This is a genomic window from Pseudomonas azadiae (assembly GCF_019145355.1).
Lineage (GTDB): Bacteria > Pseudomonadota > Gammaproteobacteria > Pseudomonadales > Pseudomonadaceae > Aquipseudomonas > Aquipseudomonas azadiae.
Genome location: NZ_JAHSTY010000001.1, coordinates 1,093,440 through 1,149,656, shown reverse-complemented (window position 1 = coordinate 1,149,656; position 56,217 = coordinate 1,093,440). Strand labels below are relative to the sequence as shown.

At 60.6% G+C, this 56,217-nt stretch carries 53 protein-coding genes and 1 pseudogene (2 of these 54 running past the window's edge); 29 read left to right on the top strand and 25 right to left on the bottom strand.

From position 1 onward, the window contains the following. The 4 genes from hrpA to KVG91_RS05085 form a co-directional block, all read left to right on the top strand. A protein-coding gene (gene hrpA, locus KVG91_RS05100) for an ATP-dependent RNA helicase HrpA (RefSeq protein WP_169377387.1) crosses the window boundary here: on the top strand, positions 1–1,389 show its 3' portion. The gene continues 2,523 nt to the left of window position 1, outside the view; 1,389 of the gene's 3,912 nt are visible here — the last part of the coding sequence; the start codon falls outside the window, past its left edge; its stop codon occupies positions 1,387–1,389. 382 nt (positions 1,390–1,771) lie between these two features. After that, positions 1,772–2,893, top strand: coding sequence for a beta-ketoacyl-ACP synthase III (locus tag KVG91_RS05095; protein WP_169377386.1), 1,122 nt, complete (start codon positions 1,772–1,774; stop codon positions 2,891–2,893). A 144-nt stretch (positions 2,894–3,037) separates the two neighbouring features. Beyond that, complete coding sequence (locus KVG91_RS05090; protein WP_169377385.1) at positions 3,038–3,652, top strand: RNA polymerase sigma factor; 615 nt, start codon at positions 3,038–3,040, stop codon at positions 3,650–3,652. Then, a complete protein-coding gene (locus tag KVG91_RS05085) occupies positions 3,646–3,891 on the top strand; it encodes an anti-sigma factor family protein (RefSeq protein WP_169377384.1) in 246 nt (81 codons plus the stop codon). The genes KVG91_RS05090 and KVG91_RS05085 overlap by 7 nt, the downstream gene beginning before the upstream one ends. 106 nt (positions 3,892–3,997) lie before the next feature. Here the strand turns inward: KVG91_RS05085 and KVG91_RS05080 are convergent, their stop codons facing one another. Continuing rightward, positions 3,998–5,350, bottom strand: a complete 1,353-nt coding sequence (locus tag KVG91_RS05080) for a putative porin (protein WP_169377383.1) — start codon at positions 5,348–5,350, stop codon at positions 3,998–4,000. Positions 5,351–5,634: 284 nt separating this feature from the next. Here KVG91_RS05080 and KVG91_RS05075 point away from each other — a divergent pair, with 284 nt between their 5' ends. Continuing rightward, the gene (locus KVG91_RS05075) at positions 5,635–6,765 is read left to right on the top strand and encodes a GNAT family N-acetyltransferase (protein WP_169377382.1); all 1,131 of its coding nucleotides are present in this window, start codon (positions 5,635–5,637) and stop codon (positions 6,763–6,765) included. 151 nt (positions 6,766–6,916) lie between these two features. On the opposite strand, the gene aqpZ is transcribed toward KVG91_RS05075, so the two are convergent. The 5 genes and pseudogenes from aqpZ to KVG91_RS05050 form a co-directional block, all read right to left on the bottom strand. Further along, positions 6,917–7,618, bottom strand: a complete 702-nt coding sequence (aqpZ, locus tag KVG91_RS05070; RefSeq protein WP_169377381.1) for an aquaporin Z — start codon at positions 7,616–7,618, stop codon at positions 6,917–6,919. Positions 7,619–8,462: 844 nt separating this feature from the next. Further along, positions 8,463–10,295: an ABC transporter ATP-binding protein gene (locus KVG91_RS05065; RefSeq protein WP_169376016.1), complete on the bottom strand. Its 1,833-nt coding sequence runs from the start codon at positions 10,293–10,295 to the stop codon at positions 8,463–8,465. A gap of 81 nt (positions 10,296–10,376) precedes the next feature. After that, the gene (locus KVG91_RS05060) at positions 10,377–10,940 is read right to left on the bottom strand and encodes a peptidylprolyl isomerase (RefSeq protein WP_076952899.1); all 564 of its coding nucleotides are present in this window, start codon (positions 10,938–10,940) and stop codon (positions 10,377–10,379) included. Between the two features lie 3 nt (positions 10,941–10,943). Continuing rightward, positions 10,944–11,084 (bottom strand): annotated as a pseudogene (locus KVG91_RS05055) (alpha/beta fold hydrolase); the annotation flags it as partial. Between the two features lie 24 nt (positions 11,085–11,108). After that, a complete protein-coding gene (locus KVG91_RS05050; RefSeq protein WP_076952900.1) occupies positions 11,109–12,032 on the bottom strand; it encodes a LysR family transcriptional regulator in 924 nt (307 codons plus the stop codon). Between the two features lie 49 nt (positions 12,033–12,081). Here KVG91_RS05050 and KVG91_RS05045 point away from each other — a divergent pair, with 49 nt between their 5' ends. The 3 genes from KVG91_RS05045 to KVG91_RS05035 all read left to right on the top strand — a co-directional run bounded on the left by KVG91_RS05045 (position 12,082) and on the right by KVG91_RS05035 (position 14,220). Then, positions 12,082–12,396, top strand: coding sequence for a 3-phosphoglycerate kinase (locus tag KVG91_RS05045; RefSeq protein WP_169376017.1), 315 nt, complete (start codon positions 12,082–12,084; stop codon positions 12,394–12,396). A 139-nt stretch (positions 12,397–12,535) separates the two neighbouring features. After that, positions 12,536–13,138, top strand: coding sequence for an FMN-dependent NADH-azoreductase (locus KVG91_RS05040; RefSeq protein ID WP_169376018.1), 603 nt, complete (start codon positions 12,536–12,538; stop codon positions 13,136–13,138). A gap of 212 nt (positions 13,139–13,350) precedes the next feature. Next, positions 13,351–14,220, top strand: coding sequence for a carboxylate/amino acid/amine transporter (locus tag KVG91_RS05035; protein ID WP_169376019.1), 870 nt, complete (start codon positions 13,351–13,353; stop codon positions 14,218–14,220). An 18-nt stretch (positions 14,221–14,238) separates the two neighbouring features. Here KVG91_RS05035 and KVG91_RS05030 read toward each other — a convergent pair whose 3' ends face one another. The 4 genes from KVG91_RS05030 to KVG91_RS05015 form a co-directional block, all read right to left on the bottom strand. After that, positions 14,239–15,237 carry an NADP-dependent oxidoreductase gene (locus KVG91_RS05030; protein ID WP_169376020.1) on the bottom strand — a complete coding sequence of 333 codons (999 nt, stop codon included), beginning with the start codon at positions 15,235–15,237 and terminating at the stop codon, positions 14,239–14,241. Between the two features lie 43 nt (positions 15,238–15,280). Further along, complete coding sequence (locus KVG91_RS05025; RefSeq protein ID WP_169376021.1) at positions 15,281–16,150, bottom strand: alpha/beta fold hydrolase; 870 nt, start codon at positions 16,148–16,150, stop codon at positions 15,281–15,283. 71 nt (positions 16,151–16,221) lie between these two features. Further along, entirely contained in the window at positions 16,222–17,010 is a 789-nt protein-coding gene (locus KVG91_RS05020) for an SDR family NAD(P)-dependent oxidoreductase (protein WP_169376022.1), read from the bottom strand. 61 nt (positions 17,011–17,071) lie between these two features. Then, on the bottom strand, positions 17,072–18,166 hold the full coding sequence (locus KVG91_RS05015) for an alkene reductase (RefSeq protein WP_169376023.1): 1,095 nt from the start codon (positions 18,164–18,166) through the stop codon (positions 17,072–17,074). A gap of 165 nt (positions 18,167–18,331) precedes the next feature. Between KVG91_RS05015 and KVG91_RS05010 the strand changes: the two genes are divergently transcribed. Continuing rightward, positions 18,332–18,901 (top strand): TetR/AcrR family transcriptional regulator, encoded by a 570-nt coding sequence (locus KVG91_RS05010; protein WP_169376024.1) that lies wholly within the window; start codon positions 18,332–18,334, stop codon positions 18,899–18,901. Between the two features lie 6 nt (positions 18,902–18,907). Here KVG91_RS05010 and KVG91_RS05005 read toward each other — a convergent pair whose 3' ends face one another. After that, entirely contained in the window at positions 18,908–20,206 is a 1,299-nt protein-coding gene (locus KVG91_RS05005; protein ID WP_169376025.1) for a mechanosensitive ion channel family protein, read from the bottom strand. A gap of 194 nt (positions 20,207–20,400) precedes the next feature. Between KVG91_RS05005 and KVG91_RS05000 the strand changes: the two genes are divergently transcribed. Then, a complete protein-coding gene (locus KVG91_RS05000) occupies positions 20,401–21,744 on the top strand; it encodes a DEAD/DEAH box helicase (protein WP_217894872.1) in 1,344 nt (447 codons plus the stop codon). Positions 21,745–21,814: 70 nt separating this feature from the next. On the opposite strand, the gene KVG91_RS04995 is transcribed toward KVG91_RS05000, so the two are convergent. Further along, positions 21,815–22,090, bottom strand: a complete 276-nt coding sequence (locus KVG91_RS04995; RefSeq protein WP_169376217.1) for a hypothetical protein — start codon at positions 22,088–22,090, stop codon at positions 21,815–21,817. Between the two features lie 154 nt (positions 22,091–22,244). Here KVG91_RS04995 and KVG91_RS04990 point away from each other — a divergent pair, with 154 nt between their 5' ends. After that, complete coding sequence (locus tag KVG91_RS04990; protein ID WP_017134854.1) at positions 22,245–22,634, top strand: hypothetical protein; 390 nt, start codon at positions 22,245–22,247, stop codon at positions 22,632–22,634. A gap of 128 nt (positions 22,635–22,762) precedes the next feature. Here the strand turns inward: KVG91_RS04990 and KVG91_RS04985 are convergent, their stop codons facing one another. The 3 genes from KVG91_RS04985 to KVG91_RS04975 all read right to left on the bottom strand — a co-directional run bounded on the left by KVG91_RS04985 (position 22,763) and on the right by KVG91_RS04975 (position 24,804). Beyond that, positions 22,763–23,629 carry a DUF6279 family lipoprotein gene (locus KVG91_RS04985; protein WP_169376216.1) on the bottom strand — a complete coding sequence of 289 codons (867 nt, stop codon included), beginning with the start codon at positions 23,627–23,629 and terminating at the stop codon, positions 22,763–22,765. Between the two features lie 67 nt (positions 23,630–23,696). After that, positions 23,697–24,419: a TorF family putative porin gene (locus KVG91_RS04980; RefSeq protein ID WP_169376215.1), complete on the bottom strand. Its 723-nt coding sequence runs from the start codon at positions 24,417–24,419 to the stop codon at positions 23,697–23,699. A gap of 205 nt (positions 24,420–24,624) precedes the next feature. Further along, complete coding sequence (locus tag KVG91_RS04975; RefSeq protein ID WP_017527541.1) at positions 24,625–24,804, bottom strand: hypothetical protein; 180 nt, start codon at positions 24,802–24,804, stop codon at positions 24,625–24,627. A gap of 336 nt (positions 24,805–25,140) precedes the next feature. Between KVG91_RS04975 and KVG91_RS04970 the strand changes: the two genes are divergently transcribed. Both KVG91_RS04970 and KVG91_RS04965 read left to right on the top strand, forming a co-directional pair. Next, positions 25,141–25,977, top strand: a complete 837-nt coding sequence (locus KVG91_RS04970; RefSeq protein ID WP_169376218.1) for a CvfB family protein — start codon at positions 25,141–25,143, stop codon at positions 25,975–25,977. A 423-nt stretch (positions 25,978–26,400) separates the two neighbouring features. Next, positions 26,401–27,843: an NCS1 family nucleobase:cation symporter-1 gene (locus KVG91_RS04965; protein WP_169376214.1), complete on the top strand. Its 1,443-nt coding sequence runs from the start codon at positions 26,401–26,403 to the stop codon at positions 27,841–27,843. Here the strand turns inward: KVG91_RS04965 and KVG91_RS04960 are convergent. Then, positions 27,755–28,963: an MFS transporter gene (locus tag KVG91_RS04960; RefSeq protein WP_169376213.1), complete on the bottom strand. Its 1,209-nt coding sequence runs from the start codon at positions 28,961–28,963 to the stop codon at positions 27,755–27,757. The two genes, KVG91_RS04965 and KVG91_RS04960, sit on opposite strands and share 89 nt — an antisense overlap. Before the next feature lie 102 nt (positions 28,964–29,065). Here KVG91_RS04960 and ptrR point away from each other — a divergent pair, with 102 nt between their 5' ends. The 3 genes from ptrR to KVG91_RS04950 all read left to right on the top strand — a co-directional run bounded on the left by ptrR (position 29,066) and on the right by KVG91_RS04950 (position 32,199). Beyond that, a complete protein-coding gene (gene ptrR, locus KVG91_RS04955; RefSeq protein ID WP_217894871.1) occupies positions 29,066–29,959 on the top strand; it encodes a putrescine utilization regulator PtrR in 894 nt (297 codons plus the stop codon). A gap of 142 nt (positions 29,960–30,101) precedes the next feature. Then, entirely contained in the window at positions 30,102–30,224 is a 123-nt protein-coding gene (locus tag KVG91_RS27800; protein WP_003193089.1) for a PA1414 family protein, read from the top strand. Between the two features lie 343 nt (positions 30,225–30,567). Beyond that, positions 30,568–32,199 (top strand): NAD(P)-dependent oxidoreductase, encoded by a 1,632-nt coding sequence (locus KVG91_RS04950; protein ID WP_169377841.1) that lies wholly within the window; start codon positions 30,568–30,570, stop codon positions 32,197–32,199. Positions 32,200–32,227: 28 nt separating this feature from the next. Here the strand turns inward: KVG91_RS04950 and KVG91_RS04945 are convergent, their stop codons facing one another. The 4 genes from KVG91_RS04945 to speB are packed head-to-tail and all read right to left on the bottom strand — an operon-like array spanning position 32,228 to position 36,551. Continuing rightward, entirely contained in the window at positions 32,228–33,610 is a 1,383-nt protein-coding gene (locus KVG91_RS04945; RefSeq protein ID WP_169377840.1) for a sodium:solute symporter, read from the bottom strand. A 35-nt stretch (positions 33,611–33,645) separates the two neighbouring features. Next, entirely contained in the window at positions 33,646–35,157 is a 1,512-nt protein-coding gene (locus KVG91_RS04940; protein ID WP_169377839.1) for a purine-cytosine permease family protein, read from the bottom strand. 21 nt (positions 35,158–35,178) lie between these two features. After that, complete coding sequence (locus KVG91_RS04935) at positions 35,179–35,601, bottom strand: YybH family protein (RefSeq protein ID WP_169377838.1); 423 nt, start codon at positions 35,599–35,601, stop codon at positions 35,179–35,181. Further along, positions 35,601–36,551, bottom strand: coding sequence for an agmatinase (gene speB / locus KVG91_RS04930; RefSeq protein WP_169377837.1), 951 nt, complete (start codon positions 36,549–36,551; stop codon positions 35,601–35,603). Before speB ends, KVG91_RS04935 begins: the two co-directional genes overlap by 1 nt. Before the next feature lie 452 nt (positions 36,552–37,003). Between speB and KVG91_RS04925 the strand changes: the two genes are divergently transcribed. The 7 genes from KVG91_RS04925 to KVG91_RS04895 all read left to right on the top strand — a co-directional run bounded on the left by KVG91_RS04925 (position 37,004) and on the right by KVG91_RS04895 (position 44,928). Further along, positions 37,004–37,897, top strand: coding sequence for a LysR family transcriptional regulator (locus KVG91_RS04925; protein WP_017134867.1), 894 nt, complete (start codon positions 37,004–37,006; stop codon positions 37,895–37,897). Between the two features lie 7 nt (positions 37,898–37,904). Then, positions 37,905–38,510: a tRNA-uridine aminocarboxypropyltransferase gene (locus KVG91_RS04920; RefSeq protein ID WP_169377836.1), complete on the top strand. Its 606-nt coding sequence runs from the start codon at positions 37,905–37,907 to the stop codon at positions 38,508–38,510. A gap of 230 nt (positions 38,511–38,740) precedes the next feature. After that, positions 38,741–39,643 carry a cysteine synthase CysM gene (gene cysM, locus KVG91_RS04915; protein WP_169377835.1) on the top strand — a complete coding sequence of 301 codons (903 nt, stop codon included), beginning with the start codon at positions 38,741–38,743 and terminating at the stop codon, positions 39,641–39,643. Further along, on the top strand, positions 39,643–40,995 hold the full coding sequence (gene rlmD, locus KVG91_RS04910) for a 23S rRNA (uracil(1939)-C(5))-methyltransferase RlmD (RefSeq protein WP_169377834.1): 1,353 nt from the start codon (positions 39,643–39,645) through the stop codon (positions 40,993–40,995). The genes cysM and rlmD overlap by 1 nt, the downstream gene beginning before the upstream one ends. A gap of 124 nt (positions 40,996–41,119) precedes the next feature. Next, positions 41,120–43,363, top strand: a complete 2,244-nt coding sequence (relA, locus tag KVG91_RS04905) for a GTP diphosphokinase (RefSeq protein ID WP_076952924.1) — start codon at positions 41,120–41,122, stop codon at positions 43,361–43,363. A gap of 160 nt (positions 43,364–43,523) precedes the next feature. Further along, on the top strand, positions 43,524–44,357 hold the full coding sequence (gene mazG, locus KVG91_RS04900; RefSeq protein ID WP_169377833.1) for a nucleoside triphosphate pyrophosphohydrolase: 834 nt from the start codon (positions 43,524–43,526) through the stop codon (positions 44,355–44,357). Positions 44,358–44,382: 25 nt separating this feature from the next. Continuing rightward, entirely contained in the window at positions 44,383–44,928 is a 546-nt protein-coding gene (locus KVG91_RS04895) for a DUF2058 domain-containing protein (protein ID WP_169377832.1), read from the top strand. A gap of 59 nt (positions 44,929–44,987) precedes the next feature. Here KVG91_RS04895 and KVG91_RS04890 read toward each other — a convergent pair whose 3' ends face one another. Continuing rightward, positions 44,988–45,176 carry a hypothetical protein gene (locus tag KVG91_RS04890; RefSeq protein WP_044287624.1) on the bottom strand — a complete coding sequence of 63 codons (189 nt, stop codon included), beginning with the start codon at positions 45,174–45,176 and terminating at the stop codon, positions 44,988–44,990. A gap of 347 nt (positions 45,177–45,523) precedes the next feature. Between KVG91_RS04890 and KVG91_RS04885 the strand changes: the two genes are divergently transcribed. Beyond that, positions 45,524–46,954, top strand: coding sequence for an IS1182 family transposase (locus tag KVG91_RS04885; RefSeq protein WP_217894909.1), 1,431 nt, complete (start codon positions 45,524–45,526; stop codon positions 46,952–46,954). A 129-nt stretch (positions 46,955–47,083) separates the two neighbouring features. On the opposite strand, the gene KVG91_RS04880 is transcribed toward KVG91_RS04885, so the two are convergent. From KVG91_RS04880 to purM, 3 genes are read right to left on the bottom strand one after another with little or no spacing between them, the layout of a single operon-like run. After that, positions 47,084–47,797 (bottom strand): DUF3108 domain-containing protein, encoded by a 714-nt coding sequence (locus tag KVG91_RS04880; RefSeq protein WP_169377830.1) that lies wholly within the window; start codon positions 47,795–47,797, stop codon positions 47,084–47,086. 8 nt (positions 47,798–47,805) lie between these two features. Next, complete coding sequence (purN, locus tag KVG91_RS04875) at positions 47,806–48,456, bottom strand: phosphoribosylglycinamide formyltransferase (RefSeq protein ID WP_169377829.1); 651 nt, start codon at positions 48,454–48,456, stop codon at positions 47,806–47,808. Next, positions 48,456–49,514 carry a phosphoribosylformylglycinamidine cyclo-ligase gene (gene purM / locus KVG91_RS04870; protein WP_076952929.1) on the bottom strand — a complete coding sequence of 353 codons (1,059 nt, stop codon included), beginning with the start codon at positions 49,512–49,514 and terminating at the stop codon, positions 48,456–48,458. The genes purN and purM overlap by 1 nt, the downstream gene beginning before the upstream one ends. Positions 49,515–49,867: 353 nt before the next feature. Between purM and KVG91_RS04865 the strand changes: the two genes are divergently transcribed. The 5 genes from KVG91_RS04865 (at position 49,868) to KVG91_RS04845 (ending at position 54,445) form a co-directional block, all read left to right on the top strand. Then, positions 49,868–50,908, top strand: a complete 1,041-nt coding sequence (locus KVG91_RS04865) for a DUF2066 domain-containing protein (protein WP_169377828.1) — start codon at positions 49,868–49,870, stop codon at positions 50,906–50,908. A gap of 32 nt (positions 50,909–50,940) precedes the next feature. Further along, positions 50,941–52,014: an AI-2E family transporter gene (locus tag KVG91_RS04860; protein WP_076952931.1), complete on the top strand. Its 1,074-nt coding sequence runs from the start codon at positions 50,941–50,943 to the stop codon at positions 52,012–52,014. Between the two features lie 203 nt (positions 52,015–52,217). Next, positions 52,218–52,922, top strand: coding sequence for a DnaA regulatory inactivator Hda (gene hda / locus KVG91_RS04855; protein ID WP_169377827.1), 705 nt, complete (start codon positions 52,218–52,220; stop codon positions 52,920–52,922). A 209-nt stretch (positions 52,923–53,131) separates the two neighbouring features. Continuing rightward, positions 53,132–53,761 (top strand): C40 family peptidase, encoded by a 630-nt coding sequence (locus KVG91_RS04850; protein ID WP_169377826.1) that lies wholly within the window; start codon positions 53,132–53,134, stop codon positions 53,759–53,761. 144 nt (positions 53,762–53,905) lie between these two features. Then, positions 53,906–54,445: a C40 family peptidase gene (locus tag KVG91_RS04845; protein WP_169377825.1), complete on the top strand. Its 540-nt coding sequence runs from the start codon at positions 53,906–53,908 to the stop codon at positions 54,443–54,445. Positions 54,446–55,382: 937 nt separating this feature from the next. Here the strand turns inward: KVG91_RS04845 and KVG91_RS04840 are convergent. Continuing rightward, on the bottom strand, positions 55,383–56,217 hold the 3' portion of the coding sequence (locus KVG91_RS04840) for a PQQ-dependent sugar dehydrogenase (RefSeq protein ID WP_169376555.1). It continues 479 nt past the right edge of the window; only the last 835 of its 1,314 coding nucleotides appear in the window; its start codon lies off the right edge, out of view — the gene reads right to left on this strand; its stop codon occupies positions 55,383–55,385.

Here is a 56,217-nt window from a genome sequence, read left to right as displayed (position 1 = left end):
AGTGAAGTCACCGCCGCGCATTATCCGGACACGCTGCACCTGGGCGACCTGGAATTGGCCTTGAGTTACCACTTCGAACCCAACCACCCGCGCGACGGCGTGACCCTGCGCGTGCCGGCGCCGCTGCTGCCGGCCTTGCCGCCGGAGCGTCTGGAATGGCTGGTGCCGGGGGTGATCGAAGCCAAGTGCATCGCCCTGGTGCGCAACCTGCCCAAGGCCTTGCGCAAGAACTTCGTGCCGGTGCCGGACTTCGTCAAGGCTGCGCTGCAACGTATCGAATTCGGTCAGGGCTCGCTGCCTCAGGCGCTGGGCCGCGAACTGCTGCGCATGACCGGCGCGCGCGTCAGCGATGAAGCCTGGGCCGAGGCCGCGCAGCAGGTGGAAAGCCACTTGAAGATGAACCTGGAAGTGGTCGACGGCCAAGGCAAGTTTCTTGGCGAAGGCCGTGACCTGGCCGAGCTGACGGCGCGCTTTGCCGAAGCCAGCCAGGCCGCGTTGGCCGTGCCGCAGACCGCGAAGAGCCAACAGCCGGTGCAAGCCAAGGCGTTTGCCGCGGTGGCGGAAAAGACTCAACAAAAGATCGCCGGGTTGTCGATGACGGTTTACCCGGCGTTGGTGGAAGAAAACGGTACGGTCAAGGAGGGGCGTTTCTCCACGGCGGCTGAAGCGGAGTTCCAGCACCGTCGCGCATTGCAGCGCTTGCTGATGCAGCAATTGGCCGAGCCGGCGAAATTCCTGCGCGGCAAATTGCCGGGCCTGACCGAACTGGGCCTGATGTACCGCGAATTGGGGCGTATTGATGCGTTGGTGGAAGATATCCTGCTGGCCAGCCTCGACGCCTGCGTGCTTGAAGGCGAAGCCAGCCTGCCGCGCGACGGTGCTGGCCTGGCGGCCTTGGCCGAGCGTAAACGTGGTGGCTGGACCGAACAGGCCGAACGCCTGGCGCGCCAGACCCTGGAAGTGCTGAAACTCTGGCACGGCCTGCAAAAGCGCTTCAAGGGCAAGATCGACCTCGCCCAGGCCGTGGCGCTTAACGACATCAAGCAGCAACTGGGCAACCTGGTGTACCCAGGGTTTGTGCGCGAAACCCCGGCGCAGTGGTTCAAGGAATTGCCGCGTTACCTCAAGGCCATTGAACTGCGCCTGGAGAAACTGCCGAGCCAGGTACAAAAGGACCGTGTGTGGAGCACCGAGCTGGGCGGCTTGTGGGCGCAGTACGAGAATCGCCTGAAAAAGCACGCCCAGGAAGGCAAGCGCGATCCCCAGCTGGAGCTCTACCGCTGGTGGCTGGAAGAATACCGCGTGTCGCTGTTTGGCCAGCAGTTGGGCACCAAAGTGCCGATTTCCGACAAGCGCCTGAGCAAGCAGTGGAGTCAGGTAGAGCCCTGAATTCTGCCTGTCCCTTGTAGTGAGCGGGCTCGCCCCGCGCTGGGTGGCGAAGCCGCCCCAAAACCAGGCGCCTGAGTTCTGTCTGGAGAAATGCGTTGCTCCGGGTTGGGGCGGCTTCGCCACCCAGCGCGGGCAAGCCCGCTCACTACAATGAGTGTGCATCTCCCGGCTTCCACCAATAGGGTGTTTATGTGGGATAGGGCGCCAAATCCCCGGGTTTGTGGCAAACTTCGTCGCTATAAATGCCGGGATCGTCGTGAAGGGCTGCGACGCGATGGAATAAAGCGATGCCGGTTTGGTGCCTGCGGTGCGGAATCGGACTACTTACAGTTTGGTACGACGGTACCAATATCTTCTGCCTGACAGATTTAGAGGAACGACCGTGCATAACGTCGTCATCAGCGGCACCGGCCTGTACACCCCGGCCAACAGCATCTCCAACGAAGAGCTGGTGCAGTCTTTCAATGCTTACGTGCAACAGTTCAACAGCGAAAACGCTGTCGCCATCGAGCGCGGTGAGGTGCAGGCGCTGACCGAATCCAGCGCAGCCTTCATCGAGAAAGCCTCGGGCATCAAAAGCCGCTTCGTGATGGACAAAGACGGCATCCTGGACCCCCGGCGCATGGCTCCGCGCCTGCCCGAGCGCAGCAACGACGAATGGTCGGTGCTCTGCCAGATGGCCATCGGCGCCGCTGAACAGGCCCTGCAACGCGCCGGCAAGACCGCCGCCGACATCGACGGCGTGATCGTCGCCTGCTCCAACCTGCAACGCGCCTACCCGGCCATCGCCATCGAAGTCCAGGAAGCCCTGGGCATCGAGGGTTTTGGTTTTGACATGAACGTGGCCTGTTCCTCAGCGACTTTCGGCATCCAGAACGCCGCCAACAGCATCCAGCTCGGCCAGGCGCGGGCGATCCTGATGGTCAACCCGGAAGTTTGCACCGGGCACCTGAACTTCCGCGACCGCGACAGCCATTTCATCTTTGGTGACGCGGCCACCGCGGTGATCCTGGAGCGCGCCGACCTGGCGACCTCCGAGCATCAGTTCGACGTGGTGAGCACCAAGCTGCTGACCAAGTTCTCCAACAACATCCGTAACAACTTCGGCTTCCTTAACCGCACGGCGGAAGAAGGCATCGGCGCGCCCGACAAGCTGTTCGTGCAGGAAGGCCGCAAGGTGTTCCGCGACGTCTGCCCGATGGTTGCCGAACTGATCGGCGTGCATTTGCAGGAAAACCAGCTGGACGTGGCCGATGTAAAGCGCTTCTGGCTGCACCAGGCCAACCTGAGCATGAACCACCTGATCGTAAAGAAGCTATTGGGCCGCGAAGCCACCGTGGAAGAAGCCCCGGTGATCCTGGATACCTACGCCAATACCAGCTCGGCGGGTTCGGTGATTGCGTTCCACACCTACCAGGACGATTTGCCCAAAGGCTCCGTCGCCGTACTCAGTTCGTTCGGCGCCGGGTATTCGATCGGCAGCGTGATCCTGCGCAAACGCTGATCTATCGACCGCTGCGGTCAACTGTGGGAGCTGGCTTGCCTGCGATAGTATCAACTCGGTCTCCCTGACATACCGAGGTGCCTGTATCGCAGGCAAGCCAGCTCCCACAGGCATCGGGTTTGCAGAGCCAAATCGAGGTAGACAATGGCAGCAGCGGACGACGCGCACCTGCTTGAACGGCTGCTCAAGGGCGAGCAACGGGCCTACAAGGAATTGGTCACCCAATACCAAAGCGCCATGCGTGCCGTGGCCTATGCCATTGTCGGCCAGCGCCACGCCGATGAAGTCGTGCAGGATGCGTGGCTCTCGGTGGTGCGCAACCTGGCCAGATTCGAAGGGCGTTCCAGCCTCAAGACCTGGCTGTTGACCATCACCGCCAACGCCGCCAAGGGGCGCTACAAGCAGAATCGTCGCGAAGTGTTGCTCGACGACTTGCCCTCACCCCACGGCACCCTCGGTGACGACCGCTTCGCACCCGACGATGGCCACTGGGCTGTCGCCCCTTACGCCTGGCATCAGGACACCCCGGAAGCCCTGCTGACGGAGGATGAACTGCGCAAGTGCCTGGAGCATACGTTGCTGAGTTTGTCGCAGTTACAGAGCAGTGTGCTGGTGCTGCGTGAGCGCCAGGGCCTGGAGCTGGAGGAAATTTGTAATTTGCTGACGCTCTCGCTGTCCAATGTGCGTGTGTTATTGCATCGGGCGCGGCTTAAAGTCTTTGCCACGGTGGAGCATTTTGAGGAAACGGGCGAATGTTGACCTGCAAAGAACAAGTGGCACGTTCCAGTGACTATCTCGATGGGCAATTGACCTTTCGCGAGCGTCTGCTGGTGCGTCATCACCTGATGTTCTGCCCGAACTGCCGACGGTTTATGCGCCAGATGCGCCTGATGCAGGCGACGCTGAAGCTCATGCCGGAGGCGCCGGTGGAGGATGTGGATGCCTTGGCGCAGCGGCTGGCTGAAGAACGGCTCAAAGACCGCAAAGGCGGGGAATAGGCGGGCTCGCGCAGGTGGAACGGGCGGATGATGGGGACCGATCCACCACGCAAGACAGTTGCAGCTACCTCGAGCCGTCCTGGCTCGAGGCTTTCAACACTGAAGGTTAGAACTTGGCTTCTGCATCCAACTGCAGCGTGTTGGCGTTGGCATCGCGATAGCCGGTGGCGCTGGCGTAGTCGGCCTTGGTCAGGAAGTAGGTGGCGCCGATGGCGAAGTTCTTGTCGATGTCGTAGCCGACCTTGAACTTGTGACCACGTGCACCGGTGAAGCCGCCGGCGAAGTCCGAATCCGTGAAGGCGCCGACCACTGCGTAGCGCTGTACGTCGCGGTAGTTGTAGTCCAGGTTCAAGCCGAACACCTTGGATTTGGCACCGAGCAACCAGGCAGTGTCCTTGTCTTTGTCAGTGGCCTTGGTGTTTTGCACGTACTGGCCGTAGAACGACAACGGTACAGCCAGGCCGCCGATGTCGACTTGGCTGAAGCCTTCGTACAAGCGGTACTCGCTGGCATTGCCGGCAGTGGTATTGGCGACGGTTTCGCTAGGGGTCAGGCAGCCAGGGGTAGTACCGGTGGCAGTCGGGCAACGGCTGTCTTCGTCGTTCTGGAACGCGTAGACGCTGCCGCCCAGGGTCAGTTTCAGGTTGTCGGTCAGCGAGAAGCGCGAGCCCAACTGGCCAGCCGTCATGCGCAGGTCGTTGCGAAATTGCACGCCGTCGCCGTTGACGTTGTCCTTGAGGCTGTAGTTACCCAGGCTGCCGAACAGCTCGGCGCTGCTGCCCAGCGGGTATTTGTAGGTCACGGCCAGACCTTCCGGGTTGATATCGCTGTCCCAGATCACGTCGGCCATGCTCACCCAAGGCTGCAACATCTTGCCGCCGATCACGTGCAGGTTCTTGATTTGGGTCGGGTGGTAGTCGATGTAGCCCAGGTCCAGCCAGATCGACTTCTTGTTGAAGTAGCCATCCAGGTCCTGGTTGGTGGAACGAGCATCGTCGCTGCTGCCGGTGGCGACGCGGATGCCGGTGTCGACCTGCGAGTTGATTTCGGTAAACGCGCCCAGACGGGCACGAATACGATCACGGTCCTTGTCTTTACCGCCATTGTTGGGGGTGCCGTCGATCTTGATGGTCTCATGACGGAAGCGCACATCGCCCTTGAGCTGGGTCTTTGCCGCCCAGGCCAGCTTCTGGTCGAAGCTGCTCAGCTCGTTGGTCTTCTTCGCGGTGGCCGCGATCTGTTCGTTGGTCTCTTGTTGAGCTTGCCGTGCGATCTGCTGTTCTTTCTGGTCCTTGGCCAACTCGCTTTGCAGTTCAGTGTACTGCGCTGCGGTGATCTGGCCGTTGGCCTTGAGCATGTCGAGCAATTTAGCGTCGACTGCAGCGCTGGCCGGAACGCTCAGGGCCAGTAACAGGCCGCCGCACAGGACCGCCGCAGTTTTGGTGGAAGCAAGACGCATATCAATCTCCGAAAGTGAGGAGGGATGGCAAACCATCCAGGACACAACCGACCGATGACGGACGGAAAAAATAACCACCTGCTAGAATCAGGCGCTCTAAAAACAGGCGTCAGTATCGCGATGGTTTATGACGGAGCAGTGGCGAAGTAATGTCATCTAGATGACAATTTGCTTTAGCTGGAACTATTGGTTCAGAGCCTTGTCGCGCGAAACGCAGGTGTGCGAAGCCCGGCAATCGGCGATACTCGCGAAGCTTTCATGCCCCTGAACCAGTGAGGATGCCAATGCCGTTGCAACGCCTGGACAGCCTGTCCGAGATCGCCCCGCAAGCCTGGGATGCGCTGGTGCCGCGGGGCCAGCCGTTCGTGCGGCATGCGTTCCTGAGCGCGCTGGAGGACAGCGCCAGCCTGGGTCCGCAATCGGGCTGGCGGCCGGAGCATTTGTTGCACTGGGAGGGCGATCGGCTGGTGGCGGCGCTGCCCGGTTATCGCAAGTGGCATTCCTACGGTGAGTACGTGTTTGATCACGGCTGGGCCGACGCCTGTGAGCGGGCCGGCATCGACTATTACCCCAAGCTGCTGACGGCCGTGCCGTTCAGCCCGGTCAGCGGGCCGCGCCTATTGGCAGCCAATGCTGACGACGGTTTCGAACTGCTCAAAAGCTTGCCGGGTTATTTGGAAATAGAAGGGCTCTCCAGTGCCCATATCAACTTCACCGATGGCCTGGCCGATGATGCGCTGGCGCAACAACCGGGCTGGCTGCAGCGCCTCGGGTGCCAATTTCACTGGCAGAACCGTGGCTACCGCGACTTCCAGGATTTCCTCGATGCCTTGAGCTCACGCAAGCGCAAACAGATGCGCAAGGAGCGCGAACAAGTCGCGGGGCAGGGCATCGAGTTCCAATGGCTGCAAGGCCATGAACTGAGTGAAGCGCAGTGGGATTTTGTCTACGCCTGCTACGCCAACACCTACGCAGTGCGCCGCCAATCGCCCTACCTGACCCGCGCCTTTTTCAGCCTGCTGGCCGAGCGCATGCCCGAAGCGATTCGCGTGGTGCTGGCCAAGCAAGGTACTCGCCCGGTGGCCATGGCGTTCAGCCTGATCGACGGCGACAGCTTTTATGGCCGCTACTGGGGCTGCCTGGGGGAATTCGACCGCCTGCATTTCGAGACCTGCTTCTACCAGGGCATGGACTACGCCATCGCCCACGGCGTGCAACGCTTCGACGCCGGAGCCCAAGGCGAGCACAAGTTGATACGCGGTTTTGAACCGGTGATTACCCGATCCTGGCACTACCTGCGTCATCCGGGTTTGAAGAACGCCGTGGAGGATTTCCTCGAGCGCGAGCGGGTGGGGGTTTTGGCGTATGCCGAAGAGGCGAGGGCCGCCCTGCCGTATCGGCAAATCGGTAAGTGATTGTAGTGAGCGGGCTTGTCCCGCGCTGGGTGGCGAAGCCGCCCCAAACCAGGCGACCCGGTTCTATCTGGAGGCGGCGGTGTCTTTATTGGGGCGGCTTCGCCGCCCAGCGCGGGACAAGCCCGCTCACTACAAAGGACAACATGTTGCCTCAGCTCGTCTGCTCCTTGCCCAGCCATCGATAGATGAACCCGCCGATTACCGCGCCGAGGATTGGCGCGAGCCAGAACATCCACAACTGCTGGATCGCCCACCCGCCGACGATCAGTGCCGGGCCGGTACTGCGGGCCGGGTTGACCGAGGTGTTGGTCACGGGAATGGAGATCAGGTGAATGAGGGTAAGCGCCAGGCCGATGGCGATGGGCGCAAGACCCTGAGGGGCACGGCGGTCGGTGGCGCCGAGGATGATGACCACGAACATCGCGGTCATCACCAGTTCACTGACAAAACCCGCCGCCATCGAATAACCGCCGGGCGAATGCAGCCCATATCCGTTGGACGCCAGGCCCGAGGCCAGTTCGAACCCCGGTTTGCCGCTGGCAATGAAATACAACAACGCAGCGGCGAGTGTGCCGCCGACCACCTGCGCCACGACGTAGGCGGGTAACTCCCTGGCCGGAAACCTTCCGCCCACTACCAGCCCTACTGAGACCGCCGGGTTGAGGTGACAACCGCTGATATGCCCGATGGCGAAGGCCATGGTCAGCACCGTGAGCCCGAACGCCAGGGACACACCCAGCAACCCTATTCCGACCGCAGGAAACGCTGCGGCCAGCACCGCACTCCCGCACCCGCCCAATACCAGCCAAAACGTTCCTAACCCCTCTGTGACTGAACGCTTGAACAAAGACATGCCACACGTCCTTGATAGATCGCTCTACCGAATCAGTAAATCAATGATGCTCCCTGCAGATTTACTTCAGCGCCCGTCTGGGCACTGCACTGAATTACAGCAGGCTTTTGGTACAAATCCAGGGTCACCAGAGATGCCAAGGGGCTTTGGTACGGGAGCTTGATGCAAATTATGCTGATTGAAGCGGTCAAGTGTGGGAGCGGGCTTGCTCGCGAATGCGGAGTGTCAGTCACCTGATATTTCGACTGATCCACCGCATTCACGCGAGCAAGCCAGCCATAGTTGAGCTGCGCTGCTGCACAGATGCGTTCGCAGGCACAACGAGATCCAGCCGACAAAGCAGGTCCCCTGTGGGAGCTCCCGAGCTTTAGCGAGGCTGCGAAAGCGGTGGGTCAGGCGATAAAAATGCCAGCAGTGCCGCCGCCTTCGCAGCCTCGCTGGGGCTCGACAGCTCCCACAGTTGACCTGCGCTGTTGCACAGATTGCGTTCCCAGGCACAACCGAAATCCCGCCGACACCGCAAATCCCTGTGGGAGCTCCCGAGCTTTAGCGAGGCTGCGATAGCGGTGGGTCAGGCTATGAAAATGCCAGCAGTACCGCCGCCTTCGCAGCCTCGCTGGGGCTCGACAGCTCCCACAGTTGAGCTGCGTTGCGGCAGAGATTGTGTTCGCAGGCACAACCGAAATCCCGCCGACACCGCAAATCCCTGTGGGAGCTCCCGAGCTTTAGCGAGGCTGCGATAGCGGTGGGTCAGGCGATAAAAATGCCAGCAGTGCCGCCGCCTTCGCAGCCTCGCCGGGGCTCGACAGCTCCCACAGTTGAATGTGTGCACGCCCGTAACATGTCAGTCGATACCGACGAAGCCCCCGGTCTGATGCTGCCACAACCGCGCATACAACCCGCCATGGGCCAGCAACTCGGCATGGCTGCCGCTCTCGGCAATCCGGCCTTTCTCCAGCACCACCAGACGGTCCATGCGCGCAATGGTCGACAGCCGGTGCGCAATTGCAATCACGGTCTTGCCTTGCATCAGGGTCTCCAGGCTTTCCTGGATCGCCGCTTCCACTTCCGAGTCCAGCGCCGACGTGGCTTCGTCCATGATCAGAATCGGCGCGTCCTTGAGCAGCACACGGGCGATGGCGATACGTTGACGTTGGCCCCCGGAGAGTTTCACCCCGCGCTCGCCGACATGTGCGTCCAACCCGGTGCGGCCTTCGGCGTCCGACAGCAGCGGGATGAATTCATCGGCGCGGGCCTTGTGTACGGCGGCCATGAGTTGTTCGTCCGTGGCGTCGGGCTTGCCGTACAGCAGGTTGTCGCGGATCGAACGGTGCAGCAGCGACGTGTCCTGGGTGATCATGCCGATCTGCTCGCGCAAGCTTTCCTGGGCGACTTCGGCGATGTCCTGGCCGTCGATCAGGATGCGTCCGCCCTGCAGGTCGTAGAGGCGCAGCAGCAGGTTGACCAGGGTCGACTTGCCCGCGCCGGACGGGCCGATCAGGCCGATCTTTTCCCCGGCCTTGATCTCGAGGTTCAGGCCGCCAATGATCCCGCTCTGTTTGCCATAGTGGAAATCCACCTGTTCGAAGCGCACCAGGCCATGGGGCACCGTCAGGCGCGGGGCGTTGGCGCGGTCGACCACCGCCAGCGGCTGCGCGATGGTCTTGAGGCCATCCTGCACGATGCCGATGTTCTCGAAAATACCGTTGACCACCCACATGATCCAGCCGGACATATTGACGATACGGATCACCAGGCCGGTGGCCAGGGCGATGGCGCCTACAGAGATCAGCGACTGCGTCCACAGCCACAGGGCCAGGCCGGTGGTGGTGACGATCAGCAGGCCGTTCAGGATGGTGATGACCGCATCCATGCTGGTGAGCACGCGCGCCGCCAGTTGGGTTTTTTCGGTTTGCTCGACGATCGCTTCCTTGGCGTATTCCTGCTCACTCTGGGTATGGGCAAACAGCTTCAAGGTGGTGATGTTGGTGTAGCCGTCGACAATGCGCCCCATGAGTTTGGAGCGCGCTTCGGAGGAGATCACCGAACGCTCCTTGACCCGTGGCACGAAGTAACGCAAGGCCAGGCAGTAGCAGACGATCCAGGTGATCAACGGAATCATCAGCCGCCAGTCGGCCTCGGCAAACAACACCAGCGAGGTGATGGCATAGATCGACACGTGCCAGATCGCCTCAGCCGTCGCCACCGCGGAATCACGCAACGAGTTGCCGGTTTGCATGATGCGCTGGGCGATGCGCCCGGCGAAATCATTCTGGAAGAAATTCAGGCTCTGCTTGAGTACGTAGCTGTGGTTCTGCCAGCGGATCAGGCTGGTCATGCCGGGGTTGATGGTCTGGTGCACCAGCAAGTCATGCAGGGTGTTGAAAATCGGGCGCAGCAGCAGGGCGACCACGGCCATCCAGATCAGCTCGGTGCTGTGCACCTCGAAGAAATTGGCGGGCGGTGTGCCCTGGGCCAGGTCGATGATGCGGCTCAGGTAGCTGAACAGCGCGACCTCGATCAGCGCACCGACCAGGCCCACCACCAGCAGCGCGGCAAAACACGGCCACACCTGACGCAGGTAATAGAGGTAGAAGGGCAGGACTTTATCGGGCGGGGCTTCGCTGGGGGCGTCGCGGAAAATATCGATCAGGTGTTCAAAACGGCGATAGAGCATCAGGGTTGACGCCCGACTGGCGGGCTCTCCTTTCAAATGCGCGCGCGGCCTTGTGGGCCGTGCGCGAAACTACCTGTTACCTCAGTCGATGCGCTTGGCCGACTTGATGTACACAGGATCGATTGGCACGTTCTGCATGCCTTGCTTGGTGGTGGTCTGCGAATTGACGATCACATCCACCACGTCCATGCCCTTGACCACCTTGGCGAATACCGCGTAACCGGCATCGCGACCCGGGTCGAGGAAGGCATTGTCAGCCACGTTGATGAAGAACTGGCTGGTGGCCGAGTTCGGGTCGTTGGTGCGCGCCATGGACAAGGTGCCGCGCACGTTATGCAGGCCGTTGCTGGCTTCGTTCTTGATCGGTGCTTCGGTCGGCTTTTGCGACATTTGCTGGGTGAACCCGCCGCCCTGGACCATGAAGCCTGGAATCACGCGGTGAAAAATCGTGTTGGTGTAGAAGCCCTTGTCGACATAGGCCAGGAAATTCTTGGTACTGATCGGCGCCTTGACCGGGTCCAGTTCGATTTCGATGTCGCCATTGGTGGTGGAGATCAATACGTGAGGCGCCTTGGCGGGCTCGGCGGCCATCAGGTTGGCGGCGAACAGTACGGATCCGGCAAAGAAGGCGATTTTTTTCAGCATGGGTCAGTGATCCTGGGTAGTGGTGTCGACGGTCTTTAGAAAGTCGAGCAGGGTAGCGTTAAAGACCTCGGGTTGATCCAAGGGCGTGGCATGGCGGGAATCCTTGATCACCTCCAGTCGCGCATTGGGCAGCAGTTTTACATGGTTTTTTTCTGAGCGGAATCCATTTCAGGCTTGCCGGGGCGCGGCGAAAGGCGCGTCCAGCGGGGCGGTGTCAAAGGTGCGCAGCAGTTCCACCAGGATCTGCGTCGCCGGCCCCAAGGGTTTGTCCTTGTTTGAATACAGGTAGAACGTGGGGTGGCGGCTGCCGCCCTGTTCCAAGGGTAGCTGCTTGAGCACGCCTTCGGCGAGTTCGCGCTCGATCATGTGGCGGGGCAACCAGGCAAAGCCCAGGCCGCTGCCCACGAAGGAGGCGGCGGTGGCCAGGCTGCCGACGGTCCAGCGTTGTTCGGCGCCCAGCCAACCCACATCACGCGGTTGCTGGCGGCCGGAGTCGCGGATCACCACTTGCATCTGGCTTTCCAGGTCCTGAAAGCTCAGCTCGCGATTCATGCGGTGCAGGGCATGTTCGGGATGGGCCACGGCGACAAATTCCACATCGCTCATTTCCGTGCCCAGGTAGCCGGGGATGCTGAAGCCGCAGATCGCCAGGTCCGCCACGCCTTCGATCAACAACTCCTCAACGCCGGACAGCACTTCTTCACGCAGGCGCACCCGGCAGCCACGGCTCTGCGGCATGAAGGCGGTCAGGGCGCGCACCAGGCGTGCGTTCGGATACGCCGCGTCCACCACCAGCCGTACCTCGGCTTCCCAGCCCTGTTCCATATGATGGGCGAGGTCCTCCAGTTGGCTGGCGTTCTTCACCAGTTGCCGGGAACGGCGCAACAGCACTTCACCGGCGTCGGTGAGCACCGCCTTGCGCCCATCAATGCGCAGCAGCGGTACGCCGAGCTGGTCCTGCATGCGGGCCACGGTATAGCTCACCGAGGACTGCGAACGGTGCAGCGCTTCGGCCGCCTGGGCGAAGCCGCCATGGTCGACCACGGCTTGCAGCGTGCGCCATTGATCGAGGGTAACGCGGGGCGCTTTCAAGATGGGTTCCTCTTGTCCTAAGCTGGCGGTCCTTATTGGAGACTGCCGAATGAGAAAATTCTGTTGTGTGTTGCTGGCGCTGCTGCCGATGACCGCGTTTGCCTACCCCATCGACGTGACGAAAAAGATTGACGGTGTGAGCATCGATTACACCGCCTCCGATGTGGATGGCGATATCAGCTCGATCCAGCTCAATAACTACGGCACCCGAGACGCCGTCTGCTCGGTAATCTTCACCAACGGCCCGGAAGCGCCGCGCCGCAGGACGGTCACGGTGCCGGCGGGTAAAAGCACCAACACCACCGCCAAATTCAACCGCGCCATTATCAAGATGCGTATCGCCCTGGCCTGCGCGCCGAAGTAAGGCGATGACGGAGCATGCCTGGCCTATAAACAAATTTATAGATGGGTTATAGCAGTTTTTTGCGCTTTTTAATCGAATTGGCTCTGTTTAATCTCCACTCCATCGACTTACAGCAATTACCGATGGAGCCTACGCCGCCATGTCCAATGTTCTGATCATCGAAAGCAGCGCCCGCCAACAGGATTCCATCTCGCGCCAGCTGACCCGGCAGTTCATCAGCCAGTGGCAAGCCGCCCACCCGGCAGACCGGATCACCGTGCGTGACGTGGCGCTCAACCCGGTGCCTCATCTGAATGCCGACCTGCTCGGCGGCTGGATGAAACCGGCGGACCAGCGCAACGAGCGCGAACAGGCATCGCTGGACCGCTCCGACGAATTGACCAACGAACTGCTGGCGGCCGACGTGCTGGTGATGGCTGCACCGATGTACAACTTCGCCATCCCCAGCACGCTCAAGGCCTGGCTGGATCATGTGTTGCGCGCCGGTGTGACCTTCAAATACACCGCCACCGGCCCTCAGGGGTTGCTGACCGGCAAACGCGCCATCGTGCTCACCGCTCGCGGCGGCATCCATACCGGCGCCAGCTCCGACCACCAGGAACCTTACCTGCGCCAGGTCATGGCCTTTATCGGCATTCACGACGTCACCTTCATTCACGCCGAAGGGGTGAACCTGAGCGGGGACTTCCAGGAAAAAGGCATCAACCACGCCAAGGCCTTGCTGGTTCAGCTCGTCGCCTGAGCCGGTGGATCGTTTAATCGTCACGTAATCGCGGGGTGTTTTTATCGCTCCACGCAAACCCTTCAAGTCCGCGTATCGAACCTCCCTTTGCACTTTTTGCTCCTGAGTGCTCCTGCCCGACTGCCGCTTCAGCGAGGTCGGGTTTTTTTTGCCCCGAGTTTCTTCAGTCGGCGAAAACCTTTAATGTCGCGCCCATTCGAAACGAGGCGCGCATGGGCTATCTACTGGTTGTCACCCTGATTCAGGCATTTTCCTTCAGCTTGATCGGCGAATACCTCGCCGGTCACGTCGACAGCTATTTCGCGGTACTGGTGCGCGTCGTGCTGGCCGGGCTGGTGTTCATCCCGCTGACCCGCTGGCGCTCGGTAGAGCCGGCCTTCATGCGCGGCATGCTGGTGATCGGCGCCTTGCAGTTTGGCGTGACCTACGTGTGCCTTTACTTGAGCTTTCGCGTGCTCACGGTGCCGGAGGTGTTGCTGTTCACCATCCTCACGCCGCTGCATGTGACCCTGATCGAAGATGCCCTCAACCGGCGCTTCAACCCCTGGGCATTGATCGCTGCGCTGGTGGCGGTAGCGGGCGCGGCGGTGATCCGTTTTGACCAGATTACCCCGCACTTCCTGATGGGGTTTCTACTGCTGCAACTGGCCAACTTCACCTACGCCGCCGGGCAGGTGATGTACAAGCACCTGGTGGCGCGTTACCCGAGCGATTTGCCGCACTATCGACGTTTCGGCTACTTCTACCTGGGCGCGCTGCTGGTGGTGCTGCCAGCGTTCCTGTTGTTCGGCAAGTCCGACTTCCTGCCCGAAGCGCCGCTGCAATGGGGCGTGCTGGTGTTCCTCGGGCTGGTCAGCACTGCGCTGGGCTTGTACTGGTGGAACAAGGGCGCCTGCCTGGTCAATGGCGGCACCCTGGCGGTGATGAACAACTTGCATGTGCCGGTGGGCCTGCTGCTGAACCTGCTGATCTGGAACCAGCACGAACCGCTGGGCCGCCTGGCGTTGGGTGGCTTGGTGATTTTGGGCGCGGTGTGGATCAGCCGCCTGGGCCTGCGCGCGGCGCCAGTGAGTTCACGCTGATCGCGCTGACGCTCATGCTTACCTCAGCGTAATCACCACCTTGCCCTTGGATCGGCCTTGTTCAACGTAGCTCAAGGCCTCGGCGGTTGACTCGAAAGGGAAGGTCCGGTCGAGCACCGGCCGGATAATCCCCGACTCGACAAGCGCAGTGATTTTCTCCAGTTGCGCACCACTGGCCTGCATGAACACGAACCTATAGTCGACTTCACGTTTGCGCGCTTTGCTGCGGATCCCGCGACTTAACATCCGCATTACCAGGCTCAGGACCCAGGACAGCTTTTGCTCTTTGGCGAATGCGGGCGTCGGCGGTCCCGAGATCGAGATAAGCCGGCCGCCCGGTTTCAAAATGCCGAGGGACTTGTGCAAGGCATCGGCGCCGAGGCTGTTCAAGACGACGTCGTAGCCGTGCAGCACGCGCTCGAAATCCTGCTTTTTGTAGTCGATCACCACGTCGGCACCCAGCGCCTTGACCCATTCCACATTGTCTGTGCCGGTGGTGGTCGCAACGAACGCACCCAGGTGCTTGGCGAGCTGGATGGCAACGCTGCCGACGCCGCCGGAACCGGCATGGATAAAGACCTTCTGGCCTTTTTTCAGTTGGGCGGTTTGCACCAGCACCTGCCAGGCTGTCAGCGCGACCAAGGGCAGGGCGGCCGCTTGTTCCATGCCGATAGAGGCGGGTTTCAACGCGAGGGCGTCTTCGTGCACCGCGATCAACTCGGCAAAGCTGCCGATGCGCTGCTCCGGCGGGCGTCCATAAACGGCGTCGCCCGGCTTGAAGCGCCGTACAGCAGGCCCCACGCGCTCCACGACGCCGGCCAGGTCATTACCGAGGATCAGGGGGAATGAATACGGCAGGATCAGTTTGAATTCGCCTGTGCGAATCTTCAAATCCAAGACGTTGGCGCTCGCCGCATGCACTTGGACCAGCACATCGTGGGGCCCCACTTCAGGCGCGGGCACCTCGCCAATACGTCCCTTGTTCTTGCCGTAACGCTCGATAAAAAAGGCTTTCATGATGATGTGCTCTTAGGGGGCTGAGGGCCGTGACGGAACATCTTCAGGCATTCAGGAAGGCTGATGCCTGGGCCACGAAATCGGCGTGATACTGGAAAATCCCGCCATGGCCCGCGTCCTGGTAGATGATCAGTTGCGCGTTCGGTATCCGGTTGGCCAGCTCGGCGCTGTTGCTGCTCGGCACCATGATGTCGTTGTCGCCATTGGCGATCAGCGTCGGTGTATGCAGGCGGCCGAGGTCTTGCGCGGGCTGGCGGCCCCATGCCTGAATGGCTTTCAGTTGCCGCAGGAATGCCCGGGGTGTCGCCTGCTTGTCTCGATCGTTGCGGCGCTCCTTCAAGCGCTTCAGGAAGTCCCGGGCGGCGCGCCGGCCGGTGGCCGTTGAGGTGAAGAATAGGTAGGTCTTCGGATCGCGCAACGTCAGCAAACCTTTGACCATCAATGGCCAAGACACTGACCAGACGCGATCAATGCCCTTGCCGCCGGCGGGCCCTGTGCCGGTCAAGATCAGCTTGCGCAGCAGGTTCGGCGCTTTCAGGGCGATGTCCTGCGCCACGAACCCACCCAGGGAAAACCCCAACAGGTCGACTTTTTCGAAGCCCAGCGCAGCGATCGTCGCAATGACGTCGTCTGCCATGCCACTGACGGTCAGCGGGGCAGTGCCGCCGGATGCGCCGATCCCGCGATAGTCAACCGCGATAACGCGCCGCGTGCGCGCCAGGCCATCGATGAGTCGCGGGTCGAAGTTGTCCAGGACCGCGCCCCAGTGGTTCAGCAAAACCAGCGGCAGTTCGCCCTTGGGCCCCAGGTCACGGTAAGCGAAGGGCGTGCCTTGGACATTGACCCATTGGTTCGCCGCGTTTATGAACTGCGCGGGCGGTTCGGGATGAAGGGGTGGGGCTGGTGTTTGCATGAGTGCTCCGTATGCCGGATGGCGACGCTGTTACCGTGACAAGCCTGTAACAGCGTCGAGGACTGCGTTGATCAGGCCTTGGCGTGATAACGCTCGGCGACCTCGGACTGCCGGATCTGCCCCAGCAGGCCCTGGCGCGCCGCCTGCAAGGCGTCCCAACGGGCGGCGTCATGCAGCGGGGGAATGGTCACCGGCTCACGGCGATCAAACCCGAGCAGTGCGGCGTCGACCAGGTCGTCGACTTCCATGATTTCACTGAGGGTGTTGACGTCGATACCCGCCCGGTCCCAGATCTCCGTGCGCGTGGCTGCCGGGAGAACGGCTTGCACATACACCCCTTTGGGCGAGAGTTCCAGGCTCATGCCTTGTGACAGAAACAGCACGAACGCCTTGGTCGCGCCGTACACGGTCATCCCGAACTCAGGGGCCAGGCCGACCACCGAGCCGATATTGATGATCGCGCCTTTGCCTGCGTGGGCCAGGCGTGGCGCGATGGCGCTGGCCAGCCGCACCAATGCCGTGGTGTTCAACGCGACGAGGTTTGCCACACTGTCGGTGGACTGTTCGATGAAGCTGCCCGACTGCGCGGCGCCGGCATTGTTGACCAGGAGAGTGATGCGTGCATCATCACGCAGGCGAGCTTCAACGGTCTTCAGGTCATCGATCCGGGTCAGGTCAGCTTGCAGGACATCCACAGCGACCTTGTGCTTCTCGCGTAACGTTGCGGCGAGGGCGTCCAGGCGAGTCTTGTCGCGTGCCACCAGGACAAGGTCGTGCCCGCGTCGTGCGAAACGCTCGGCATAGGTGGCGCCGATGCCAGTGGATGCGCCGGTAATCAGGACGGTTTCAGGAGTGTTCATGGGTGGATTCTCTGCCAAGGGACGTTGATGGGCGACTCAGGGGTATCACAGGGTGTTCAGTTCAGCTGTGCGTGGGCACAGCCAGCGCCGGGTAGTCGGTGTAGCCGGCTGCGCCACCGCCATACAGGGTTGAAGGGTCGAACGCTGACAGCGCGGCGCAGGTTTTGAAGCGCTCGACCAAGTCCGGGTTGGCAATGAAGGGGCGTCCGAATGCGATCAGGTCGGCGCGGTCCTCGTTGAGGGTCGAGGTGGCCAGGGGCAGGTCGTAGCCATTGTTGGCGATATAGGTATTTCCGAAGCGCTGGCGCAACGAGCCAAAGTCGAACGGCGCTACGTCGCGCGGCCCGCCGGTGGCACCTTCGACCACATGCAGGTACACCACGCCCAAGGCGTCGAGTTGATCGACGACGTAGTCAAACTGCGCTTGTGGCGCGGAGCTCGAAACACCGTTGGCGGGTGAGACAGGCGACAGGCGGATACCAGTTCGCTCCGCGCCCACTTCGGCGATGACCGCCGCAGCGATTTCCAGCAGCAGGCGGGCGCGGTTTTCAATCGAGCCGCCGTAGGCGTCCGTGCGCACGTTGGCGCTGTCCCTGAGGAACTGGTCAAGCAAGTAGCCGTTTGCGCCATGGAGCTCTACGCCGTCGAAGCCTGCGGCGATGGCATTCGCTGCGGCCTGGCGAAAGTCATTGATGATCCCCGGCAGTTCGTCAATGCCCAGGGCGCGGGGCTCTGAGGCATCTGCGAAGCCGTTGTTGACGAACACTTTGGTCGCCGCACGCAAGGCAGAGGGGGCCACGGGTGATGCGCCGTTTTCCTGAAGGTCAACGTGCGACACCCGGCCTACATGCCACAGCTGCAGGAAAATCCTGCCGCCGTTTGCATGCACGGCGTCGGTGACCTTGCGCCATCCTTCGATCTGCGCCTGCGTATAGATCCCAGGCGTGTCCTGATAGCCCTGGCCCTGTCGCGAGATCTGGGAGGCCTCGGAAATCAGCAGCCCTGCTGATGCCCGTTGCGCGTAATACGTGGCCGCCAACTCACTGGGCACAAAGCCATTCGCCGCTCGGTTGCGGGTCAACGGCGCCATGACGACTTTATTGGAAAGTGTCAGCGCGCCGAGCGGGTAAGGCTCGAACAAGGTCTTGTCGTTCATATCGTTTCCGTGATCGTTGGGCAATGACGGCGAATGCGCCGTGCCGGCGGGAATTCGCGACAGCGCATTTATGATGTTGGTCGTAATCAAAACTGTCAATACTTTTGATTACGGTCGACATCATAGTAAGATGCGGGCATTGCTCAGCGATGCAGAGGCGAACACATGAAAATCACCAAGGCACAGTCACTGGCTAATCGAGCGCATATCGTGGAGACGGCTTCAGAGCTGTTTCGTGAGCGCGGCTACGACGGCGTGGGGGTGGCGGAGCTTATGGCCGCAGCCGGGTTTACCCAGGGCGGTTTCTACAAGCATTTTGGCTCCAAGGCGGATTTGATGGCGGAAGCGGCGGCCACCAGTCTTTCGCAGTCGGTTGCCAGCACGGAAAGCCTGGACTTGCAGCAATTCATCAATCTTTACGTATCGCGGGACCACCGCGACGGCAGGAGCGAAGGGTGCACCCTGGCGGCGCTGTGCGGGGACGCCGCGCGTCAATCGGGCGAGTTCAAGGAGACCTTTGCCGAAGGGATAGAGCGCACGCTGGCCAAGCTCCAGCAGAAGTACCTGGCCGATGAACAGGCGCCCAGGGATCTTGCGCGCGCAAAGATAATCGACATGCTGGCGCATGCAATCGGCGCGGTCATGTTGTCGCGGGCATGCCCGGATGACTCTCCCCTCGCGGACGAAATCCTCGAGGCATGCCGCGCTGAAATGACCGCTTCATTGCCGCAGTAGAAGCGATTACGCCAGGCTGTTCTGGGGGGCAGGCAAATGGCTGGCTCCCATGACCGCCGGCATCATTCCCGCGCGCAAATCGTTGCCGCTGGGCTGCTGGTACAGGCTCAAGCCAAACTCCGGCAATACCGCCAGCAGGTAATCAAAGATGTCCCCCTGGATCCGCTCGTAATCCGCCCACGCCGTGGTGCGGGTAAAACAGTAGATTTCCAGCGGCACGCCCTGGGCGGTGGTTTGCATCTGACGCACCATGCACGTCATGTTCGGCTGGATGTCCGGGTGGCTTTTCAGGTAGGCCAGCGCGTAGGCACGGAAAGTACCGAGGTTGGTCATGCGGCGGCGGTTGGCCGATAACTGCGCACTGTGGCCCTGGGCTTCGTTCCAGGCCTTGAGTTCGGCCTGCTTGCGCCCGATGTAGTCGGTGAGCAGGTGCACCTGGGTCATGCGCAACTCCTCATCGTCACGCAGGAAGCGCACCCCGCTGGCGTCGATGAACAGGCTGCGCTTGATGCGGCGCCCGCCGGACTGCTGCATCCCGCGCCAGTTCTTGAACGACTCGGACATCAGGCGCCAGGTGGGGATGGAGACGATAGTCTTGTCGAAATTCTGCACCTTGACCGTGTGCAAGGTGATATCCACCACATCGCCGTCGGCGCCGACCTGGGGCATTTCGATCCAGTCGCCGACCCGCAGCATGTCATTGCTGGTCAGTTGCACACTGGCGACGAATGACAGCAGGGTGTCCTTGTACACCAACAGGATCACCGCCGACATCGCACCCAAACCCGACAGCAGCAACAGCGGCGAACGATCAATCAGGGTGGCGACAATGATGATCGCGCCAAACACGAACAGCACCATTTTCGCCAACTGCACGTAGCCCTTGATCGAGCGGGTGCGCGCATGTTCGGTCCGCGCGTAGATGTCCAGCAAGGCACTGAGCAGGGCGCTCATGGCCAGCACCAGGAACAGGATTGTCAGCGCCAGGGCCACGTTGCCGATGAACAGGATCGCGGTCTTGCTCAGGTCCGGCACCAGGTAAAGGCCGAACTGGATCACCAGCGACGGCGTCATCTGCGCCAGGCGATGGAAGACTTTGTTGTGCCGCAGGTCGTTGAGCCAATGCAGCGCCGGTTGCCGGCCGAGCAATTTGATGGCGTGGAGGGTGAGGTAGCGCGCCACGCGTCCGAGCAACAGCGCCACTACCAGCAATACCAATAAGCCGAGGCTGGCGTGCAGCAGCGGGTGTTCATCGAGGGCGCCCCAGAGGTCCTGGAGGTTGAGCCAGAGCTGTTTGATATCCATGGGTGAAACCGATTCTTCTGTGGGACAACAGGGGGGCGATTAGAGCATTTAAGTGCGGCGAAGTTGATGTCATGGACAAATGTCCTGACAAAAAAGCGGCTCAATAGCACCGTTCGCGTAAAGAAACTCGGTTTGGACGCGCGAAACCGGTACCCTATGCAGCTGTTTTTTTGTATTTCTTCGAGGTAGCACCCGTGTTTTCCCAATTCGCCCTGCACGAACGCCTGCTCAAAGCCGTGGCCGAGCTTAAATTTGTCGAGCCTACGCCTGTGCAGGCAGCGGCCATCCCGCTCGCGCTCGAAGGGCGTGACCTGCGGGTGACGGCTCAAACCGGTAGCGGCAAGACCGCCGCTTTCGTCCTGCCGATCCTGCATCGTCTGATCGGCCCGGCCAAAGTCCGCGTCAGCATCAAGACCCTGATCCTGCTGCCGACCCGCGAGCTGGCCCAGCAGACGTTGAAGGAAGTGGAGCGCTTTTCGCAGTTCACCTTCATCAAGTCCGGCCTCATCACCGGCGGTGAAGATTTCAAGGTCCAGGCCGCCATGCTGCGCAAGGTGCCGGACATCCTGATCGGCACGCCAGGGCGCATGATCGAGCAGCTCAACGCCGGCAACCTCGACCTCAAGGAAGTCGAAGTGCTGGTGCTGGACGAAGCCGACCGCATGCTCGACATGGGCTTTGCCGACGACGTGCAGCGCCTGGTCGCTGAATGCGTCAACCGCCAGCAGACCATGCTGTTCTCCGCCACCACCGGCGGTTCGACCCTGCGCGACATGGTCGCCAAGATCCTGAACAACCCGGAGCACTTGCAGGTCAACAACGTCAGCGACCTGAACGCGACCACGCGCCAGCAGATCGTTACCGCTGACCACAACGTGCACAAAGAGCAGATTCTCAACTGGCTGCTGGCCAACGAGACCTATCAGAAAGCCATCGTGTTCACCAACACCCGCGCTGCGGCCGACCGCATCTACGGTCGCCTGGTCGCCCAGGAATACAAGGCGTTCGTGCTGCACGGTGAAAAGGACCAGAAGGACCGCAAGCTGGCCATCGACCGCCTCAAGGCCGGCGGCGTGAAGATCCTGGTCGCCACCGACGTTGCCGCGCGCGGCCTGGACGTCGACGGCCTGGACATGGTGATCAACTTCGACATGCCGCGCAGCGGCGATGAATACGTGCACCGTATCGGCCGTACCGGGCGTGCCGGCAACGACGGCCTGGCCATCTCGCTGATCTGTCATGGCGACTGGAACCTGATGTCGAGCATCGAGCGCTACCTCAAGCAATCGTTCGAGCGTCGTACCATCAAGGAAGTCAAAGGCACCTACACCGGGCCGAAGAAGGTCAAGGCGTCGGGCAAGGCCGTTGGCGTGAAGAAGAAAAAAGTCGACGCCAAGGGCGACAAGAAGAAAGTCGGCAAATCGCCGACCAAGCGCAAGATCGCCAACCGGCCGAAGACCGACAACCTGTCCCTCGTCAGCAAGGATGGCATGGCGCCGCTCAAGCGCCGCAAGCCGGAAGCGCCGGCTGCCGAGTAAGGTTGGGCTGATATGAAAAAACCGGACAATCGTCCGGTTTTTTTTTGGAGCGTTCCCCACGCTCCTTCACTCAGTTTTTGGCGTTGGCCGCCGCTTCCCTAAGTTCCTTGAGCCGCGCATCGATCAATTGGCATTTGTCAGGAAACTCGGCGCTTTCGGTATCCAGGTCCATCTTCTGCAGCTCGTCGTTCATCTCCTTCGCCTTGGTCGGGTTCTGCTCAGTCAGTTTGGCGACTTCTTGAGCCAGTTGCTCGCGCATGGCGGTGGCTTCGTCCGGTGTGCAGGCCCAGGCGGGCAGGGCACTCAGCAGTGTGGCGGCGACGGCCAGATTCATCAGGGTTTTCATCGGGGACCTCCTTGGCGGTTGTGTTCGGTTGAGGGTGCGAACGTCTGGAAAGTTCAGCGAACCCACGCCCGTCGATCAGGCTGAACGGCAACTGAGGGGGCGTGTCACAGTTTCTGATGGGCTACTTTTTCGTGGGCCTGCAGGAGGAATCAGGATGACGACTTACAACTGGGATCTGATCGAACGTCTGCTGCATGAAGTGCAGAACGGCGAGGGCAGTTTCGCGCCGCGTAAATACGCCGAGCAGGAAGCGGCCGAGAAGGCGACGGCGGGCGAGTCCACCGGCAATCTGGACGCGCTGAAAAAGACTGCGGCCGATTACGAGGCGCTGCTGTTCAAGCGCGGGTTCATTGAGTCGCGCCCCGAGGAAGAGGGCGGCAATGGCGAGAATTTCATATTGACGGCGTTGGGGGCACAGCTCCTGGCGTTGATAGACAGCTCCATTCCCGGCAATGACCATCCGCGTCAGGTGCTGGATGAACAAGCGGATGCGCTGGATCCTGCGACGTTTGCTGAAGTGGCGTCCAAGGCCCAAATTGCTTGAATGGCATTACACCGAGCAAATGTGGGAGCGGCGGTTCGACGCTTCGACTTGCTCGCGAATGCGTAATGTCAGTCATCGGATAAGTTGACTGATACACCGCTTTCGCGAGCAAGCCCGCTCCCACAGGTTTAATTCGCGGCGGCCTTGAGGCATTTGAGTGCCTTGAAGTCGCTGCGTACGCCGTCGATTTTTTGCGTAAGCTTCAGACGCTGTTGTGCACTACTTTCAGCCATCAAATCGACGATCAGACTGCGCGCCGCCGCCTCTGTGCGCCCATAAGCCTCGCGATATTCCGGCGTCCACAGGCTTTCCCGGTCTACCAGCAATTGCTGCATTTGCTGCGGGAAGTCGGCGTTGCGGCGTTGCTGCACGGCCTGGATAAATTGCGCCTGCCAGTTCGCTCGGTTACCGATCCATTCCTTATTCTGATCCCCCAATGTGATAGACCAGGCCGTCACTCGATTCTGCTGGCTGGTGCTCAGCGGGCCGATCCAGGCATCCAGGCGCTTGCTCATACGCTCGGCGCGCTCCTTGATCTGCTGCGCAAGGGGCGGCTTGAGGAATTCGTCCTGGCGCTTGCGCAAGTCCTTGGCCAGGGCGTCGTTCATTTCTTTGACCTGTTGGTCATCCAGCCCCTGCAACAGCTCGATGGCCGACGGAGTGATTTCACGGGCGACTTCGGCGATGGCTTGCTTGGCTTCGACGGTGCGGGCCTGCAGCGCCGCGTCGGTGACCTGGTTGCTGTCGACCATCTGCTGCAGGCGGTCCAGCCAACCCAGGTAACCCGGCAGTTGCGTGGTGCAGTGCCACGCCAGGTGTTCCTTGAGTTTGTCGTTGAACCAGCTCTTCTGCCCGGCATTCATGTCCAGGTAGTCATTGAGGGTCCAGGGGATGATCACGTCCAGGTTGCGGTAGGCCAGGCCCACGCGACTGCAGCCGGCGAGCACCAGGCTAAGGCTCAGCAGCAGCACCAGAAGTTTGAGCCGACGTAGCATGGGCGGGTCCTTGCGCAGTGGGGAGTTAACGCATGTGAACCCGCGACGAGGGCGACAGTTCAGCCTGTCAATAAAACGATCGTACGGCCTTCAAGGTCAAGAGGCCGTCGCATTGCGAATTGTGTCCGGAGTAGGCCGAGCAGTCGCCGCCGCTGAGGCTGGAGTCGCTGTAGATCAGGTCCAGGTCGACACCTTTCCAGGCGCGGGAGAGCTGCACCGACCAATCGCTGAAGCTGCTGATGGCACCGCCGTCCACCGAGGTCGGGGTGCCGAGCTGGTGGGTGGTGTACTTCATGCTCACGCCAATCCCGAAGGGCTGCGTGCCGCCAAGGTCGGCGAACAGCGTGCTGTCCTGGCGGTCCGGATCATGGCTGAAGGAGACGCCGAAGCGATTGCCCAGCAGGTTCAGGCCGCCATAGAACGCCTGGCTGTCGAGGGGGCTGAGCTTGGGGTAGCTGTAGTGGATCAAACCCACTTCGTAGCCCAGGGTCTGGTCGAAGGGCTGTTTGAAGCCCATATAGGAGTCGACTTCGAGTGTACTGGCCGGCGACAACCCCATGTTCGGTGAAAACTGGCCGAAATACAGGCCGCTGTCGTGGCTCAGGTCCAGCCCGCCATGGAACGCGTCGCTGCCGGGGGCGGTCGGCTTGACCAGCCCCTGGGCCATGCTGCGGCTGGGGGTAGTGCCCAATTTGAGGTCGAAGTCGCCCAATTCGCGCTGGAAGATCTGCGCGTGCGCGAGGGGGCAGGCGGCAAGGACGCTGACCAGGAAAACGCAGGATTTGAGCATGCTTCACTCCATGAAAAGCGAGGAGCAGTGACGGAAACATCGGGCAGATGCCCGTGCTAGACGTGTGCAAGCATACCGACGATTGCCGAAGGATGAAGTCCGTTCGTCGATTAGCGCGATGGTCAATGTGCAGCGAGGGTGTTTCGGGCTCTAGTCCTAGCGCCTTGAAGGCAAGACGCTTAGGGACCAGGTGCGTTGCGCAGTCTTACTTTTTACCCAGGCTGATCTGCTTGGATGGGCCGAAAGTCTGGCCGCTCACGCCCTTGGCAATTTGCTGGATTTCGCCACCGGACTTGAGGAACGCAGCGATCTGGTTGTTGATCGACTCGCTGGTTTCAACGGCTGGAGCTGGCTTTGCTTTGCTGTTGGATGCTTTTACACGCATGGCGGCCACTAACCTGTAGAAAATTAACTTGGCCAGGCATCGTACAGGAAATACTTGACAATTGCTTGGCAAATATCCCCTTGGAATAAGCGTGGAGCCCGGGAGTGAACCAAAGTTCGCGGCTGAAATAAGCCCCTAACTTGCTGTTTTACCTCGAAACCATGGTGCGGTATTAGTGTGACCATCAGGGGCAATTGCGCCGAATGATCGGACGAGCGGGGCCATGACCCGCGCCGTGCCACCGGATCGCCACGCCAGCCCGCGTTTTTGCAGGCGCACGCGCGTGGCGCTCGCAACTCGGGTAGAATGCCGCCCACGCAATGAGGGTATTTGAAAATGGCTTTGGTCGGGCGCTACAACAGCTTGCAAGTGGTTAAACACACTCACTTTGGTTTGTACCTGGACGGTGCGCAAGATGGCGAAATCCTCTTGCCCAATCGGTACATCCCTAAAGATATTCCCAGTGAAGATGAAGACTGGCTTAACGTTTTCATTTATCTGGACAGTGATGACAAACTTATCGCCACCACTGAAAAGCCCAAAGTTCAAGTGGGTGAGTTCGCCAGTTTGAAAGTGGTAGAAGTCAACAGTATCGGCGTGTTCCTCGACTGGGGCTTGCCCAAGGATCTGCTGCTGCCCTATTCCGAGGAAAAACGCCAGCTGACCGCCGGCGAATATTGTGTGGTGCACGTCTACCTCGACAAACACACCAAGCGTATTACCGCCACTGCGCGACTGGATCGCTACCTGGATAAGACGCCGGCCAATTACCAGGTGGGCCAGGAAGTCGACCTGCTGGTGGCCGAAGCCACTGACATGGGTTTCAAGGCGATCATCAACAACAAGCACTGGGGCTTGATCCACAAGAACGAAGTGTTCAAGTTCCTGCGCCCGGGCAAGGAAGAAAAGGGTTTTATCAAAGAGATCCGCGCCGACGGCAATATCAGCTTGAGCCTTCAACCGGTCGGTCAAGAAGCAGCCTCCAGCCTGAACTCCAAGATCCTCGCCAAGTTGCGTGAGAATAACGGCACCTTACCGGTGAGCGACAAAAGCGACCCCGCCGTAATCAGCAACTTGTTCGGCGTGAGCAAGGGCAACTTCAAGAAGGCGATTGGCGCGCTGTATAAGCAGGGCCAGATCGTGATTCACGCGGATCGCATTGAACTCAGCTAAATGCACCTTCCTACTCTGAGTTTTATCCCAGGCGTCTCTGCAACTTTTGGTGTTGCAGAGGACCTGTAGCGGGACGGCGGCACTGCCAACATCTTCGTCGCCTGTTACACCGCTTTCGCAGCCTCGCTAAAGCTCGACAGCTCCCACAGGAAATCTGCGTTGTCAGCGGGATCTGGATCTGCCGCACGGTGGGTTATCTGTGTGCACATCGAGTGCGCCGATGATTGTGTACAGGAATTACGTGCACCGTTGCTGAGCGTTAACGCCTTTCCTTAGATAGGTATCCCACCCTATGGAGCGCCGTGCCAGAGGGATTGCGTTCAATTGGCACGCATTCTGCTAACTTCCTCGTATACAACCCGGCCGCCTTCCGTATGCACACCCGTGACGCAAGCGCAGGCTGGTACTTCGAGGAGCCCAGCGATGACCGAACAATTGCCCAAAGGCTACAGCCCGCGCCTGTACAACAAGGACCTCGGCCCACTGCCGCAAAAGTGGAACTGGTACAACATCTTCGCCTTTTGGATGAGCGATGTGCACAGCGTCGGCGGCTATGTGTTCGCCGCCAGCCTCTTCGCCCTGGGGCTGGCCAGTTGGCAGGTGTTGATCGCCTTGCTTGCCGGTATCTGCATCGTGCAGTTGATCGCCAACCTGGTGGCAAAGCCCAGCCAGCAGGCCGCTGTGCCTTACCCGGTGATTTGCCGCTTGGCGTTCGGTGTGTTCGGGGCGAACATTCCTGCTGTGATTCGCGGATTGATCGCCGTGGCCTGGTACGGGATCCAGACGTATCTGGCCTCAAGTGCCTTGATCATCGTGGTGCTGCGCTTTTTCCCACAGATGGCGGTGTATGCAGAGCCGCATTTTGCAGGCCTGTCCTACCTTGGCTGGTTCGGGTTTCTCAGCCTGTGGTTACTTCAGGCGGCTGTGTTCTGGGCCGGTATGGAGTCTATCCGCCGCTTTATCGATTGGGCGGGCCCGGTGGTGTATGCGGTGATGTTTGCGCTCGCGGGTTGGATCGTGTGGAAGGCGGGCTGGTCGAACATCAGCTTTACCCTGGGGGAAAAATCCCTCTCAGGTTGGCAGGCGTTTGGCCAAGTGATTGTGGCGACGGCGCTGGTGGTGTCGTACTTCTCCGGGCCGACCTTGAACTTCGGTGACTTCAGCCGCTACTGCCGCAGCATGCAGGATGTACGACGGGGCAATTTCTGGGGGCTGCCGGTGAATTTCCTGGCGTTTTCCCTGGTTACCGTGGTGATCGTCTCGGGTACGTTGCCAGTGTTTGGTGAAATGCTGCACGACCCGATCGCCACGGTGTCGCGCATCGATAACAGCATGGCGGTGTTGCTCGGTGCCTTTGCCTTCGTAACGGCGACCATCGGCATCAATATCGTGGCCAACTTCGTGTCCCCGGCGTTTGACTTCGCCAACGTCGCGCCGAGCAAGATCAGTTGGCGCGCCGGCGGGATGATCGCCGCCGTGGCATCGATTTTCATCACACCGTGGAACCTGTTCAACAACCCGCTGATGATCCATTACACCCTGGATATCCTCGCGGCCTTTATCGGCCCGCTGTTCGGGATACTGCTGGTGGATTTCTACCTGATCAAAAAACAGAAGATCGACGTAGATGCGCTGTTTGATGACAGCCCGAGCGGGCGTTATTACTTCGATGGCGGCGTGAACTGGACGGCGGTCAAGGCGTTGGTGCCCGCGACGCTGGTGGGCGTCGCGATCACCTTTACGCCGGTATTGCAGGGCATGGCCAACTTTGCCTGGTTCACCGGCTGTTTCCTGGGTGGGCTGTTTTTCCTGGTGCTTGCGCGGCGAGAGCAACTTCGCACGCCCCTGCCATTGGTTGCCGGCTAAGCAATACCGCACCCGCCAGTACCAGGCCGCAACCGGCAATAACCAACGCCGGTTGCAGGCCACCGCTGATATGACTGCTCACCGAGGCCAGCAATGGCCCGCTCAATTGGCCGATGGCAAAGCAGGCGGTCAGCAAACCGGTGCTGCGCTGGTAACCATGAGGCGCGACGTCCCGCAAGCGAGCCATTACCAGTTGCATGCAAGCCAGGAACGGCCCACCGCACAGCAGCACGCCCAGCGCCAGGCCCCAGCCATTACCCAGCAGACAGGCAAATACCCCAGCTGCTTGCAGCCACAGTGTGGTCATCAGCCAGCGGCGGGTGGTGTGCGGGTCTTTGCGGCGCAGACTGGCCACCCCCACGCCAATCGCCGCGGCCAGGCCAAAGCAAGGCCAGAACAGATCAGCCTGCCAGACGCCGTTGAATTGCGCGCTGGCCATCTGCGACAGGAATGTCGCCGGGATAATGTAGCCAAGGCCGTATAACACGTAGATCCAGCACAAATGCGCGATGCTGCCATTGCTGCCCGCGTCGCCAGGGCCGGAGAGCGGTGTGCTGGTGACGGAAGGCTGGGGCAGTAGAGGCAGAATCACCAACAACATCAGCAACGCCACGACGCCATACACCAGCCACAACGTGGCCGAGCTTTGCCCCAACAGGTTCGAGCCCAGCGCCAGCAACCCGGTCAACACAATCCCCAGCCCCGGCCCGGCAAATACCAATGCGCCCAGGCGCGGGCGCCCGGCGGCAAGCGCCAGCGGCTGGCTCAGGCTGGTGACCATCACCAGTGCCCAGGCACTCGCGACACCGGTACCAAAGCGCAGCAACAGGTGCGGCCAGAAGCCATGCGCCCAGGACGACGCCAGGGTCAACAGCACGCATAGCCACAGCCCACCATATAAACGCCCGCGGACATGTTGATGGCTGCGCGCAAAGATCGAATCCACCGCACCGACCAGGTAGCCCAGATAATTGGCGGCGGCAATCAGCCCGGCGCCGGTCAAGTCGACCTGCCCCTCGCTGAGCAAGTGCGGCATTTGTGGGGTAAGGGCGAAGCGGCCGATACCCATCGCCATCATCAAGGCGACAAAGCTGGCAAGCAGGCGAATCAAGGGGGACATGGTCAGGTGCCTAAGGGTGAGCGAATACCCTCAGGCTAAAGCGGATTGACTTTCTGTAAAAATGAATAATAGTGAGTAACTTGTTCAATTTTGGAGAAAGTTATGGAGTTCAGTCAGCTGCGAATTTTTCAGGCGGTGGCGCAAGAGGGCTCCATTACCCGTGCGGCCGAGCGGCTGCATCGAGTGCCGTCGAACCTGTCGACACGGCTCAAGCAGATGGAAGAACAACTGGGCGTCGAGCTGTTCGTTCGCGAGCGTCAACGCTTGCAGCTTTCTCCTGCGGGCAAAGTGTTGCTGGACTACAGCACTCGTCTGCTGGCCCTGCACGATGAAGCCCATGGCGCCGTGCAAGGAGGGCAACCGGCCGGCGACTTTGTGTTGGGCAGCATGTACAGCACGGCAGCGGTTCATTTGCCGAAGCTGCTGGCTTGCTATCACAAGGCTTATCCGAGGGTGAACCTGCAGGTGCAATCGGCGCCCAGCGGTGAATTGCTCGAAGGTTTGATGACCGGTCGGCTGGACGCTGCGTTTGTGGACGGGCCCATCACGATTGCCTCCTTGGACGGTGTCGCCCTGTGCGAAGAACGCTTGGTGCTGATTTGCGAAGCCGATCACCCGCCGGTGCGCGGGCCGCAGGACGTGGCGGGGCGTGCGGTGTTCACCTTCCGTCGCAGTTGCGCCTACCGCACGCGCCTGGAAACCTGGTTTTCCCACGAGCGCGTGGCGATGGGCCGGGCAATCGAGATCGAATCCTACCAAGGCATGCTCGCCTGTGTGATCGCAGGGTCGGGCGTGGCGTTGATGTCCGAATCCATGCTCGACAGCCTGCCCGGCAAGGACAGCGTGTCCGTTCATCCGTTGATTGGGCCTTTTGCCACTGCGACCACCTGGCTGATGTGGCGAAAGGGTATGCTCGGCGCTAACCTCAACGCATGGATCGACCTCCAGCAAGAGGGCAAGACCGAAGTCCGGCAAGACGCACGCGCAATTGCTTGAACGATCCGTCAGGATTTGTATCAATTCAGTAACAGTTCGTTGTGGTTTCGTTCAAGCATTACGTAGGACTTAGGGCTACTATCAATGTAGGAAAAGGTGACAGAACTTGCACCTACCAGCATTACCCTCAAGGGGGGCAACCATGAAAGAGAAAATTCAAAACTGGCTCCATGATCTGGGTGTTGCACTCGGCTTGATCGAGCCTCCGCTGCAGCCGGTGCCGATTCGCACGGATGATGAGCAGCGGCGTCCGCGTCGGCGATAAGCTCCGTTTTTCAAACTGCCGCACAATTCCCCTGTGGGAGCGGGCTTGCTCGCGAAAGCGGTGTATCAGTCGATGAAAAGTTGACTGACACACCGCTTTCGCGAGCAAGCCCGCTCCCACAATTGTTTGTGCTTTACGAAAAAACCGGATTTACGCCTGTTTATCAGGCTTTGGCGTTCAGTTGTCGGAACTGGACTACCGGATTGTCAGAATCGGCTGGCTTATTGGATTTTAAAAACGCGCGTAGGTTGGGTTCCCTCAGAGACCGAGACAACTTGTTTCGGACCAAGCCCATGCGCCTTTTCGAGGTGCTCCAATACGTCAAGATGGTTGGAGACACGCCATGCCGCTCTCTTCGGTTCCGCCGGTCGCCGCATCCCTCATCGCCACAACCGACTGTGTTTTACATATCGCACCTGTGTCGAAAGGCTGGAAAGCTGACGCACCCAGTAACGTCGTGTTTCTTCCCCCGACATTAACCACGCAAACGCTGCTGCTGCAGATCGCGCTCCTGCGCCCAACAACCATCGTCGCTGGAGACCAGGTCATCGATGCAGAGGTTATTGCCCAGTGGCGTGTATCCCACCCATTTGGCGACCTCAACCTGATCCGCAGAGGAGCGAGCCTGGACAAGGTGCAACTGGATCTGTGCAAAGCCAACGGCATCCGAGTGGTCAATACGCCCGGGATCAACGCACCGCATGTCGCAGCCTATATCGCGCACTGGCTGACACGGGCCGATGGCTCCATGCCCGCCGATGTCCGCGTACTCGGATACGGCAACGTGGGAAAAGAGCTTGTCAAATTACTGCTTGATCGAGATCCGGATGTCCGGATCAAGGTGTTGGTTCGGCACGGTCGATCGCCGGACACTCACGGCGGGGCCTTTTACGACAGCCGCGTGTCATTTGTGGTGGACTGGTCAGAGGCGCTGGAGGGAGCCACTGCTGTCGCGATCTGCTTAGCCCTGAATGATGACTCCACCCATCGCATCGATCCGGTCATGATTCAGGGTATGCAGGAACACGCGCGCCTGGTCTGTGTCGCCAAGCCGGATGTGTTTAGCGACGATGCGTTGCACGCGCTGGCAGTCGCTGAAGGCATCCAGCTTATTATGGACTATGGGCCTGCGACATTGGATGCGTTTCGCATACGCACGCAAACCCTTGGCTGCGATGTCTCCACATGGCGCAACCCGGCGACGCTGACTACACAGGCGGCAACCACCGAAGCCTGCCATTGCGACCTGGACTATGCGGTTTGCGTTCAACTGAGCTTGACGGCCTTGCGCGGCCTCGTCAGGCGCAAACTTGCACACTCATTGACGATTCCATCTCTACGGGTAGGTACCGGTGCCCCTTGCGTGTCGATCATCGGCAGAGGTATTAACGGTCTGTTCCAGGCCTCGATGCTCCGTCTGGCGAATTATCATGTCGTGGTGTACGAAGGTAATCAGCAGAGCGATGGAGCCGGTCACAAAAGTGTGAACATGCGTCATCTGTCAGCAATGGAGACGACTGCAAAGCCGACACACACTGACTATGTGCTTTCAAGAAATCAGTGTTTGACCGATGAGTGCAACCGCGCAGGTACTCAGTTGGTGGAAAAGTTACGGGCGGACAATCCTTCGCTGGGGCGCTTCGCGCAGGTGTCGGATTACGATGAAGAGATCCATCTTGAGGATGCGCTTGAGGAACTCTTACAGCGCTCTGGCGTTCAGTTTCGTCCCCAGCGTTTGGATTTGAGACAAATTGCTGAGTTGAGCAAAGAATACTTCGTCGTCAGTGCCGCGGAGTTAAAGGAAGGACTTTCAATAGTTTATAGATCTGCGTACAACCGAATCGCAGACGGGGCAACTTATACTGGGAGCTGGACGCAGGGGCTGGTCTGGGCCTCTCTGGTCCAGGAAATCATCCAGGCAAACGCTAAGTTGAATGGAAAAAACGGGCACGACATCCGACGTCGCACCCGCTGAAGAAACCGCTCTAGAAAACCGCTACGCCTCAAACCGTCCGAGCCACCGCCGCATCCGGCCTGCGCGACAACACACTCACCACGACAAAACTCACCAGCCCAACCGCCAGGCTGTAGTAAATCGGCGTGTTCGCATCCAGCCCATCCTTGAACATGAACACCAGCGCCGTCACAAAGCCCAGCACCATCGACGTGATTGCCCCCGACGTGGTCGCGCGTTTCCAGAAAATCGCGCCCATCAGCGGAATCAACATGCCGCCCACCAGCAGGTTGTAGGCCAGGGTCAGGGCGCTGATCACGTCGCTTACCAGCAGCGCGATACCCAGCACGGCGATACCGGTCAGCAGGGTGAACAGGCGGTTGAGCGCCAGGCTCGATTGCATGCCGCCGCGCAGACGCGGCAGCAGGTCTTCGGTCAGTACGGTGGAGGCGGCCAGCAGGCCGGCGCTGGCGGTGGACATCATCGCCGCCAGGGCGGCGGCGATCACCAGGCCGCGAATACCGTCGGGCAGCGACACTTTGACGATCGCGGCGAAGGCGTTGTTGACGTTGTCCAGGTCCGGGATCAGCACATGCGCCGCCATGCCGATCAGCGCACAGGCCAGGCCGTAGAGGATGCAGTAGAAACCGGCGAAGGTACCTGCGTACTTGGCGACCTTTTCGTCACGTGCGGTGAACACCCGCTGCCAGACGTCCTGGCCAATCAGGATGCCGAAAAAGTAGATCATGAAGTAGGTGATGATCGTGCCCCAGCCGATCGCAGTGAAGCTGAAGCTCGACGCCGGCAGCTTGGCCACCAGTTCGTCCCAGCCGCCGACGCGGTACAGGCAGATCGGCAATAGGATGAACATGAGGCCAACGGTCTTGATCACGAACTGCACGATGTCGGTTAGGGTCAGCGACCACATGCCCCCGATGGTCGAGTACACCACCACCACGCCACCGCCCAGCAGCACCGAGATCCAGAACGGCAAGCCGAACAGCACTTGCAGCACGGTGCCGATGGCCAGGATCGAGGTGACGGCAATCATCAGCGCGTAGGCCAGCATGATCACCGCGCTGGCCTGGCGGGCCATGGGGTTGTAGCGTTTTTCCAGGGCCTGGGTCACGGTGAAGATCTTCAGCTTCAACAGCGGCTTGGCCAGGAACAGGTTCAGCGCGATGATCCCCGCGCCCAGCGCGGCACACAGCCAGAAGCCCGAGATGCCATGCACATAACCCAGGCGCACGGTGCCGACGGTCGATGCACCGCCCAGCACCGTAGCGGCCATGGTGCCCATGTACAGCGACGGACCCAGGTTGCGCCCGGCCACCAGGTAGTCTTCGTGGGTCTTGGCGCGACGCATGCCGTAGTAGCCGAGCACCAGCATGCCGGCGGCGTAGATGAGTACGACGAATAAATCCAAAGCCATGACGGCGATTCTCCGATTATCTTTTTTATGGGCGATCAGGCGGCTGGATGCAGCGCCGGTTTAACGTGCGCATCCGTGCGCTGGCTGCGGGGGGCGGTCGGCCCGTACACGGCCGCCGGTTCCGCAAATACACGAAGCAAGGTCAGGTACACCACCGAGGCCAACCCCAGCGTCACCGGCAGGCTGATATCAATGCCACCGGCCAGACTTCCCAGCGGGCCGACAAACTGCCCCGGCAGGTTGACGAAGCACAGGCCCACCAGCGCGCTCGGAATCCAGGCCCCCAGCCCGCGCCAGTTCCAGCCATGACTGAACCAGTAGCGGCCGCCGGTTTCACCACGGGTGAACACCTGCAAGTCGTCCGGGCAATAGAAACCGCGACGCACGATCAGGCCGATGATCATGATCACCATCCACGGCGTGGTGCAGGTGATGATCAGCACGGCGAAGGTCGATACGCTCTGCACCAGGTTGGCGGCGAAACGTCCGATAAAGATGAAGGCAATCGACATCACGCCGATCAGCAGCGTGGCCCTGACCCGCGACAACAGGCGCGGAAACACACTGGACATGTCCAGTCCGGTGCCATACAGCGCGGTAGTACCGGTGGACATGCCGCCGATCATCGCGATCAGGCACACCGGCAGGAAGAACCAGCTCGGCGCCACCGCCAGCAATCCGCCGACATAGTTATTGGCCGCGATGTAGTCCGGTGCCTTGATCGCCACGATGGTCGCAGTGGCCAGGCCGAACAGGAAGGGGATCAGGGTGGCAATCTGCGCAGCGACCACGGCGAGCATGATGCGTGTTTTAGGCGTTTCACGCGGGATATAGCGCGACCAGTCACCCAGGAAGGCGCCAAAGGAAATCGGGTTGCTCATGGCCACCAGTGCCGCACCGATGAACGCTGCCCAGAACCCGGCCTGGCCCATGGCGACGGTGCCGGCGAACTGGCTGTCGAAGGCCGGTGCAAAGGCGAAGATCCCCAGCAGAAACAACAGGCTCGCCGCCCACACCGCAATGCGATTGACCCACAGCATGAAGCGAAAGCCGTAGATGCACACCGTCAGGACGAGCAGGGCGAACACGCCGTAGGCCAAGCCCAGGGTCAGGTCGGTTTCCGGCAAGCCGATCAGGCGTTTCGCACCACCCACCAGCGCATCGCCTGAACTCCACACCGACAGTGAGAAGAAGGCAATTGCCGTCAGCAGCGACAGAAACGAGCCGACGATCCGTCCGTGTACGCCAAAATGCGCGCCGGAAGACACCGCGTTGTTGGTGCCATTGAGCGGCCCGAACAGGCCCATAGGCGCCAGGATCAGCGCACCCACCAGCACGCCCAGCACAATCGCCCAGACGCCCGCCTGAAATGACAGACCAAACAGCACGGGGAAGGACCCCAGCACTGCGGTGGCAAAGGTATTGGCACCGCCGAAGATCAGGCGGAACAAGTCCGTGGGGCCGGCGGTACGCTCGTGGTCCGGGATCTGTTCGACCCCGTTGGTTTCTATCTTGCGAATAGGTTTATCGTTGTTTTTATTATTCATGATCAGCTCCGATCACATTGGCTAAGGGGGCGGCAGCCCTTCCGGCATAGCGGACAAATGTTCGTGACAGGCCAGCCACAGGCCTTGTTCTTGTTGTGTGCGAGCGCCTTGCCGTTTGAAGACAATGGTCTCGCGTTCCTGGCTGAAGAATTGCTCCCCGTTCATGCGCAGCTCGGTGGCCACGTCATGCATGAGAACCGCCACGTCACCCTGCAGGCTGACGAAGGCGTTGCTCGAGGCGCAAGACAGCACCTCGAACCCCTCGTCCCGGCGCCAGCTGTCCCACAACGCCTGGTAGGCATCGCGACTGAGCAGCGGCTGGGGGAGGGTGTGAAACACAAAGCTGGCATCGGCCGTGAATGCGTCGAAGTAGGCGGCGCGGTCATTGCGCGCGAAGGCCGCCACCAGGTCGGCGGCGGCTTGCAGCACTTCGTGCGTGCTCATCAGCGATGCGCCACGCCGGGCAGTACGCAGAGCATTTCGTACAGCAGGTTGGCGCCCAGCAACGAGGTGTTGCCGGTAGTGTCGTAGGGCGGCGAAACTTCTACCAGGTCGCAACCCACCAGGTCGAGGCCCTGGCAGCCACGGATGATCTCGATCGCCTGAATGGTGGTCAGCCCGCCGATTTCCGGTGTGCCGGTACCGGGCGCCCAGGCCGGGTCGATGCCGTCGATGTCGAAGCTCAGGTAGACCGGGCCGCCACCGACTTTTTCGCGCACCTCGGCCATCAACGGCGCGAGGGAGTGGTGCCAGCATTCTTCGGCCTGGACCACGCGGAAGCCCTGTTTGCGGCTCCAGTTGAAGTCTTCGGCGGTGTAGCCCTGGGCGCGCAGGCCGATCTGCACCACGCGGTTGCAATCGAGCAGGCCTTCTTCCACGGCGCGGCGGAAGGTGGTGCCGTGGGCGATTTTCTCGCCGAACATATGGTCGTTGACGTCGGCGTGGGCATCGATGTGCACCAGCCCGACCTTGCCGTGCTTCTTGTGGATCGCCCGCAGGATCGGCAGGGTGATGGTGTGGTCGCCGCCCAGGGTCATCGGGATGACGTTGTGCTCGAGGATCTCGTCGTAGGCCTCTTCGATGATGCGCACGGCGTCGAGCAGGTTGAAGGTGTTGATCGCGACGTCGCCGATGTCCGCCACCGACAGCGAGTCGAACGGCGCGGCGCCGGTGGCCATGTTGTAGGGGCGGATCATCACCGATTCGGCGCGGATTTCACGCGGACCGAAGCGGGTACCGGCGCGCAACGAAGTGCCGATGTCCAGGGGCACGCCGACAAAGGCGGCGTCCAGGCCCTTGGCCGTTTGCAGGTGGGGAAGGCGCATCATGGTGGCGATGCCGGCGAAGCGCGGCATTTCGTTGCCGCCCAGTGGTTGGTGGAAAATCTTGTCCACGGGAATGCCTCATCGTTGTTGTGGTTATCAGGGGCCGATTCTGCGAAATACATCGAAACGAAAGAATCGGCAGGGGCAAATACTTAGTTCAGACTTTTCTAAACTAAAGCCTGGGGTAAACTGCGCGGCTTGACTGTTGGCCTGTCGAACTCGGTTCAGGGTGGGAGCTGGCTTGCCTGTGATAGTCATAGGTAACTACACGTCTTTGTAGTGAGCGGGCTCGCCCCGCGCTGGGCCGCGAAGCGGCCCCAAACCAGGCGATGTGGGTTATCTGAAATTGCGCGGTGTCTTTATTGGGGCGGCTTCGCCACCCAACGCGGAACAAGCCCGCTCACTACAGGGAAATTTGTCAGCCTTTGAAAATTGTGTAGATACCTGACAGACACACCGCAATCGCAGGCAAGCCAGCTCCCACAAGGGATTGCGCTGCATCAGTTGAATCCGGAGAACCCATGGCCAACGCCTTGCCCGACCTGAAACTCCTGCGCATCTTCGTCAGCGTCGTGCGGCACCAAGGGTTTGCCAATGCCCAGCACGAACTCAACCTGTCGACGTCGGCCATCAGCACTTACATGAGCCAGTTGGAATCGGCGCTGGGCCTGGTGCTGTGCCATCGCGGCCGGGGCGGTTTCAGCCTGACCAGCAAGGGCGAGCTGTTTCATCAGGAAACCCTGCGTCTTTTAGGGGAGTTGGAAGGTTTCGAGCAATATGCCGCTGCGCTCAAGGGCGAGTTGCGCGGCACCCTCAAGCTCGGCGTGCTCGACTCCACCGTCAGCGACAAGGCCTTGCCGTTCGCCGAGGTGATCGGCGCCTACAGCCTGGAGCACCCGGCGGTGCACCTGCATTTATCGGTGATGAGCCCCTACGAACTGCAGTTGGGCGTGCAGGACAATCGCCTGGACCTGGCCATCGGCGCCTTTTCCAACCGCATGAGCGGGCTGATCTACATGCCGCTGTACCGCGAACAGCACTGGTTGTATTGCAGCACGCGGCATCCGCTGTTCAACGAGCGGCGCATCCCCGAGCAAGTGATCACCCAGCAGCGCATGGTCGGGCGCGGCTACTGGAGCCAGGCGGAGCTGGCGCGCCACGGCTTCAAGCACAGCGCCGCCACGGTGGAAAGCATGGAAGCGCAACTGATCCTGGTGCTGTCCGGCGCCTACATCGGCTACCTGCCGGAGCACTACGCCCAGGCCTGGGCCGACAAGGGCGACTTGCGCGTGCTACTGCCCGCCACCTTTGGCTACCAGGCGCCGTTCTCGATGATCATGCGCCGTGGCCGCAGCCGCGAACCGCTGATCCAGACCTTTCGCGATCTGCTCAAAGCCCAGCTCAACCAGGCCTGAAAACACCATGTCCAGACCTCAATGTGTCCGTTGCCAACGCCCCGCCAGCCATTGCTTGTGCGCGCTGATTCCCAGCCTCGACAGCCGCACCCGTGTGTTGCTGTTGCAGCATCCGAGCGAGGTCGGCCATGCGCTGAACACCGCGCGGCTGGCAGCGTTGGGCTTGAATAATGCGCAGTTGGTGGTGGGGGAGGTGTTCGAGGATTTGGCGACGTTATTGAACGTACCCGGCTATCAGGCGCGGCTGCTGTTTCCGGCGGACGATGCCCAAGCGTTGCAGGCTTATGCGCCGGACGAACAGCCGCTACTGCTGGTAGTCCCCGATGGCACTTGGCGCAAGGCGCGCAAGCTGCTGCATCTCAATCCGCTGCTGGCGGCGTTGCCACGGGTGACGTTGGCCGACGGCGGCGTTTCGCGTTACCGGCTGCGCAAGGCGCCGGGCCCAGGGGCGCTGTCGACGGTGGAGGCCATCGCCCAGGCGTTGCAGGTGCTGGAAGCGCCAGCCTCGTTCGAGCCATTGCTCAAACCCTTCGAAGCGCTGATCGAAGGGCAGATTGCGGCGATGGGCCCGGAGGTTTTTCAAACAAATCATGGCGACGGGCAGGTGCGTTAGGCGGGTTATCGAGGCGCGGCCATCGGGGGCAAGCCCCCCCCCACAGTTGACCGTGTTCCAGCATGAGAATGCGGTCGAATGTGGGAGAGGGCTTGCCCCCGATGGCGTCCGCTCAGCCACCACCTTTCTCCCTTATTCCTTTAAGCCATAAGCACCGCACTTTGCGTGATATGGCCCGCCGGCCTTTCCCGGTATGATGTGCGCCCCGCAGTCTGGATTGCGAATACGCCATGACCTTGCAGTACCCCACAATCGCCGATTGCGTCGGCAATACGCCCCTGGTCCGCTTGCAACGCATGGCGGGTGAAACCAGCAATACCCTGTTGCTCAAGCTTGAAGGGAACAACCCGGCCGGGTCGGTAAAAGACCGCCCGGCATTGTCGATGATCACCCGCGCCGAGTTGCGCGGGCAGATCAAGCCCGGCGACACGCTGATCGAAGCCACCTCGGGTAACACCGGGATCGCCCTGGCCATGGCCGCGGCGATCAAAGGCTACAAGATGATCCTGATCATGCCCGACAACTCCAGCGCCGAGCGCAAGGCCGCGATGACGGCCTATGGCGCCGAGCTGATCCTGGTCACCCAGGAGCAGGGCATGGAAGGCGCGCGCGATCTTGCCGAGCGCATGGCCGCCGAAGGCCGTGGCCAGGTGTTGGACCAGTTCGCCAACGGCGATAATCCCGAGGCGCACTACACCAGCACCGGCCCGGAAATCTGGCGCCAGACCCAGGGCACCATCACCCATTTCGTCAGCTCCATGGGCACTACCGGCACCATCATGGGCAACTCGCGCTACCTCAAGGAGCAGAACCCGGCGGTGCAGATCGTCGGCCTGCAACCGATGGAAGGCGCGGCCATCCCGGGTATCCGCCGTTGGCCCGAAGAATATTTGCCCAGAATCTACAACGCGACCCGCGTGGACCGCATCATCGACATGGACCAGCGTGAGGCCGAAGACACTACCCGCCGCCTGGCCCGTGAAGAAGGCATCTTCTGCGGCGTGTCGTCCGGTGGCGCCGTGGCCGGTATGTTGCGCTTGTCCCAAGAGGTGGAAAACGCGGTGATCGTCGCGATCATCTGTGACCGAGGCGACCGCTACCTGTCGACCGGCATTTTCGACGAACCCAACTGATGGCCAAGCACGAGAGAGGCCTGCGCTTCCAACCGACGGGCGGCAGCCGGGCCCCGCAGATTCCGGTGGGCAAGAAGCAACGCCTGACCATCGAACGCCTGGCCAATGACGGTCGCGGCATCGTGTTCTTTGAAGGCCGCACTTGGTTCGTGAATGGCGCGCTGGCCGGTGAAGAGGTGGAAGCGCGGGTGCTGGGCGCCCACGGCAAAATCGTCGAAGCCCGCACCGAACGGGTGTTCAAGGCCAGCCAATTGCGCCGCCCGGCGCCCTGTGCGCATTTTGGCCGCTGCGGCGGCTGCAGCGTGCAGCATTTGCCCCATGCCGAACAACTCGCCCTGAAACAGCGCATGCTGGCCGAGCAGTTGTCCCGTGTGGCCGGTGTCGAACCGCAAGCGTGGGCGGCGCCGTTGAGCGGTCCGGAATTCGGCTACCGCCGCCGCGCCCGCGTGGCCGTGCGTTGGGACGCCAAGGCCAAGCATCTGGAAGTCGGTTTTCGTGCTGTGGCCAGCCAGGACATCGTCGCCATTGATGAATGCCCGGTGCTGGTACAGGCCTTGCAACCGATCATGCAACGCCTGCCCAACCTGCTGCGCCGCTTAAGCAAACCTCAGGCACTGGGGCATGTGGAGTTGTTCAGTGGTACGTCGATCGCCGTGTTGTTGCGGCACATGTCGCCGTTATCGGAAGCAGACCTGCAGATTCTCAAAGAATTTTGCGCCTTCCATGAGGCCCACTTGTGGCTGCAGGGCGAAGGGCGACCGGAACCGGTGGAGTCTGATCAGACGCTCGGTTATCGCCTGGAACAGTGGGACCTGGCGCTGGCCTATCGGCCGGGGGATTTCGTGCAGGTCAATGCCGCAGTTAACGCGGCGATGGTCGCCCAGGCCCTGGAATGGTTGGCGCCACAACCCGACGAACGGGTGCTGGACCTTTTTTGCGGCCTGGGCAACTTCGCCCTGCCTCTGGCACGCCACGTGCGTGAAGTGGTGGCGGTAGAAGGCGTGCAGGCCATGGTGGACCGCGCGGCCCTCAACGCCGCCGATAACAATTTGCATAATGTGCAGTTTTTTCAAGCCGATTTGTCCCAGCCTTTGACTGACGCGCAATGGGCCAAGCAGGGCTTTTCTGCGGTACTCTTGGACCCACCCCGTGACGGTGCCCTGGAGGTTGTGCGTACGCTCGCGACCCTTGGGGCCAAGCGCCTGGTGTATGTGTCCTGCAACCCAGCCACGCTGGCGCGGGACACGGTTGAGTTGGTCAAGCAAGGCTACCGGCTAAAACGTGCCGGGATCCTCGACATGTTTCCGCAAACCGCGCATGTCGAGGCCATGGCGTTATTTGAAGCGGGCTAGGATGCCCGTTTAATCCGACCGGCCTGCCGTCTCCTGGGCCTGTGATCTGCCAGGGAGCCTGCAGTAGAAGGTCGGCGATGAATTCTGGCGCAGCCAAAGGTGCGTCATAGGGAAGGTAAGCAAGATGGTACAGGTGAGAGCACACCAGCCGATCAACACCGACGGCAGTATCAATCTCGAGGCATGGCTGGATCATGCCATCAGCGTCGACCCGGCGCTGGACCGTGAAGCCTTGAAAGCAGCCTGCGAGTTCGCTCGCGAGTCTGAGCAGCAAGACAATGCGGCCAAGAACCTGTGGGCCGAAGGCACTTCAAGCTTTCGTACCGGGTTGGAAATCGCCGAGATCCTCGCCGATCTCAAGCTGGACCAGGATTCGCTGATCGCCGCCGTGCTGTATCGCGGCGTGCGTGAGGGGCATATCCCGTTGGCCACCGTCGGCCAGCGTTTCGGCTCCGTCGTGGCCAAGCTGATTGACGGCGTGCTGCGCATGGCCGCGATCAGCGCCAGCCTCAGCCCGCGCCAGTCCATGGTGCTGGGCACCCAGGGCCAGGTGGAAAACCTGCGCAAGATGCTGGTGGCGATGGTCGACGACGTACGTGTCGCCCTGATCAAGCTGGCCGAGCGCACCTGCGCAATCCGGGCGGTCAAGACCGCCGACGACGAGAAACGCAACCGCGTCGCCCGTGAAGTCTTCGATATCTACGCGCCGCTGGCGCACCGCCTGGGTATCGGCCATATCAAGTGGGAGCTGGAGGACTTGTCCTTCCGTTACCTCGAACCCGATCAATACAAACAGATTGCCACGCTGCTGCACGAGCGCCGGCTTGACCGTGAGCGCTTCATCAGCGACGTGATGGGCCAGCTGCGTTCCGAGTTGCAGGCCACCGGCGTCGAAGCCGACATCAGCGGCCGCGCCAAACACATCTATTCCATCTGGCGCAAAATGCAGCGCAAGGGCCTGGCGTTCAGCCAGATCTACGACGTGCGCGCCGTGCGTGTGCTGGTGCCGGAAATGCGCGACTGCTACACCGCGCTGGGTATCGTCCATACCTTGTGGCGGCACATTCCCAAGGAGTTTGACGACTACATCGCCAACCCCAAGGAAAACGGCTACCGCTCGCTGCACACCGCCGTGATCGGGCCTGAAGGCAAAGTGCTGGAAGTGCAGATCCGCACCCATGCCATGCACGAAGAGGCCGAGCTGGGCGTGTGTGCGCACTGGCGCTACAAGGGCACCGACGTCAAGGCCGGTTCCAACCAGTACGAAGAGAAAATCTCCTGGCTGCGCCAAGTGCTGGAATGGCACGAAGAACTCGGCGACATCGGCGGCCTGGCCGAACAGCTGCGGGTGGATATCGAACCGGACCGGGTCTACATCTTCACCCCCGACGGCCACGCCATCGACTTGCCCAAGGGCGCCACGCCGCTGGATTTTGCCTACCGCGTGCACACCGAGATCGGCCACAACTGCCGGGGCGCCAAAATCAACGGGCGCATCGTGCCGCTCAACTACAGCTTGCAGACCGGCGAGCAGGTCGAGATCATCACCAGCAAGCACGGCACGCCGAGCCGCGACTGGCTGAACCCGAACCTGGGCTACATCACCACGTCGCGGGCGCGGGCGAAGATTGTCCATTGGTTCAAATTGCAGGCGCGCGACCAGAACGTCGCCGCCGGCAAGACCTTGCTCGAGCGCGAACTGGGCCGCCTGGGCCTGCCGCAGGTGGACTTCGACAAGCTGGCCGAAAAGGCCAACATGAAGATCGCCGAGGACATGTTCGCCGCGCTCGGCGCCGGCGATTTGCGCCTGGCGCAACTGGTCAACCTGGCCCAGCAACTGGTCGAGCCGGAACGCGGCAACGAACAGCTGGAACTGATCCCGCGCAAGGCCACTGGCTATAAGCCCGGCAAGCGCGGCGACATCCAGATCCAGGGCGTGGGCAACCTGATGACACAAATCGCCGGTTGCTGCCAGCCGTTGCCGGGCGACGCGATTGTCGGCTACATCACCCAGGGGCGCGGCGTGAGCATCCACCGCCAGGACTGCGCCTCGGTGCTGCAACTGGGCGGGCGCGAGCCGGAGCGGATCATCCAGGTCAGCTGGGGCCCGGTGCCGGTGCTGACCTACCCGGTCGACATCGTGATCCGCGCCTACGACCGTTCCGGTTTGCTGCGGGATGTGTCGCAAGTGCTGCTCAATGAGCGGATCAACGTGCTGGCGGTCAACACCCGCTCGAACAAAGAGGACAACACCGCGTTGATGTCCCTGACCATCGAGATTCCTGGGTTGGACGCATTGGGGCGGTTGCTGGGGCGGATTTCCCAGTTGCCGAACATCATTGAGACGCGGCGTAACCGTACGCCATGAGACAGTCTGGAACTATGTGGGGCTGCTTTCTGTGGGAGCTGGCTTGCCTGCGATAGCATCACCTCGGTCTGGCTTGAGCACTGCGGTGACCGCATCGCGGGCAAGCCCGGCTCCCACATTTGATCTTCAGCGTTTCCAAGAAATGGGCAGAGATTGACCGATGTATTCACTCGAAGACCTGCTGCACCTGATGAACCGCCTGCGCGACCCGCAATACGGCTGCCCGTGGGACATCAAGCAAACCTACGCCAGCATCGTGCCGCATACCCTCGAAGAAGCCTACGAGGTGGCCGATGCCATCGAACGGGGTGATTTCGATCACCTGCAAGGCGAGTTGGGCGACCTGTTGTTCCAAGTGGTGTACTACAGCCAGTTGGCGCGTGAAGAAGGGCGCTTTGAATTCGCCGGTGTAGTCGACGGCATCACGCGCAAGTTGATCCGTCGCCATCCCCACGTATTCCCCACCGGCGATCTGTACGCACCGCTGGATATCCCGCAGTTGAGCGAAGAGCAGGTCAAGGAACGCTGGGAGCAGATCAAGGCCGAGGAACGCGCGCAGAAGTGCGACGCTCCCAAGCAACTGTCCCTGCTGGATGATGTGCCCACCGCGTTGCCATCCCTGTCCCGTGCCGCCAAATTGCAAAAGCGCGCCAGCCAGGTCGGTTTCGACTGGCCGTCCGCCTTGCCGGTGGTGGATAACGTGCGCGAAGAACTGGATGAAGTGCTCGAAGCCATGGCCAATAACGATACGGCGGGTATCGCCGACGAGGTCGGTGACCTGTTGTTTGCGGCGGTCAACCTGGCTCGCCATCTCAAGGTCGACCCGGAAACCGCGCTGCGTGGCGCCAACGCCAAATTCGAACGACGTTTCCGATTTATCGAACAGGCATTGCGCGAGACCCACCGTCCCATGGAAGATTGCACCCTCGAAGACTTGGACGCCCTGTGGGGCGAAGCCAAACGTCAGGAAAAGAACGTGTCCAGCTGCGGTTGAGCAGTTGCCTAAGTGAGTAAGCACCATGAGCCTTTCCCTTCGCGACCAGTTGCTCAAAGCAGGTCTGGTCAACCAAAAGCAGGCCAAGCAGGTCGGCAAAGACAAACAGAAGCAGCAGCGCCTGGTCCACAAAGGCCAGATCGAGGCGGATGACACCCAGGCCCGCCTGGCTGCCGAGGCACACGCCGAGAAGGTCAAGCGCGACCAGGAGCTGAACCGCCAGCAGCAGGAAAAAGCCGAGGCCAAGGCGCGCGCCGCGCAGGTCAAGCAACTGATCGAGACCTCGCGCCTGCCCAAGCTCACCACCGAGGACTACTACAACTTTGTGGATGACAAGAAGGTCAAGCGCCTGTCGGTCAACACGCTGATGCGCAACAAGCTGAGCAACGGCTCCCTGGCGATCGTGCACCACGGCGGCGGCTACGAGGTGATCCCGCGCGAAGCGGCGCTGAAGATCCAGGAACGCGCACCGGAGCGTATCGTGCAGCTCAACCTGCTGACCGAAAGCCAGGTGCCGGATGAAGATGATCCATACGCCGCCTACCAGATCCCTGATGATTTGATGTGGTAAGGCTTTAGAGACAACAAACCCCGCTCAAAAGGCGGGGTTTGTGTGTGTAGAAGACAGGTTCAGGAGCTTTGCGCCTGGCGTCTCATCTCAAGGGCTTCGAGCTCGTTTTTATAGTTATGAGCGTCGCTCTCGTTGTGAAACATGCCGACCAACAGGTCTTGTTGGTGTACATCCCAGATATGAATCCCATGGCCCAGTGCTTCGTGGGACATATGTTCGTCGTCGCGTTCAGTTACTTTTACAGTCATCTGCTTGCTCCAATCTCTGGTGGATCTGCGGCAAGTCGTCGCAGGCCTTTGTTATATATTTTGATAGCTTGCTAAGTAAACGGCTTTGACGGTTTATGACAGAAGTTTCATGTTGGGGTGCTGGTGAAAGCTCTGTGGTGAAGCATCCATCGCCATCGCAGGCAAGCCAGCTCCCACCTTGGAATGCATTCCTACTGTGGGAGCTGGCTTGCCTGCGATGGCGGCAGAAGCTTCAACAAAACTTTCAGGCGAAAAAAAGCCCCGCATTCACAGGCTGTGTGAAAACCTAGCAATTTGCCGCCCGGTTTAAGAAAATGCCCGTATCGCAAGATACGGGCATTTTTCTTATGCGCTATATCCAAGGTGAAGACCGCTCTCAAGGAACCCTATTTCCAGTCTCGCTGGACGAACTCATCCCCGAAGATCATTTGGTTCGGGTAATCGAAGCCTATATTTCTCTGCTCGACCTTGAGCAGTTGGGTTTTGACAAAGCCGTCCCCAAGGCTACCGGCCGCCCTTCATACCACCCGGCTGATCTGCTCAAACTCTACCTTTACGGCTATTTCCAACAGGTTCGTTCCTCGCGTCGGCTGGAAGCTGAATGTCAACGCAACGTCGAGGTTATGTGGCTGCTGGGCCGCTTGGCACCTGACTTTAAAACCATTGCCGATTTTCGACGGGACAACAGCGCAGCCTTCGTTGCCACGTGCCGTGCATTTGTTAGTTTTTGCCGCGGGGCCGGCCTCATCCGCGGCGACCTGATAGCCATTGATGGCAGCAAGTTCCAGGCAGTGGCCTCGAATCGAAAGCACATCACACCCAAGAAGCTCCAGCAGCGCGAAGCGGTTTTGGACAAGCGTATTGCCCACTACCTGGCGCAACTTGACGAGGCTGATCGCGGTGAGCAAGAGCAAGAGCAAGCGATTGATCGCTCAGCAGTACAGACTGCGCTTGAGACGTTGCGCGTAAAAAAGGCCAATAACCAGACCTGCCAAGCGCTGATGCAAGCTCAAGGTCTGGTTCAGCACGTGGTGGGTGAAGCCGATGCGCAAAAAATGCGGACACCTTCAGGCCCGCGTATTGCCTACAACGTTCAGAGCGCGGTAGATGCGAAACACTGTCTGATTGTTCACCACGAAGTGACTCAGGAAGGTACCGACAATCGCCTGCTTGAACCGATGGCCAAGGCGACTCAAGCGGTGCTGGAACGAGCCAAGCTCAACGTCACCGCTGATGCGGGCTACTCCAACGGCGCGCAATTTCAGGCGTGTGAAGACGCTGGTATCACACCCTTTGTCCCGCCCAACCGGGCGATTAACACCAAAGGTGGCGAAGAGCAATTTTTTGACCGCTCGCTCTTCAATTACAGCGAAGAGGGTGACAGCTATGAATGCCCTAATGGCAAGACGCTCACGCTTAAAGCACTTAACAAGGGAGACCGGGTTTATCACGCATCAATCAGTGACTGCGGCACTTGCGCACTGAAAAGCCGGTGTACCAAGGCTGAACGCCGTTACGTCACGCGCCATGCCCATGAATCAGCATTTGAACGAATGGAACAGCGCATGAAGGCGAATCCCGACATGATGATCAATCGACGATCGATCGTCGAACACCCATTTGGCAACTTGAAGCAATGGGCCTTCGGCAACGCTAGGTTTTTGCTGCGCCAGCTAAAAGGTACACGGACAGAAATGGCACTTGCGATACAGGCCTACAACCTGAAAAGGACCATCAACGTGTTGGGAGTGCCGAAATTGATGGAGTTGATGGGCTGAAAGGCCCTTTTTTTCTTCAAGTCCGCAAAAACAAATGCCCCGACAAGTCGGGGCATTTGTTTTTGGCCGGTGCAGGCTGCGTTTTCACACAGCCTGATTCAGCGAGGCCTTTTCTACCCACCAGCTCAATCAGCTACCTTTGACAGCCTTACCGTCAACGGTACCGTCCTGCAGCATGATGTTGTATTCCTTGCCATCGGTCTCCACCTGGCGCAGGGCAACCAGGATGCCGCCCTGGTCCTTGGCAAACCACATCTGGGTGATGCGCTTGCTCTGCGACGGATCACGCACGCGCTCGACCTTGATCGCGTCGATGGCGCCTACCTTGGTCTGGACCTTTTCCTGGCCAATCACGCGGAAGTCATAGGTGTCGACATCAGTGCCTTCGACCACGCGGTAGCTCATGCTCTTCTTGCCGCCAGCCACGTCACGTTGCAGGGCGAGCTGGTAAGTCGACTTGTCGAGCATGCCGCTTTCAAGCGTGACGTTGACCGGGTCCTTGTTCTCAAAGCCGGTGACTTTCTTGGCGGATTGGTCGAAGTCCAGGTTGATCTTCTTCGCCTTGCCCAGGCCACCGCGTTCGAAGCTGTAGCTCTTGGGTTGCAGGGAGTCCTTGTCGAACAGGATCACGCTGGTTTCGGTCAGGCTGGCGATCATCATGGAGGCCTTGAAACTCAAGGTCCAGCTGCCGTCACCGTTTTTGGTCAGGCTGCGTTCTGCCGAACCACTCATGGGCAACTGTTTCCAGTCGGCGGTGTAGCTGGCGGAGAAAGGATGTAAATCTGCTGCTTGCACGACAGGCAAGGCGAACAGCGCAAAAGCGAAGAGCAAGGCGCGACGCATAAAATCTCCTAGGTTCGAATCAAGTGGCCGCTGGCCGCAAGTAACTGACCGTCCAATAATGCACCCTGGTCGCCAAGAATCAACCGCCCCTCGGCAAACCAGCGAACAGCCAGTGGGTAAATCCTGTGTTCCTGGGCGTGAACCCTTTGCGCAAGGCTCTGCGCCGAGTCGTTGGACTCTACCGGAACCACTGCCTGTACGACCAGAGGCCCGCCATCGAGTTCCTCGGTGACAAAATGCACGCTGCAGCCGTGCTCGCGGTCGCCGGCATCGAGCGCACGCTGGTGCGTGTGCATGCCTTTGTACTTGGGCAGCAGGGAAGGGTGGATATTGAGCAGGCGCCCCTCGTAATGCCGCACGAAGTCAGCGCTGAGGATGCGCATGAAACCGGCCAGTACCACGAGTTTGGGGTTGAAGGCGTCGATCAGTTCGATCAAGGCGCTGTCGAAGGCCTCGCGGCCCTCGAACGCCTTGTGATCCAGCGAGCGGGTGTCGATGCCGGCGTCCCTGGCGCGTTGCAGGCCGTAGGCGTCGCTGCGGTTTGAGATCACCGCCGCGATGCGCACCGGGCTATCGCCGGTGCGCGTGCTGTCGATCAGGGCCTGCAAGTTACTGCCGGTGCCGGAAAGCAGCACCACGACATCACAGGTTGCGGACATCAGTGAGCCTTGAGGTTCTTCAGTTCAACCTGGGCCGCGCCTTCGGCAGCGCTGGCGATCTGGCCGATCACCCAAGGCTGCTCGCCGGCTTCACGCAGTACGTTCAGCGCGGTTTCAACGTGTTCTTGAGCCACGCAGATGACCATGCCCACGCCGCAGTTGAGCACGCGGTGCATTTCGGTTTCGTCGACGTTGCCTTTCTCTTGCAGCCAGTCGAATACCGCAGGACGCTGCCAGCTGGCCACGTCGACGATCGCCTGGGCGCCTTTTGGCAGCACGCGCGGGATGTTGTCCAGCAGGCCGCCGCCCGTGATGTGGGCCATGGCCTTGACCGCTCCGGTGTCCTTGATCAGCTTGAGCAACGGCTTGACGTAGATACGGGTCGGGGCCATGAGCAGGTCGGCCAGTGGCTTGCCGTCGAGTTGGGTGTTCTCGATGTCGGCACCGGACACTTCGATGATCTTGCGGATCAGCGAGTAACCGTTGGAGTGCGGGCCGGAGGATGGCAGGGCCAGCAGCGCGTCACCGGCGGCTACCTTGGAGCCGTCGATGATCTCGGCTTTTTCCACGACGCCGACGCAGAAGCCGGCCAGGTCGTAGTCTTCGCCCTCGTACATGCCTGGCATTTCAGCGGTTTCGCCGCCCACCAGGGAGCAACCCGACAGCTCGCAGCCGGCACCGATGCCGGTCACTACTTGCGCCGCGGTGTCGACGTTCAGCTTGCCGGTGGCATAGTAGTCGAGGAAGAACAACGGCTCGGCGCCGCACACCACCAGGTCGTTGACGCACATGGCGACCAGGTCGATGCCGATGGTGTCGTGCTTGTTCAGGTTCAGCGCCAGGCGCAGCTTGGTGCCCACGCCGTCGGTGCCGGACACCAGCACAGGCTGCTTGTAGCCGGCCGGGATTTCGCAGAGGGCGCCAAAACCGCCCAGGCCGCCCATGACTTCGGGGCGCGCAGTGCGCTTGGCGACGCTCTTGATGCGTTCGACCAATGCTTCACCGGCGTCGATGTCTACACCGGCGTCCTTGTAGCTCAGGGAGGGTTGCTTGCTCATGATCCAGGCCTTTAGGGGGGATTTCTGGGTAACGACCGGGCGGGCAGGCGCTTTTGGTAAAAGGCCCAGCCGTTGACGGTCTGCGAAGGCGCGCGATTTTATCAGGCTTGAGGGGCAGCGGCCATCCTCGGGCCGACGGGCAGGGGCATATCGGTAAAAAAGCCGGTTAAAAAAATGCTGATCGGCTCGGCTTTGGCACGTATTAAGGTATAGCCTTTAACTCGCTATCGTTATGACAGTACCAAAACTACCGGGACCCGTGAGTGTTTTGCCGGTTGCTGTGGTCACAGCCCTGCCAAACCGAGTCCACGCGGTCTGATCCAGCCGCTAAATTTGTCGTTCGGGAATCTTCCATGCGTCTGTGTAAATTCTTCTTTGTAGGCTGCTTGTCATTGGTCAGCCTGGCGAGTCATGCCGAAACACTCAATGGCCTGTATCAAGTACTCGAACCGGTCGGCAGCCAGTCTGCGCAAGAGCGCGACCAGGCCACCCAACGCGCCGTGCAGACCCTGGTGATACGCCTGACCGGCGATGCCAAGGCGGCCGAGGGCCCGGGCCTGGCGGCGGTCCGTAAAGACCCGCAGCAAATCATCACGCAATACGGCTATGACGCCGGCCCGCCGGAAAGTCTGCAAGTTGATTTCGATCCGGTGAGCACTGATCGTGTGCTGCGTGAAGCAGGCTTGTCGATCTGGGGCAGCAACCGGCCGTCAATCCTCAGCTGGTGGCTGAACGACTCCACCGAAGGCAGCAGCCTGGTCGGCGATGGCCAGACCGTCGCGCAGGCGCTGCGTCGGGCGGCGCAACACCGTGGCTTGCCGCTGCGCCTGCCGCTGGGCGACCTGGATGAGCAGGTAGTCGCCACCGCACCGAACCTGGAAAGTGCTGATGCCACGCCATTGCGCGCCGCCTCCGAGCGCTACGGTGCCGACGCCTTGCTGGCCGTGCACGCGCGCCAGGAAGGCAGCCAATGGCAGGCCAAATGGCGCCTGTGGTTGGGCGACAAAAGCGAGCAGGGCACCGCGCAAGGTGCCGACACGGGCGCCGTGGCGGACGCGGTGATGCTGGCGGTCAGCCAGAAACTGGCACCGCGCTTTGCAGTCAAGCCTGGCGTGAGCGCCGAACAGTTGCTGGAAGTGCAGGGCATGACCCTTGAGCGCTATGCCGCGCTGGGCCATCTGCTCGAACCCTTCGGCGGTCAGCCGCAGCGGGTGGAGGGCGATCGCATTGTGTATCGCGTCAACGGCAGTGCCGATCAGTTGCGTACCCAGTTGAGCCTGGCCAAGTTGCAGGAGATTCCTGCCGGTGAGGCGCCGGTTCAACAGCCGTTGGCGGATGGCGCTCAGCCAACTGCTGCGCCTGAGCCTCAGGCCCAACTGCGTTTTCGTTGGTAGCAGTTTTCTTCTTTATATAGCTGGAGTGGTTTATGGCGGATACGCGTCGTTGGGTGTGGCTTGGCGGGATTGTCCTGCTGTGCGTCTTTGTATTCTTGCTGCATTCGATCCTGACGCCGTTCCTGGTGGCGTTGTTGTTGGCCTATCTGTTCGATCCCGTGGTGGATCGCCTGGAGAAGGCCGGCTTGTCACGTACCTGGGGCGTGGTGGCGGTGTTCGCCCTGTTTACCTTGATCATCACGGCGTTGGTGCTGGTGCTGGTGCCGATGTTGGCCAAGCAACTGTTTCGCCTGTATGAGCTGGCGCCGCAGATGCTCGATTGGCTGCAGCACACGGCCATGCCGTGGGCCCAGGCCAAGCTGGGGCTGTCGGATGGGTTCTGGAAGTTTGACAAGGTCAAGGCGGCCATCAGCGAACACATGGGCCAGACCACCGATATCGTCGGGGTCATCCTCAGCCAGGCGACCGCGTCCAGCCTGGCGCTGATCGGCTGGTTGACCAACCTGGTGCTGATCCCGGTGGTCGCGTTCTACCTACTGCGCGACTGGGACATCATGATGGCCAAGATCCGCAGCCTGCTGCCGCGCAACCGTGAGGAGCGCATCGTCTCCCTGGCCGAGGAATGCCATGAGGTGCTGGGTGCCTTTGTGCGTGGCCAGTTGCTGGTGATGCTTGCTCTGGGGATCATTTACGCTGCGGGCTTGATGGCGATTGGTCTGGAGCTGGGCCTGTTGATCGGCCTGATCGCCGGCCTGGCGGCTATCGTGCCGTATATGGGGTTTGTGATCGGTATCGGCGCGGCCCTGGTGGCGGGGCTGTTCCAGTTTGGCGGCGACCTGTACCCGATGCTCGGGATCGTGGCGGTGTTCATGGTGGGCCAGGCCCTGGAAGGCATGGTGCTGACGCCGTTGCTGGTAGGCGATCGGATCGGCCTGCACCCGGTGGCGGTGATCTTTGCGATCCTGGCGGGCGGTGAATTGTTCGGGTTTACCGGCATCCTGTTGGCGCTGCCGGTGGCGGCGGTGATCATGGTGCTGGTGCGCCATGTGCACGATCTGTACAAGGACTCGGAAGTGTATACGGGGGTCGAAGACCCCGACTTGTAATCGGTGCATCACAAACCCGGCTCCGGCCGGGTTTGTTATTTGTGGCGCCGTAACGTCAAACAATCTTCGTGAATCCAACGGGTTAACGCAAACCTTTGATTTTGCTTGGAGTCTGTTGCATTGTGCGCCCGGCGTCACGGGTATAAACTTTGCAAACTTTACACAGAGGCCACTAACGGTTCGTTTGGAGCCGTTCAGTCAGCATGAAACCGATTCAGCTGCCCTTGGGTGTGCGTCTGCGTGATGACGCCACCTTTATCAACTACTACCCAGGCGCCAATGCCGCTGCACTCGGCTATGTCGAGCGGCTTTGCGAAGCCGACGCCGGGTGGACCGAAAGCCTTATCTACCTGTGGGGCAAGCACGGCGTAGGGCGTACCCACCTGTTGCAGGCCGCCTGCCTGCGTTTCGAGCAGATGGGCGAGCCGGCGGTCTACCTGCCCCTTGCCGAGTTGATGGACCGCGGTATCGGCATCTTCGACCATCTTGAGCAATACGAACTGGTCTGTCTGGACGACTTGCAGGCGATTGCCGGCAAGGCGGATTGGGAAGAGGCGCTGTTTCACCTGTTCAATCGTTTGCGTGACAGCGGGCGGCGCCTGCTGATCGCAGCCTCTACCTCGCCACGCGAATTGCCGATCAAGCTGGCCGACCTCAAGTCGCGCATGACCCTGGCGTTGATCTTCCAGATGCGCCCGCTGTCCGACGAAGACAAATTGCGTGCCCTCCAATTGCGCGCATCGCGGCGCGGCCTGCACCTCACCGACGAGGTCGGGCATTTTATCCTCACCCGTGGCACCCGCAGCATGAGTGCATTGTTCGAGTTGCTCGAGCAGCTCGATCAGGCCTCTTTACAGGCACAACGAAAATTGACGATCCCTTTTCTCAAAGAGACGTTGGGCTGGTAACTCGTTGATTCGTTGGGGTTCGGCATTTTACAGGCGCCAGAAATCCTGCGTTATGGCCTGTTTGACCGCGCATTTGAACCGATAAATGGAATTACGGCTTAGATGTCAGGGTCCAATCGCCAAGTCACATAAGCCACGATTGAATTTGCAAATCGATGTGATAGAAGGCATAGTCTCGGCTTCTTTACATACCAGCCACGGTCGTGCCCATGCTAAATCGCTTCGCACCCCTCGTGCCTCTCGCACTCGTTACCCTGTTGTTTGGCTGCGCCTCCCACCCTCAACAGGTGGTTGAGCAGCAGAAGCCTCAACAACAGTCCCAGGCAAAATTCGTCGCCGCACAGTCTTCTTCCGTATATGAAGAAGAGGTGGCAACTGAAAAGGAACTGGCCGATTTCTCCGGCAGCAAGCCTTATCAGCTTCCGGTACTGGCCGACAGCATCCTTGAACGCGGCATGTCCCTGATCGGTACCCGTTACCGTTTCGGCGGTACGTCCGAAGCCGGGTTCGACTGCAGCGGTTTCATCGGCTACCTGTTTCGTGAAGAAGCCGGCATGAACCTGCCGCGCTCCACCCGCGAAATGATCAACGTGAAAGCACCGTTGGTCGCACGCAACAACCTCAAGCCCGGTGATCTGCTTTTCTTCAGTACGGCAGGCCGTGGTCGTGTCAGCCATGCCGGTATCTACCTGGGCGATAACCAGTTTATCCACTCCAGCAGCCGTCGCAGTGGTGGTGTTCGTGTCGACAGCCTGGGCGACAGCTACTGGAGCAAAACCTTCATCGAAGCCAAGCGCGCACTCGCGATGGCCCCGACTACGGTTACCGCCAGTAAGTAAACTTAAAGTGATACTTGAAGTTTGACGTGTAAGCGCTAGAATCCCTGGACATTGCTGTAATCCGTTCGCGCGAGCCTTGCTTGCGCGTTCTGGTTTTCAGCGTTCGGCAGCGAAAGCCGCATCCAGACCAGGATTGTTCTGCACATGTCGACCTCGGCCCGCCTTATGCTCCTTGTTTGCGCCGCGTTGCTCAGCGCCTGCGCCAGCCGCCCACCGCCGCCCGCGCCTGTCGCGGTCAAGCCTAAGCCGGTGTTCAACTATTCCACCCAGAATTTCTCGCCGGCGGCCGACGACGTGCTCTTTCGCGCGCTCGGCCTGGTCGGCACGCCATACCGTTGGGGCGGCAACACGCCGGACTCGGGGTTTGATTGCAGTGGCCTGATCGGTTTTGTCTTCCGCGACGCCGCCGGAATCTCTTTGCCGCGCACCACCCGCGAACTGATCGTGATGCGCGCGCAAGATGTCAGCGAGCAGAACCTGCAGACCGGCGACCTGCTGTTCTTCGCCACCGGCGGTGGTTCGCAGGTCAGCCACGCCGGCATCTATGTGGGTGAGGGCCGCTTTGTGCATGCGCCGCAAACGGGGGGGACGGTGAAGCTGGATACCTTGTCCAAGGCGTATTGGCAGAATGCTTATCTGAGTGCCAAGCGGGTGTTGCCGGGGAATCTGGCGCGTAATCCTTGAGAGGGTTTTTTCGGTGTACATATCCGTTGCTGCGGTAACGGCTACTTAGGGTTCCGCTCTTACAGCGGGTCACTTTTTGAAGGACCAAAAAGTAACCAAAAAGTCCTCGCCCCACCACTCGGTGCCTCGCCTAGGCTCGGCATGCCCGTAATCCGACACTGATTTGGGGGGCCGCCGCCACGCGCCATCCATGGCGCGGGGCGGCTAAACCGGCGTCCTGCCGGTTTACCCCCCAAATCACTGTCGAATTCCGGCCAGCGTGGTTGACGGGGCGATCCCAGATCAAAAGCCAAAGCGCGGCGGCCTTAGAGCCGACCGGTATTCGTGTCGAACTCGGTTAAAACTGTGGGAGCGGGCTTGCTCGCGAATGCGGTGTGTCAGCGAGTGCATCTGTAACTGATCCACCGCATTCGCGAGCAAGCCCGCTCCCACAGTTTGATCTCCATACATCAGATAGACCTCAGACTGCCTGGCTCTGGCTCTGGCTCTGGCTCTGGCTCTGGCTCTGGCTCTGGCTCTGGCTCTGGCTCTGGCTTTTGATTTTGATTTTGATTTTGATTTTGATTTTGATTTTGATCTTGATCTCAGGCGCCCCGTCAACCACGCTGGCCGAACGCAGGCTTGAATTCGTGGGTAACCCGGCAGGACGCCGGGTTAGCCGTCCTGGGCCATGGATGGCCCATGACGGCGGCCCACGGATTCAAGCCGGAGTGAGGGCATACCGAGCCTAAGCGAGGTACCGAGTGGTGGGGCAAGAGCCCTTTGGTTACTTTGGGCTGGGCCGGCATTCCGGCTTTTCCAAAGTGACCCGCCGTAAGGGCGGAACCCATAGCCGCCGTGACCCAAATAACGGATATGTACCCGTCCAACCCCAACAGCCTGGTCGGCCCAAAGGCCGCCACGGCAACAAACTGTTTTGTGATCTGCCCAAGATAGCCTACTTGGCCCCCGACACCCGCCACACCGTATTCCCCACATCATCCGCCACCAGCAACCCCCCCTGCTGGTCAATCACCACACCCACCGGCCGGCCCATGGCCTTTTCATCCTTATCGAGAAACCCGGTCAGCACATCCACCGGCTGCCCTGTCGGCTTGCCACCTTCAAACGGCACGAAGATCACCTTATAACCACTGTGCGGCTTGCGATTCCACGAACCGTGCTGCCCGATAAACGCGCCATTGCTGAACGGCGCCGGAAGTTTGCTGCCTTCGGTAAAGGTCAGGCCCAACGAAGCGGTGTGCGGGCCGACCGCGTAGTCCGGCGCAATCGCCTTGGCCACCAGGTCCAGGTTCTGCGGTGTCACACGCACATCCACATGCTGCCCGTAATAACTGAACGGCCAGCCATAGAAACCGCCATCCTTGACCGAAGTGATGTAGTCGGGCACCAGGTCGCTGCCGATCTCGTCACGCTCGTTCACTGCCGTCCACAGCTTGCCGCTCTGCGGCTCCCACGCCATGCCGTTCGGGTTGCGCAGGCCGGAGGCGAAGATACGGTGCTGGCCGCTGGCGCGATCCACTTCCCAGATCGCCGCTCGGCCCTGTTCCGCTTCAAGCCCGTTTTCGCCGACATTGCTGTTGGAGCCCACGCTTACGTACAGCTTGCTGCCGTCCTTGCTAGCCACCACGTTTTTAGTCCAGTGGTGGTTCAGGGGGCCGCCGGGCAGGTCGACGACTGTCGTACCGGCGCCCTTGATCGCGGTTTCACCCGGTTGATAGGCAAAGCGCAGCAGCTTGTCCGAGTCGGCCACGTACAGGTCGTTGCCGACC

Bases quoted from the DNA above. Each gene is read 5' to 3' on its own strand.
- KVG91_RS05090 (WP_169377385.1), top strand. From the start codon at position 3,038: ATGGCAGCAGCGGACGACGCGCACCTGCTTGAACGGCTGCTCAAGGGC.
- KVG91_RS05085 (WP_169377384.1), top strand. From the start codon at position 3,646: ATGTTGACCTGCAAAGAACAAGTGGCACGTTCCAGTGACTATCTCGAT.
- KVG91_RS05080 (WP_169377383.1), bottom strand. From the start codon at position 5,350: ATGCGTCTTGCTTCCACCAAAACTGCGGCGGTCCTGTGCGGCGGCCTG.
- KVG91_RS05075 (WP_169377382.1), top strand. From the start codon at position 5,635: ATGCCGTTGCAACGCCTGGACAGCCTGTCCGAGATCGCCCCGCAAGCC.
- aqpZ (WP_169377381.1), bottom strand. From the start codon at position 7,618: ATGTCTTTGTTCAAGCGTTCAGTCACAGAGGGGTTAGGAACGTTTTGG.
- KVG91_RS05065 (WP_169376016.1), bottom strand. From the start codon at position 10,295: ATGCTCTATCGCCGTTTTGAACACCTGATCGATATTTTCCGCGACGCC.
- KVG91_RS05060 (WP_076952899.1), bottom strand. From the start codon at position 10,940: ATGCTGAAAAAAATCGCCTTCTTTGCCGGATCCGTACTGTTCGCCGCC.
- KVG91_RS05045 (WP_169376017.1), top strand. From the start codon at position 12,082: ATGAGAAAATTCTGTTGTGTGTTGCTGGCGCTGCTGCCGATGACCGCG.
- KVG91_RS05040 (WP_169376018.1), top strand. From the start codon at position 12,536: ATGTCCAATGTTCTGATCATCGAAAGCAGCGCCCGCCAACAGGATTCC.
- KVG91_RS05035 (WP_169376019.1), top strand. From the start codon at position 13,351: ATGGGCTATCTACTGGTTGTCACCCTGATTCAGGCATTTTCCTTCAGC.
- KVG91_RS05030 (WP_169376020.1), bottom strand. From the start codon at position 15,237: ATGAAAGCCTTTTTTATCGAGCGTTACGGCAAGAACAAGGGACGTATT.
- KVG91_RS05025 (WP_169376021.1), bottom strand. From the start codon at position 16,150: ATGCAAACACCAGCCCCACCCCTTCATCCCGAACCGCCCGCGCAGTTC.
- KVG91_RS05020 (WP_169376022.1), bottom strand. From the start codon at position 17,010: ATGAACACTCCTGAAACCGTCCTGATTACCGGCGCATCCACTGGCATC.
- KVG91_RS05015 (WP_169376023.1), bottom strand. From the start codon at position 18,166: ATGAACGACAAGACCTTGTTCGAGCCTTACCCGCTCGGCGCGCTGACA.
- KVG91_RS05010 (WP_169376024.1), top strand. From the start codon at position 18,332: ATGAAAATCACCAAGGCACAGTCACTGGCTAATCGAGCGCATATCGTG.
- KVG91_RS05005 (WP_169376025.1), bottom strand. From the start codon at position 20,206: ATGGATATCAAACAGCTCTGGCTCAACCTCCAGGACCTCTGGGGCGCC.
- KVG91_RS04995 (WP_169376217.1), bottom strand. From the start codon at position 22,090: ATGAAAACCCTGATGAATCTGGCCGTCGCCGCCACACTGCTGAGTGCC.
- KVG91_RS04990 (WP_017134854.1), top strand. From the start codon at position 22,245: ATGACGACTTACAACTGGGATCTGATCGAACGTCTGCTGCATGAAGTG.
- KVG91_RS04985 (WP_169376216.1), bottom strand. From the start codon at position 23,629: ATGCTACGTCGGCTCAAACTTCTGGTGCTGCTGCTGAGCCTTAGCCTG.
- KVG91_RS04980 (WP_169376215.1), bottom strand. From the start codon at position 24,419: ATGCTCAAATCCTGCGTTTTCCTGGTCAGCGTCCTTGCCGCCTGCCCC.
- KVG91_RS04975 (WP_017527541.1), bottom strand. From the start codon at position 24,804: ATGCGTGTAAAAGCATCCAACAGCAAAGCAAAGCCAGCTCCAGCCGTT.
- KVG91_RS04970 (WP_169376218.1), top strand. From the start codon at position 25,141: ATGGCTTTGGTCGGGCGCTACAACAGCTTGCAAGTGGTTAAACACACT.
- KVG91_RS04965 (WP_169376214.1), top strand. From the start codon at position 26,401: ATGACCGAACAATTGCCCAAAGGCTACAGCCCGCGCCTGTACAACAAG.
- KVG91_RS04960 (WP_169376213.1), bottom strand. From the start codon at position 28,963: ATGTCCCCCTTGATTCGCCTGCTTGCCAGCTTTGTCGCCTTGATGATG.
- ptrR (WP_217894871.1), top strand. From the start codon at position 29,066: ATGGAGTTCAGTCAGCTGCGAATTTTTCAGGCGGTGGCGCAAGAGGGC.
- KVG91_RS27800 (WP_003193089.1), top strand. From the start codon at position 30,102: ATGAAAGAGAAAATTCAAAACTGGCTCCATGATCTGGGTGTTGCACTC.
- KVG91_RS04950 (WP_169377841.1), top strand. From the start codon at position 30,568: ATGCCGCTCTCTTCGGTTCCGCCGGTCGCCGCATCCCTCATCGCCACA.
- KVG91_RS04945 (WP_169377840.1), bottom strand. From the start codon at position 33,610: ATGGCTTTGGATTTATTCGTCGTACTCATCTACGCCGCCGGCATGCTG.
- KVG91_RS04940 (WP_169377839.1), bottom strand. From the start codon at position 35,157: ATGAATAATAAAAACAACGATAAACCTATTCGCAAGATAGAAACCAAC.
- KVG91_RS04935 (WP_169377838.1), bottom strand. From the start codon at position 35,601: ATGAGCACGCACGAAGTGCTGCAAGCCGCCGCCGACCTGGTGGCGGCC.
- KVG91_RS04925 (WP_017134867.1), top strand. From the start codon at position 37,004: ATGGCCAACGCCTTGCCCGACCTGAAACTCCTGCGCATCTTCGTCAGC.
- KVG91_RS04920 (WP_169377836.1), top strand. From the start codon at position 37,905: ATGTCCAGACCTCAATGTGTCCGTTGCCAACGCCCCGCCAGCCATTGC.
- cysM (WP_169377835.1), top strand. From the start codon at position 38,741: ATGACCTTGCAGTACCCCACAATCGCCGATTGCGTCGGCAATACGCCC.
- rlmD (WP_169377834.1), top strand. From the start codon at position 39,643: ATGGCCAAGCACGAGAGAGGCCTGCGCTTCCAACCGACGGGCGGCAGC.
- relA (WP_076952924.1), top strand. From the start codon at position 41,120: ATGGTACAGGTGAGAGCACACCAGCCGATCAACACCGACGGCAGTATC.
- mazG (WP_169377833.1), top strand. From the start codon at position 43,524: ATGTATTCACTCGAAGACCTGCTGCACCTGATGAACCGCCTGCGCGAC.
- KVG91_RS04895 (WP_169377832.1), top strand. From the start codon at position 44,383: ATGAGCCTTTCCCTTCGCGACCAGTTGCTCAAAGCAGGTCTGGTCAAC.
- KVG91_RS04890 (WP_044287624.1), bottom strand. From the start codon at position 45,176: ATGACTGTAAAAGTAACTGAACGCGACGACGAACATATGTCCCACGAA.
- KVG91_RS04885 (WP_217894909.1), top strand. From the start codon at position 45,524: ATGCGCTATATCCAAGGTGAAGACCGCTCTCAAGGAACCCTATTTCCA.
- KVG91_RS04880 (WP_169377830.1), bottom strand. From the start codon at position 47,797: ATGCGTCGCGCCTTGCTCTTCGCTTTTGCGCTGTTCGCCTTGCCTGTC.
- purN (WP_169377829.1), bottom strand. From the start codon at position 48,456: ATGTCCGCAACCTGTGATGTCGTGGTGCTGCTTTCCGGCACCGGCAGT.
- purM (WP_076952929.1), bottom strand. From the start codon at position 49,514: ATGAGCAAGCAACCCTCCCTGAGCTACAAGGACGCCGGTGTAGACATC.
- KVG91_RS04865 (WP_169377828.1), top strand. From the start codon at position 49,868: ATGCGTCTGTGTAAATTCTTCTTTGTAGGCTGCTTGTCATTGGTCAGC.
- KVG91_RS04860 (WP_076952931.1), top strand. From the start codon at position 50,941: ATGGCGGATACGCGTCGTTGGGTGTGGCTTGGCGGGATTGTCCTGCTG.
- hda (WP_169377827.1), top strand. From the start codon at position 52,218: ATGAAACCGATTCAGCTGCCCTTGGGTGTGCGTCTGCGTGATGACGCC.
- KVG91_RS04850 (WP_169377826.1), top strand. From the start codon at position 53,132: ATGCTAAATCGCTTCGCACCCCTCGTGCCTCTCGCACTCGTTACCCTG.
- KVG91_RS04845 (WP_169377825.1), top strand. From the start codon at position 53,906: ATGTCGACCTCGGCCCGCCTTATGCTCCTTGTTTGCGCCGCGTTGCTC.